Here is a 45,164-nt window from a genome sequence, read left to right on the forward strand (position 1 = left end):
CGCGTTGCCCGCTCCCTGAATGGTCTGCACGCTTCCGTTGCCGGATTTGACGTTGAGCGTGCCGGAAGCGCCGTCCAGGGTTCCCGTAAAGGTGTGGGATGCACTGGAATTGACCGTCATTTCCGCACCGGACAGCTTCAGCGCACCGCCGCCTGCCAGACCGGAAACATTGTTCGTGGAGCCGGCAGCCGTTGAAAGGGCGGATCCCTCGCGGATGTCCAGCAGGACCCCGTCCAGGGAAGAACCGTTCCCCAGCGTCAGGGAGGAGGCCAGGCCTTCACCGCCCAGGGTCAGCGTACCGTCCCCGGAGATGGTGACGTCCGTCACATGGCTTCCCGCCGCCTGGGCGGTGACCACCAGCTGGGATCCGCGGCCCAGGTCCAGCGTTCCGCCGCCCGTTCCGGAAGACAGGGTTTCCACCGTCGTGGTGCGGGTGGCGCCGTCATTCCGGCCGCCCAGCGTGATGTCTCCTCCGGCCAGGTCCAGCGTGGACAGGCTGTTGGCCGCGCCGTTCAGCACGATTTTCCCTTCCGTGGAACTCAGCACGGAACCGTTCCCCGTGAAATTGCCCTCCACGGTCAGCGTTTCCGCTCCCTTCTTGATGAAGTCCACGTGGTCCCCGCTGATGGTGCCTCCGTAGCTGTTGCTTCCCGCGTCAATGTTCTGGACCAGGTCCACCACGGCGTGGTTTTCCGCGGCGTTGGCTGCCGTATTCGTCACCACCAGGGCGGCGTTGCTGCCTACCAGGTTACTGACTTTCAGGCCGTCCCCGTTCCGGGAGGCGTCCGGCGCACCGTTCAGGCTCACCTCGAGCGTGGCGCCGTTGATGCCTACGGCCTTGTAGGGGTCCAGCGTGGCGTAATTGTCGATGTAGGGGCTGTCCGAAGTGGGCGTGGTATCCACCAGATAAGTCAGGTCCGTATTGCCGCTGACCATCAGCGTTCCGTCCGCTCCCAGCACTTCCGTGACGGCATAGCCCAGGGAGGCCAGCAGGGGGGAGAAGGATATCTGCCTGTAGTTGTCCACGGACAGGGTTCCCGTAGTCAGCACCAGCCCTACCCCGTCCAGGGAGGCCCGGTTGGCGGCAAGCAGGTCCAGGACGGCCTGGTTGCTCAGGTTGATCGTCGTCGTGGCCGCGGAAAGCGTGAGGCTGTCCGCGTCAATGACGCCCGCCCCCGTACTGCCGCCCGCCGTCAGGCTGCCGCTGTCCAGCTTCAGGGTGACGGTCTTTCCGGTCATGTCCAGAGGTCCGTTGATTCCTGTCAGGCGCGTGAAATCCTCCATGACGATGGACTGCACCAGGCTGCCGGACAAGCCGCCCAGGCTGATGGTGTTTAACGAACCCTCTGTTCCGGCGGAAGCGGCTATTTCCACATTCCCGGTGGTTTTGCTCCCGGCATTCAGAAGATTGCCCTTCGTGACCAGGATGGCGTTGGCCGCATTCTGGGAAGCCAGGTCCAGCGTGCCGTTGTTGACGGTTACCTTTCCGGATCCCAGGGAACTGGCGTCCGTCAGGGTCACGGTGCCCGTGCCGGAAAGCGTCGTTGATCCGGAGAAGCCTGTATTGCCCCCGGCCAGTGTCACGTTCCCCGTGGTGTCGATCACCAGGGAGCCCGCGCCGGAGATGGCCCCGGCCCATGTACCGCCGTCCCCCAGGCGCGCCGTGGCTCCGCCCGCAATGGACAGGGCGCCCAGGAAAGTATTCGTCCCCGTGAGTTCCAATGTTCCACTATTGACGGCCAGCGTACTGCCCGCCGTTCCGCTGATCACTCCCGCATAGGAGAAGTCGCGTGCGAAGGCGAGTGTGGAATTGTTCTGGATGTCGATGCTGTCCCCCAGCTTCGTCACCGCAGTGCTGTTTACCGTCACCGTGCCGCGGTGCACCTTGAGCTGGCCGTCCAGATTGACGCCGCCCGTCAGCGTGATATTGCCCGCGCCCTGCGTGGAAAACGCCGTTCCACTCAAATCGCCGCTCAGGGTGACATCCCTGGTGGCAAATACCTGGTTGCCCGTAAACACGATGTCGTTGGCGAAGGTGCCTCCGGCCGTGCCGTTCCATTCCGTCCGGACATTGGAGTCCGCCAGATTCAGCACGGCATCAGCTCCCATGGTTACATTGTTGAGCTGGAAGTAGCCCGCCGTGACTGCCAGCGTACCCTGGAATGCCTCACTCATGTTCAGCACATTCGCGCCATAGCTCGTCCCCAGCCCCACGGAAACGGTACCCGTGCCGGACGCGTTCAGCGCCAGGGCCGTGTTATTATTCGTTCCGCTGACGGTCAGCACGGAACCTGCCGCCAGCTCCACGGTTTTTTCATGGGCCAGTTCCTTGGCAACGGTCGCCGTTACGTCATCCCCCAGCATCAGGGTGCCTCCCGTCCATTCCATGGAGGATGCCGTGAAGGCGGTGGCAAAGTTGCCGGAGGCCAGGTTCAGGGCTCCGCTCTGGAGGGAAATCATCCCCATGCCAGTCTGGACATCCGCCGTCGCCAGCGTCAGCGTGCCTCCGGCAATGGTGATGTCTCCGGCACCCAGGGAATGGGCGACCTGCGCCACCACTTCCCCCTGCTGGATGGAAATGGCTCCCGTCCAGCCCGTATTGTCCAGGTTCATGGTCAGGGTGCCTTCGCCGCGCTTGGTCAAGGTGCCGGCCGCAATCTTCCCGGTGCCGTCGGAGACGAATTCATAATCGCTCCCGGCGGCGTTGCTCACGGTGATGGAAGCCGGAGTCACCGGACCGGAGATCGTCACAGTCCCCGCCCCGGTATTGTTGAAGACGAGGTTCTTTCCTGCGGCCGTTTCCGAAGACCCGGAAATCCCCCACTGTTCCCCGGTGGTGGAATCGCTCCAATCCACTCCGGAGGTCCCCTGCCAGATCCAGACGTCTCCGGCCGAGGTCACCACCAGTTTCAGGGAGGTCCCCGTCTGCTGGAGCGTGTAAATCAGCGTTTCATCCCCGGTGTAGCCAGCCCAGTTGAAGATGGCGCTGCCGGAGTCAAGACCGCTCCCGGCTGTAATCAGCGTGTATTCCCCGGCATCCGTGATTCCCTCCAGCCCGTTCAGGGTCAGGGTGAAGGTTCCGGCTCCGAACGCGCCCGCCGCCGTGATGGCGGAGCTGATGTCCAGAGTCAGGGTGGAACCGGTCGTCACGTTCAGGGCGCCTGCGGTGCTCATCCTGGCGTTTGCGGCCATGGTTATATTGCCAAGGGACACGGCGCCTGCCCCCGTGAAGGCCAGCGTACCGCCCTGGATATTGGTGAGGCCCGTATAGCTGACCGCCCCGCCCAGCGTCAGCGTACCGTCGCTGACCTTGGTCAGGGAAAGCACCCCGTTCTGGTCATAGGAAACGGCAGTAGCCCCGTAGGCAATGGCGACCCCCTTGTCCGCAAGGGCGCCGTTGTACGTGCCGGAGCCCACCGTAAGCGTACGGGATCCCCCCACGGCGCCCACCTGGGAATTGATGTTGCCGTCCAGGGAGGCAATTTCAATGTCTCCCAGCACCCGCATGAAAGCGAACCCGGTGGTACTGTTCCCGGAATTGAGCGTGACGGAACCCTGGGCCATGGAAGAATACAGGTCCAGGCCCGCGCTATAACCGTTCGAGGCGTCAGCAACGATCATTCCGGTGAATCCGGAGGCGTCTCCGTTAATGATCATTTTACCGTTGGAGTTGTAGGCATTGTCTCCTGCGCCGCGTTTGTAGGTAAGTGTTCCATCCCCCGTCAGCGTACCGGTAAAGCCCATTTCCTTGGCCCAGCCCGCCATGCCGGTAAGCGTCACATCTCCGTTGACAGTAACGTTTCCGGTGAAATTGTACTGGTAATTGGTGGCGTTTGCCTGGGAGGCGTCATTCCACCTCAGGGAGACGGCATCAGAGGCGGTCGTCCCCAGAATCAGATCCGAGCCGATCACATGGTGGGAATTGCTTCTGCCGCTGACGTTCAACATCGTCCCGTTCTGGAGCGTTACCGAGGAGCCAGCGGAGCCCCAGTTGATGGAAGCTGTATTGTCCCCCACCTGAAGGTTGCCTTCCTCCACCAAAATGTGCCCGGAATTGGCCCCCGTCAGTCTCAGCACCCCTGCTCCGTTTTTCCGGACGGTACCGGCTCCCGTAATGTTGTTGGCGAAGGTAATCGCGGAAGGAGACACCAGATTGATGAAGGAACCAGCATCCGGAGAAAGGGAGAACGCCGGATCTGCTACGGTACCCAGATTGACGGTAACCGTCGCCCCGTTGGCCGCCCCCAGGAAGGAACCCGCGCCCCATGTGATGCCGGAGGTAGGCACGTCCGTATCATAACTGAATGCCAGAATGCCCTGTTGCACGGAAACCGTGGTTCCCGTTCCCAGAATGGAAGAAGAACCGATCACCAGGGCGCCCGTTCCTTCCTTGACGACGGAGGTGTTGGTCAGGGCTCCGGTTCCCCCAAACTCATAGCGGGTCGTGGAATTCCGGACCAGCACGGAGAGGGGGGAAACTTCCGAATCCAGCTGCACGCTGGAGACAGCCACCCCCGCCTGGTCTGCAAAGGATACGGCATGCCCCGCCGTGTAAGTGGCGGGAGTTCCGCCGTCCGTCCAGATATTCTCCGCGCTCCAGACTCCGCTGGCCCCGCCGGCCCACAGCAGCATGGGAATTTCCGTGTAAACCAGATCCCGGCCGTTCTCAAGGGAGATGGTGCCCCCCACTCCGTCCGCAAAGGATGCCTGGATGGAAGTGATGTTGCTCAGTCCGGTGGTGCTCAGAACAGTCATGCCGTCCGTCAGGGCGCCGAATTCGGACAGGTCCAGCTTCAATTCCCCCGACTCAGACAGGGAGAAGTTCCCGGCCAGCTGGACGGACGTTCCCGCGCCGCCTGCCAGCGCCAGCGTGCCGCCTGCCATGTTCAGGTTCCCCGTAAAGAAGGAGTCCTGGAACATTTTGACGATGTCAAACCCGGTCACGACGGTATTGGAAAAGGAAATGGCATGGTCCGAGGTGCTTCCGTAACCGCCCAGCAGCAGGGAGGAAGTCCCCCTGACCGTTCCTTCCGTGACATTCAGCGTGCTTCCTGTCCGGAACACGGCCTTTTTCACGATAAGGGAGGCATTTCCGTTGACGATGGACTTGGCGCCCCCGCCCCCAGCGTAAAGCGCGCCTTCATACGTGCCGCCGTCCAGAGTCAGCGTGGAATTGCCGCCCACCGTCGCGTTTCCCGCGCCGCCGCCTCCGGCATAGGAACCGCCATAGATATTGCCCGTGAAGACGGCTCCGGAAGAGGCGATGATGCTTACGTTCGTATCCCCGCCGATGGAAAAGTTCCTGGTCGTGCTGGTGCCGGTTCCCCCCGCATGGGAACCGCCTACAATGCTTTTGACGAAGTTGCCGGACGCGTTCCCCAGATCAATCGTCACATTGGTGCTTCCGGAAATCGTCCCCCCGGAAGCGGCATTGGTTTCGTACGCGCTGCCGCCAATGATGAAGCCCCTGGCTACGGAATTGAGCGTGATGGTTTCGTCCGTCTCGCTCTGCATGCTGCGCACGACAACGTAAGTGCTGCCGTCGATGTTGTTGACGGCATTGTGGGCTGCCGTTCCGCCGCCCACCAGGGACCCCTTGATCACGGCATTGCCGTCCACGGACACATAAATGTCCCCCGTGACTGTTGCGGACAGACCATCCTTGTAGTTGCCGCCCACGATCCAGTTCACGGCCGTATCCCCCTGGATCTGGGTATGGACGTCCCCGGTCACGTTCCACGCTCCGGTACCCGCCCAGTTGTTGGCATAGCTGCCGCCAATGATGATGTTGTAATCCCCGTCCCGTACATCCGTCCAGATTCCGGTGGTGATGGCCGTTCCTTCGGCATTGGTGGCGGCATTGTAATAGCCGCCGGCCAGGATGACGCCCGTCAGGCCATCTCCCGTTCCGGTCACGACGTTCACGGAACCGAAACCGTCCTGCATGGAGGAACCGCGGATGCCGTACAGAGACATGGTCTGCTGATCCGCCAGGGTGCCTGCCGCGGAGGCGGGGGAATTGCTCAATCCCCAGGCGGAATCCCATACCGTATCATAAGCGCCGGAGCCCGTAAACGTGATGACGGTTTTTCCGGACGAATTGCTGATGGTATACAGGGAGTCATCTATGTCCGCCAGCGTGAACCCACTGCCCAGGTTGACGCCCAGATCATAGGCTTTTCCTATCAGGGCGTCCGAACCGTACAGGTCCTGGAATTCCTGGAAAAGGGAAAAATCGATCAGTCCGGATGTGAATACTACGTTCTGCAAAACGGAGGAGACGTTGTCCATGGACGTGTAGTACAGGCGCCCGCCGTCCACAGTAACGCTCCCCGTGATGGTGCCCGCCCCGTTGGCGAGAATGCCCATGCCTTCTCCCACAGTAAAGGTATTCTGGAAATTCATGGTCCCGGCGGAAGCGGCGATCATGCCGCTGCCGCTTATTCCCGTCACCGTCAGATTGCCATTGCCCGCGTCCAGCCTGCCCCCGGCAAGCACGGCGTTGACGGAACCTGCCTTGGAAAGGACCGCACCGGAATTGACCGTATAAGTTCCCGTAAGCGCCACATTCTCCGTGAGATGCACCCAGCCGGACTGTGCCACGAAGTTGCCCGCCCCGGTCATGGAATTGTCAATGACATCAACCGCATCCCCCGCCGTGCCGTAATACGTAATGTACTGGCTGCCGGATGTAGTAGTTACCGCCGCAGTTCCCAGGGAACCGGAGGCGTTGATGCCCAGGGAGGTGGAATTCCGCGTGATGGCGATGGTTCCCCCCAGCTGGTTTTCCGTATTGGACAGGGTGTAATACGTGTATTCACTGTCCGGGCCGCTGATCGTGAAGCCGTTGGCCGCCGTGAGCACTCCCGTGAATTTGATGTTCTTGCCATACTGGGTCGTCATGTTGACGCCGCTGCCGAAGGTGGCCTCTCCGGAGAACGTAAAGCCGTTGCCGTTGATGGAATTGGCATCGTAACTGTAGTACCCGCTGACAGGTGGGCCGTCCTCCACGGTCAGCACCGTATCGTCCCCCAGGACGAACTTCTGGGTCCAGTTGACGTTCCCGGAATACAGGGAAAGCGTGCCGCTGCTGATTTTAAGGGTGGCGTCCGGAGACGCGGCAGGCGCCAGGGCCGTATCCTTGTCGGAATTGCCCAGCGTAAAGATGCCTCCCCCCACATAATCCACCGTGATGGAGCCGCCGAAGCTGCCGCCGTAGGAAGAGGAATCTCCGGTAATGGTCAGGGTAGTGCCTTCCCCGGTGATCAGGGCAGCCACATTGTCGTGTTCCAGCTTGCTGATGCTGGTGTCCACATTCGCCTGCAGTACGGAAGCCCCCGCCGCATAGCTGTAGCCGCCCAGCTTGATGGTGGCGTTCTGCGCCGCCAGGGCATGGTTGAGTTCCAGAATGTTGTTCCGGGTACCCCCGGTCGTGTTGGAATACAGGGAAATGACGCCGTTGAACGTACCCGGACCATTCAGAATCAATGATGAAATATTGGCTCCACCGCTGGCTATGCGATTCACTCTCAGCACGGCGTCTGCGGCATCCCCGTTTAAATTAGCGATGGTGGCCGTGCCCGGTCCGGAAAATTGGAGCGTGGTGGATGCCGTTACGTTCCCCGCGTCATAGGATACGGAGCCTCCGGAAGGCACCGTTACCTGGGTGCCGTCAAAAGTGATGTCCGCCCCAAGCGCCGTAGAGAGAGAGACGGTTACGGCAATGCCGGCAAGACCGGTTACAGCAACGGTTCCGACGGTGATCCCGGCGCAGGAAGTCACCAGTGCGGCCAGAAGACGCAGAGGAAGTCTTAATTTCATATGATGTATGTTTTCTATATTTCATGGGAGTTAAACAATGACCTCAAGCGAGGCGAATCGTACAACTTATTGTCATAAATACGTAACTCTCATTTTTCCGTCAAAAGAAAACTTCCCCGGCAAAAAAAGTTCTCCAAAACTTTTGCAGGAAAACAGACATACCCCCTCTATCTGACAAATATTCCCATCATCAAAATACCAGTCAACAAGTTCACCTTTATTATGTTAAATATATCTTCATTTTTGCCTATGTATGACAAACTTTTACACTATCCTTTTCCCTCTCTTCCGCGGCACAACAAAAACGGGGCCTTGTGCGGTTTCCCCGCACAAGGCCCCGGAACGGAAGCTTGTCAAAAAAACAGGAGCGTCAGCGTCTTATCTGGTCCATGGCAGCAGGAATTCCCCCGCATCCCTCCCTGCGGCAATGTGCTTGAGCAGGGCGCTCCCCAGCACGGCGGCGTCCGGACGGGCGTCTTCCGGCAGGGCCTCCAGCTGGTCCGGAGTCTGGAGGCCAAAGCCCAGCGCCAGCGGCACGTCAAACACGGAACGGGCGCGGCGCATGGTTTCCGCGACGCTTTGCGTCAAGTCCGCCTTTCCTCCCGTGGTTCCCAGCACGGAGACTACATAGACGAAGCCGGAAGTATGGGGCTTGTATTCCCGCATGCGTTCCGCGGAAGTGTTGGGAGCCACCAGTGTCACGAGCGTCAGCCCATAAGGGGCAAAAGCCTCCCTGAACATGCCGGATTCCTCCAGCGGCATGTCCGGCACAATGAAGCCGTGAACGCCCGCTTCTGCCGCATCCCGTGCCAGCTTTTCCAGGCCGTACTGATAAAAGGGGTTCACGTAGCCCATCAACGCCAGCTTGGCGGAGAACTGTCCCTTGCGGGCTTTCAGTCCGTCCAGAATCCATTTCAGGCTGACGCCGCGGGCCAGCGCATCACGGGAGGCCTGTTCAATGACGGGGCCATCCGCCACGGGATCGGAAAACGGAACGCCTATCTCGATGATATCCGCTCCGGCCCCGTCAATGCGCGCCAGATGGGTCCAGAAGGAGTCCATGTCCGGAAAGCCGGCGGTGATGAAGGGGATGACGGCCCGGCGGCCCCTGGCATGGGCCTGTTCAACGGCTTCCTGCAACGGTGATTTCTGCATATTGTTCATGGAAAAGCGGTCATTTAAATGTTGAGATATTTTTTCACGATTCCAAGGTCCTTGTCTCCCCGTCCGGAGAGGTTGACCAGAACGTCCCCGCCCTGGGGCAGTTCTTCCGCGTGGTCCAGCACCCAGGCCACGGCATGGGAGGATTCCAGTGCCGGAATGATGCCTTCCTCCCTGGTGAGCGTCTGGAAGGCGTTCAACGCGGAAGCGTCGCAAATCACGCCGTAATGCACGCGGCCTGTTTCCGCCAGATGGGAATGTTCCGGCCCCACGCCGGGATAATCCAGCCCGGCGGAGATGGAATGGGAAGGCAGAATCTGGCCGTCCCTGTCCTGCAGCAGCATGGTCACATGGCCGTGCAGCACGCCGGGGCTGCCCAGGTTGATGGGAGCGGAGTTGTAGCAGCCGGGTTCCCCGGTGCCTCCCGCTTCCACGCCCACCAGGCGCACCTCCCGGTCTTCCACAAAGGGGTGGAGCATGCCGATGGCGTTGGAACCGCCGCCCACGCATGCCACCACCACGTCCGGAAGCCTTCCGGCGCGCTCCAGCATCTGGACGCGGGCCTCCCGGCCGATGACGGACTGGAGCTGCCTGACCAGCGTGGGGAACGGGTGGGGACCCGCCGCCGTACCGAAACAATACAGGGTATCATCCTGATGGGAAATCCAGTAGCGGAGGGCCTCATTGATGGCATCCTTCAAGGTGCGGGAACCGCTCTCAATCGGGAAGACCCTCGCGCCCAGAAGCTTCATGCGCATCACATTCATGGACTGGCGTTCCACGTCCTCCGCACCCATGAAAATGGTACAGTCCATCTTGAGACGGGCCGCCGCCGTGGCCGTAGCCACGCCGTGCTGCCCCGCTCCGGTTTCCGCAATGAGGTGCGTTTTCCCCATCATGCTGGCCAGCAGGGCCTGCCCCAGCGCGTTATTGATCTTGTGGGCGCCCGTGTGCAGGAGGTCCTCCCGCTTCAGCCACAGGCGGAAGCCCAGCTTTTCCGACAGGTGGGGGCAGAATGTGAGAGGTGTTTCACGGCCCGCGTAGTTGACCAGCAGGTCCTGCAATGCATCCCGGTATTCCGGAGACTGCATGATGGTGGCCATGGCCTGTTCCAGTTCCATCAGGGGGGGGCGCAATGCCTCCGGAACGAAACGGCCGCCGAAATTGCCGAAGTATCCTTCTTTATTGTTCATGCGATGTGGTAAGGGGTATAGGAGATGAGGGGCCTGAGGGCCGCCAGCAGTTTCTGCGGGCTTTTCTGGCCGGGGATGGCTTCTACGCCGGAGTTCAAATCAATGCCGTTCGGGGTGCACTGTTCCAGCGCCTTGTTCAGGGAGGAGGAGGAAAGTCCGCCCGCCAGGAACCAGGGCCGCGGGGATTTCAGGGAAGTCAGGGCGCTCCAGTCCAAAGAAACGCCGTGGCCGCCGCCCTGGCTGCCGGCGTCCAGCAGGAACCAGGCGCAGCTGTCCGCCCACAAGTCCATCTCCTTCTGCAGGGCGTCCAGGGTCCCATACCGGTCCGGCCACAGCACGCGGATCACCTTTTCCGGGCCAATGCGGCGCGCGCAGTCCAGGGACTGGGAGCCGTGGAGCTGGGCGAATTCTAGCCGGGCCGTTTTCATGGTCTCCATGATTTCCTCCGCATTCTGGTTCACGAACACGCCCACGCGGCGGATTAATGCGGAATCCAGCGCGGCGGCGCGTTCCGGCGCAATGTAACGCGGGCTTTTGGGATGGAATACGAACCCGCAGAAGTGGGCCCCCATCCCCATGGCTGTTGACAAATCGCTCTGGCGGGTAATCCCGCACACCTTAATGGCAAATGAATGCTTCTTCATCTTGTTTCTTCTAAAATTGCAGCCAGTTTTTCACCCGGCTTTCCGCCGTCCATCAGGGCTGTTCCCATCAGTACGGCCTGGAAGCCCGCTTCCGCGGCTTCCCTGAGATGCGCCCCGGCGCTCATGGCGCTGGCGGCTATCCATACTTCCCCGTCACGGCGGAGTTTCCCCAGGCCCACGCAGGCCTGCCTGTCCGTTTTCAATGTATCCAGGTCACGGGCGTTTACCTGGATGATGCGTGCGCCGGACTCCCGGGCGAGCGCCAGGTCAGCCTCGTCAAAGATTTCCACGACGGCGTGCATGCCGTAGGCTTCCGCCTGTTCCCGCAGGGTGCGGAGAATCCGCGCATCAGGAGTCAGGCGCACGATAAGCAGCAGGGCGGAGGCCGGCGTGGACGCCGTCTCCATCACCTGGAGCTGGTGGAAAATGAAATCCTTGCGGAGCATGGGAATCCCGGTGCGGTGCATGCGTTCCAGATACCCGATGCGGCCGCCGAAGAACCGTTCTTCCGTCAGCACGGAGATGCAGGAAGCTCCCGCCCCGGCATATTGCTCCGCCACTTCCTCCGGCTTCAAGCCGGTGGCGATCACTCCGCGCGACGGAGAGGACTGCTTGAACTCCGCGATCACCGCCACAGGCTGCCCGGAGGGGGGAGTCTCAATGGCTTTCAGAAAATCCGGCCTGCGCCCCTTCCAGGGGCGGGGCAGTTCCCGCCGGGACGCCAGGTCCGTGAGCAGGGCGATTTCCTCCGCCTTGGCTTCCCTGAACTGTTCAAGCAGCATGAAGCGTTCTCCTTCCTACGCCGGCGCAGACGGCCTCCCGTGCCTTCGCCATGCAGACGGCCAGGTCCATGTGGTCCTCCAGCAGGAACATGGCCACGCCCACATTCAGGATCACCATGTCCATCATGGCGCGCGGCCCCTTGCCGTACAGAATATCCTTCAGCACGGCCACGGCTTCCTCTTTGGAATGAACGGCCAGATCCTCCGGATCACAGGGCTGGATGCCGTAGTCGGCGGGGTCCAGGGTCATGGGCGTCAGCTTCCCGTTGTGGACGATCATCATCTTGGTGGGGCCCAGCGGCGTCACCTCGTCATACCCCCCTGCCCCGTACACCACGGCCGCCTTGCGGATGTGGGACTGGCTGAGGGTTTCCGCCAGCAGCTCCACCAGTTCCGGCCGGGCCACCCCCAACAGAATGTGGGTGGGGCGCGCCGGGTTGATCAGCGGCCCCAGCAGGTTGAACAGGGTGCGGATGCCCAGTTCCCTGCGGATGGGCCCCACATTGCGGAAGGCGGGATGGAAATTCGGCGCGAACAGGAAGGCGAAGTTCCTTTCGTCCAGCAGGTGCTGCACGTCCTCCGGAGCCACGTCCAGCGGGAATCCCAGGCCTTCCAGGGCGTCCGCGGAGCCGCAGGAGGAGGATACGGCGCGGTTGCCGTGCTTCACCACCTTGTAGCCCATGCCCGCCAGCGTCAGGGACGTGGCGGTGGAACAATTGAAAGAACTGCGGCCGTCGCCGCCCGTGCCTACTACGTCAATGCAGTCCCCCTCCAGGCCTTCCACGCGGTTGGCGCGGCCCAGGGCGATGCCCACGGCATGGGCCATTTCCAGCGGGGTTTCCCCCTTCATGCGCAGGCCCATCAGGAAGCAGCCCGCCTGGGCGGGAGTCATGCGCCCGTCCATGATGTCCGCAAAACCGGCGGCAGCCATGTCAGCCGTCAAGTCCTGCCCGGCGGCCAGCGTGTCCAGAATGCGGTTGATTCTCTTTTCCTTCTGCCCGGACGGAACGACGTTGTCCGGAAAGTTCCCCAGGAGCTGAAGGCCGTCCGGAGTCAGGATGGATTCCGGATGGAACTGGATGCCCACCCAGGGGCGGTCATTGTAGCGCAGGGCCATGACTTCCCCTTCAGGCCCGCGGGAAGTGACGGTGAAGCGCGGATTCGGCTCGTCCTCCTTGGACTGCACCACCAGGGAATGGTAGCGGCCTACGGTCATGGGGTTGGGGAGTCCGCTGAACAATCCCTTGCCGTCGTGGATGATGTCCGAACTCTTGCCGTGCATCACGTACGGAGCGCGGGAAACCTCCGCCCCGGCGAAGTAGCCCAGAAGCTGGTGTCCCAGGCATACGCCCAGCACGGGAACGGTGGCGGGAAGTCGCTTCAGGAATTCCAGGCACAGCCCGGCATTGCGCGGATGGCTGGGACCGGGGGAAATGCACACGGCCTCCAGATCCGGGCTGGCGGCCAGGTCCAGAATGCGCGGATCATCGTTCGCGTACACCACGGGCTTGCGGCCCAGGGCATAAAACGCCTGCACCAGATTCCACGAAAAGGAATCGTAATTATCAATGAACAGAAACATGGTCTTCTCCTTTCAATATCACGTCAATAATCTTGCCCTTGTTCATGCATTCCTGCCATTCCGCGGCCGGATCGGAATCGTACACGATCCCGGCGCCCGCCTGCCAGTGAATGCGGCCATTCTTCACCCACATGCTGCGGATGGTGATGCCGGAATCCATGTGAACGCCATTCTTGTCCAGCCCCAGCCAGCCGATGCACCCGGCGTACGGGCCTCGCGGCAGGGGCTCTTCCTCCGCCAGGATTTCCATGGCGCGCACCTTGGGGGCGCCGCTGACCGTCCCGGCGGGGAAGGCCGCGCCGAGGATGTCCAGGGTATCCAGCCCGTCATTCACCTGGGCGGTCACGCGGGAAGTCATGTGCATCACATGGGAAAAACGTTCAATCTCCATCAGCCGTTCCAGTTTCACGGAGCCGGGCTTGGCGACGCGGCCCAGGTCGTTGCGGCCCAGATCCACCAGCATCACATGTTCCGAACATTCCTTCGGGTCCTTCAGCAAGTCGGCGGCCAGGGCGGCATCCTCCTCATCATCCCTGCCGCGCTTGCGCGTCCCGGCAATGGGAGAGAGCTGGAGCTTGCCGTCCGTGCAGCGCACCATCAGTTCCGGGGAGGACCCGAACAGCGTTACATCCGGCAAGCGCATGAAGAACATGTACGGAGAGGGATTGATGCTGCGCATGCGGCGGTACAGCGTGAAGGCGTCCCCGTGAAACTCCGCAGAGGCCTGGGAGGAAAGCACCACCTGGATAGCTTCCCCGTCGTGCAGCAGTTCCTTGATATGCTCCACGCCTTTCATGTAGGCCGCCTGGTCCGGCGTGCGGGAGACATCGCCGATGGAAGGTTCCTCCGTTTCATGAAGCGGAGCGTGGGCCAGGTCCCGGTGTTCTCCCAGGCTGATCTGGGTGAGGCGGTTGTACAAATGGTCAAACACGATCACGGTACCGGCCAGAACCAGGCAGGCTTCCGCGGAAGAGGGGGGAATGGCCTGCGCCAGCTTAGGCTGGAACAGGGCTGCCGTTTCATAGCCGAAGTAGCCGTACAAAGCCCGCGTGATGGGAGCCTGCCTCTTGTCGTCCCCCACCAGTTCCAGACGCTGCATCAGGGAGCGCAGGCCGTCCAGATAAGGCATGCCGTCCAGCTCCTTCAGGGAAGCCAGCCGGTCGTCATTGATGGTGAGGGAAAGCCTGGCGTCCACACAGGAAACGGTCATCAGGTAATCGCAGGCGATGACGCTGTAACGGCCCCATCTGCCGTCCACTTCCGCGCTTTCCAGCAAAAGTCCGGGGGTTTGATCCTGGGTCAGGCTCAGGAACAGGCTGATAGGCGTCTCCAGGTCGGCGCTCAGGCGCCGGCTGCGCTGTTGGAGGGTGATGATGGATGGTGGTTGCATGAATGAATCATTGTGTAAGTTGAAAATAAAAAAACTGCTTTGACTCTCGGAGGAATCAAAGCAGTTCTTGAAAGATGGTCATAGCTGCATGCTATTACTGCACATCGGGATTCCCCCGTCCGGACATGGGTACACGCCACCAATAGCCGTTGCCGTAATAACGGGTGTTGCTAAAAAAGGGCTGTACTGTGCTGAATGGCATCTGGGCGTTTTATTACTCTTCTCCCCTCCCCTTGTCAAAAGAACTTTCCGTCAATGGCAAAAAAAATCAGGGAATCCTTCCTGCCAGCCAGTATAAAGAACTCTTTCTACAAGGTGCGATAAAAAAGAACGCCAAAAAACGGAAGAACCGTCTGCATGGCCCTTCACAGGCATGAAATGCCGGATTGCGCCCCGGATTCACCGGCTACTGTTGCTCTCCGTCTGCACGGCCTTCCATTTCCAAAAGACGGCATTTGGCAGCAAGAAGCGCCTCCCGTGAGCGGTATGCCTCCAGACGGAAGGAAGACTGCCCCGCCAGCATTTCCTGAAACAGACGGCATTCCTCTTCATGAAGGGCCACAATTTCCTTTTGAAAGTCTATCCGTTCCTTGCGGGAAGCAGCATGGTCGCGGCGGAATTCCAGAAGCTGCAATCTGGCTGGAACGGTCTCCGACCAATGGCACAACCCGGATTTGTAGCGCTCTTTCATCAGGTCATCCATCTTGACCAGGATTTGCTCCCGTTCCTGCAGGAGTGATTTCAACGTATCCTCTCCCGGTGAGACGGAAGCAAGGCATGCCGTCAGCAATAAAAGCAGGGCAGTTCTCATTACCGCCTTTTTACGCCGCAGAAAAACCGAATCAAGCAGAAAAAACGGCGTTCATCCCTGAAAGGCAAATACTTTTTCTCATGCAAAAAACGGGAGCGCCGCCAGTTTCCGCGAACGCTCCCGTCATGGTGATTCAATAAGCTCCCGGCTTAGAACAGGGTCACGGCGATGTTGACGCCGGCGGTGACGATGGCCACCATGCTCATCAGCTTGATCAGGATGTTCAGGGACGGGCCGGACGTATCCTTGAAGGGATCGCCCACCGTGTCCCCGATGACGGCGGCCTTGTGGCTTTCCGAACCCTTGCCGCCCACATGGCCCTGCTCAATGTACTTCTTGGCATTGTCCCATGCGCCGCCGGAATTCGCCATGAACACGGCCAGGACGAAGCCGGAGGCCAGGCCGCCGGCCAGCAGGCCGAACACGCCGGGAACGCCGAACACGAGGCCCATGCAGATAGGGGTGATGACGGCCAGAACGGACGGCCAGATCATTTCATGCTGGGCGCCCGCCGTGGAGATTTCCACGCAGCGCACGTAATCCGGTTCCGCCTCCCCGGTCAGAATACCCTTGATTTCCTTAAACTGGCGGCGAACTTCCTTCACCATCTTTTCAGCGGCGCGGCCCACGGCATTCATGGTCAGGCCGCAGAACAGGAAGGACATCATGGCGCCCACGAACAGGCCCATGAGCACCTTCGGGTTCATCAAGGTCACCTGGAAGTAGCCCATGAACTCGGACAGGGTGCAGGTGGTGATTTTGGACACCTCCACGCTCACGGCGTCATTGATCTTGTACATGGTGTTTCCGGTGGCCTCACTCCAGTGCAGGATGGAAATCTTCAACTCTTCAATATAGGAGGCCAGCAGGGCCAGCGCAGTCAGGGCGGCGGAACCAATGGCGAAGCCCTTGCCCGTGGCGGCGGTCGTATTGCCCAGCGCATCCAGGGCATCCGTGCGGCGGCGCACCTCCGGGTCCAGCTTGCTCATCTCCGCGTTGCCACCGGCGTTGTCGGAAATGGGGCCGTAGGCGTCCGTAGCCAGCGTCAGGCCCAGGGTGGAAAGCATGCCGACGGCGGCAATGCCGATGCCGTACAGGCCCTTGCCCATTTCAGCGCCGGTGAAATGCCAGTCCCCGGAAGCCATGCCGTAGGCCAGCACCGTACCCACGACAATCGTAACAACGGGGATGCAGGTGGAAATCATGCCGATTCCGATGCCGGAAATGATGACGGTGGCAGGCCCCGTCTTCGCGCTGTGGGCGATCTTGCGGCAGGGATAGGAGTCATGGGACGTGTAATGTTCCGTACTCTTCCCGATGATGATGCCCACCGCCAGGCCGGTCACGATCGCGCCCCAGATGCCGGCCCAGTTGTCCAGCCCGATGAGCTGGAGCAGGAAGGCGGAGGCAATGGCGATCAGGAAGGAACTGAGGTTGATGCCGCGGTTCAGGGCGGCCATCAGTTCCGTCTGGGAAGCGCCGCGCTTTACGCGCACCGCATAGACGCCCAGCAGGGAAAGAACGGTGCCGAGGGCGGCGATCAGCATGGGCGTGAGAACGGCCTTGATGGCCATGTCCGGCACGGCCATGTAAGCCGCAGCGCCCAGGGCGGCGGAAGCCAGGATGGAGCCGCAGTAGGACTCGTAAAGGTCAGCGCCCATGCCGGCCACGTCGCCCACGTTGTCCCCCACGTTATCCGCAATGGTGGCGGGGTTGCGGGGATCGTCTTCCGGAATGCCGGCTTCCACCTTCCCCACCAGGTCGGCGCCTACGTCTGCGGCCTTCGTGAAAATGCCGCCGCCCACGCGGGCGAACAGGGCCTGGAGAGAAGCGCCCATGCCAAAGGTCAGCATCGTCGTAGTGATCACCACCAGGCGGGTGGACAGTTCCATTTCTCCATAAAACCAGTCCAGAATCCAGTACCAGGCGCCGATGTCCAGCATGGCAAGGCCCACCACGGTCAGACCGAGAACGGCGCCGGAGCGGAAGGCGATCTGAAGGCCGGCATCAAGAGAATGACGGCAGGCATTCGCCACGCGGCCGGAAGCGTACGTGGCCGTCTTCATGCCGATGTACCCGGCAAGGCCGGAGAAAAAGCCGCCGGAAATAAATGCAAAGGGCACCCAGGGATTCTGAATGTGCAGGCAGTAGGCCAGAAAGGCGAAAACGACCGTGATCAGCACGAAAAAAATGGCAACAATCTTGTATTGCTGCCGGAGGTAGGCCATCGCACCGCTGCGAACATGCTTGGCGATCATTCTCATGACGTCGTTCCCCTCATCCTGGGCCTTCATACGGTAAAAAAACACGCCCGCGAAAACGAGGGCCAGCACGGAAGCCGATGGGATGAGCCAAAATAAATCCTGGATGGTTATCATTGTCAGTACACTTTAAATTAAAGTGGTGGGATCATAGCACCCGCTCCACTTTACTCCAAGAAAAAACCGCCGCTCGGAAGGGAAAATTCACCTTCTTGCGGAAAGACCAGTGCATAGGGAAAGTCCTGAGTATTCCCCGAAGAAACAAGCGCGGCGCGGATTAATCCAATTTGCCGCCGGACGCCCCGGAGACGGCCAGAGCCCGCTCTTCCGCCTTCCTCGCCCAGGCCCGCCCCTTCTCCTTGTCTCCCTCCACCCCGTACCCCATGAAAGAGCAAAATGCCACGTTATTACAGGCCAGCGGGGCTCCCTGCTCGGCGGCTTTCAAAAACTATTTGAACGCCTCTCCACGATCCCGGGGGACGCCCTTGCCATGAAGGTAGCATAAGCCAAGGCTATTCTGGCTGGAAGCGTGCCCCTGCTCCGCCGCCTGCCGTATCCAGAAAAAGCTTTTTCCCATATCCTTTTCCACTCCGTCTCCCTTCGCGTAAGCCTGCCCCAGTTCAAGCTGCGCCCGCGCATCACCCCGCTCTGCGGGCTGCAACAACTCCGACGCCTCCGCCTGTCGTCAAAAATACATTATCCCCAAATCCAACATTTCTATAACCCTGTCAGGGAACGCGGCAGGAAAAGAAGGGAAGGCAACAACTCCCATGGGGATGAACAGATTTCACCTGTCCGCCATTTCATCAATAAGGGAAAGCTCTTCCGGGGTGAACCGTGTATTTTCCAGGGCTTTCAGGCAATCCACGATTTGCGAAGGGCGGCTGGCGCCTATCAGGGCCGTGGTCACTACGGAATCTTTCAGAACCCAGGCGAGAGCCATCTGGGCGAGGCTTTGCCCGCGGCTCCGGGCCAGGGCGGCCAGGCGGCGTATTTTATCCTCATGCTGCTGCACCCGTTCTGCCGTTAAAAAGACGGAGGAACCTGCTGCGCGGGAATCCGAAGGAATACCCTCCAGATAACGGTCCGTCAGCATGCCCTGGGCCAAGGGAGAAAAGGCGACGCAACCGGTGCCCGTTTCCCGGATGGCCTGAAAAACGGACTCTTCCGGCTCCCGGTTGAACATGTTGTAACGGAGCTGGTGGACCAGGCACGGCACACGGGCCTCCCGAAGCAGGGCACATATCCGCCTGGTTTGCTCCGCCGGAAATTTGGAGATGCCGGCATACAAGGCCTTGCCGGACTGAACCGCCGTAACAAGAGCTCCGGCCGTTTCTTCCAGCGGAGTCTCCGGATCATACCGGTGCGCATAAAAAATATCCACATACTCCAGCTTCATGCGGGAAAGAGACTGGTCCAGGCTGGCAAGCATGTGCTTGCGGGATCCCCAGTCCCCGTACGGCCCCTCCCACATCAGATGCCCCGCCTTGGTAGCGATGACGAGCTCGTCACGGAAACGGGACAAATCCTGCATGAAAATACGGCCGAAACATTCTTCCGCTGCCCCGGGCGGCGGTCCATAATTGTTCGCCAGGTCAAAATACGTAATGCCGGCGTCAAACGCGCCATGGATAAGCCGCCGGGCATTCTCAAAATCATCGGCAGCGCCGAAATTGTGCCAAAGCCCCAGGGAGACGGGAGGGAGCAGCAACCCGCTGAGGCCGCAGCGGCGGTAGTCCAGATGGCTGTAGCGGTCAGGATCGGGCAAATAACTCATGGGGAAGAGGGGGTGGAAGATTCATGACCGTGGATCAGGCGTTCATGCCGCACGCCGGAACGCCATGCCTCCGTGTGGTATTTGGCCGCCAGCAATTCCGCCACGCGGGCGTTCATACCGGGAAATGCCTCTACTGCCTCGCACAGGGAATATTCATCCGCCAGACGGGCGGCCAGCATTTGATCCCAGCCGGGAGGAAGAAGGCAATTCTGAATGCTCCCCTGATGGAGAACTCCGCCGCGCACCCTCCTCTGCCCGCCTCCGGCCAGCTTTTCCCCGCCGGGGAGCACAAGATCACTCGTTACGGGACTGGAAAAACAGGCGCGGCCTCCGTCCGGGGCATCCCCGTCCAGCATCACGCATTCCACGCCGCACTCTTTTAAAACGCGGGCCAGGGCGCCATGAATCCAGCGGTACAGCGTGGCGCTGGAAGGCCGTTCCTTTTCTTCCCTGCGGTGCATGGCCAAGGTGAAGGGAATGTCATGCCGGTGGTCCACAATGCCGCCGCCCGTCCAGCGCCGCACAAAATGGAGATCATCCCCCGGAAAAATGCCGCGCGCCGTGGCTTCCTCATCAAAATAACCGTAGGTCACGGTCGGCCGGGCCCAGCGGTACACCCGCAGCACGGGCTTTTCCCCCCATTCCAGCAGAGCTTCGTCCACCGCCATGGCTTCCTCCCCGCTCCTGGCTACCGGATCACGCCACAGCACCAGTTCCGGCAGAGGGGACAAATTGCCGACGACATTTGCGAATCCCGACATATGGTAATAGTGTAAAACGACAGAAACATTCCGTGCAGGAAGCGCAGCGGAGGATTCCGCGGCCATCAACCTCCCGCACAGGCCTAATGGTTCATGGGAAGCGCTATGCGCTGGGTGAACGACCTGGTATAACGTTCAAAGAACTCCTCCGGGGAGGGAGCCGGACGCTTCTTCTGCCGGATCTGGTCCACCAAGGCCATGCCTTCATCCGTAACTACCGTCATGGATATGGTCACGGCGGTAACGCGCCCAGACTTCACATCACCAATATTCACGCTGCTGCCGATGACATCCAGCCGGTTACCGTATACATCCATCTGGGAGCAGGAACCGAGACGGTTGGCTCCCGTCGTCATGACCGGGATCAACACGGACTCCCGTTGCGTAGCGTCCTTGTCCGACTTGTTGCTGCCGGAATTGCCGATCTTCTTCTGGTAATCCACTTCAAAGATCAGCGTCATCTCCACAATATTTTCCACCAGGAAATTGGCGGGTATGGTTTCATCCTGCTGATAGCGGGTGTAAGCCGCCCAAAGGTCCTGCTGGCCCAGGAGATTCTGCACGGTATCTTCCGCGCTGATCAGATTGCGGTACAGGGAATAGACGGGGAAACCGTCCGACTCCGCCGTAGCGTCCTGGTCCAGAATCTGGTCACGGTAAAGCAGCTTGTACCCCACGCAGTTCACGTCGCCGATCAGGCGGTCGTTCCTCATGTCCATGCTGGACTTGGCGGGATTGCGGTCCGTGGCCGTGGTAAAGAAAATCACCTGGGAGGCATTCGTGATCTTGGCGCCTTCCGGCCCCATGGTCATCAGGTTCACCCGGGCTTCATCCAGACCGGAGGAACGGCCTTTTTTCTTGGATGCCGTCGTCTTGTTCGCGCGTGAAACCAGATCACTGTCCCGCTGCACCAGCATCCATTCAAAAGGATTCCCGGAACGGAACTGCATGCTTTCAAAATCCTTGGTCATGGTATCCATGGCCGTGCGGGCAAGCGTGGTGGTCCGCACATCCTGCAGCACCCATCTCCAGATGTCCACCCCGCGGGAGGTCAGGGCCACAATCACCAGCACCAGCACGGTAGTGATGGTCATGGCGGCCAGAAGCTCAATCAGAGTGAACGCTCCGGATTTGATTTTGGCAAATGTCTTCATGATTTTTCAGAGTTCTTCAGATCATGCCGTTAGCGGCGGAAAGCGAGGTTGCGCGTAAAGACGGGAGTCTTCAAATTCTCCCAGGTCACGTACTGCAAACGTTCAGGATCCGTATTCAGAAGCTGGAAAAATTCCGCCTGGTACAGGACTTCCGCCCCCCATGGCAAATTCAGGCCGCCGCCCTTCTCCGGCGTATACACGTAAAGGGAAGGCTCCGTAATGACCTTGCCGCGGTTGTAAGGGTTGTAAATCGTCCCGTACTTGGGAGCCAGCTTATACCCATAAGCGTTGGAATCCATGCGTTCCACCACCAGCTGGGTCATGCGCACGGCAAAGACGGGACCGACCAGCGCCTTGAAATCCTCCCACCGGTTCTTGTTGTTTGCCAGGCAGACGCCCGGCACCACGGCCGTATTCTTGCCGGGAATGCTGCCGCCTTCCTCCAGCCAGGGCTGGGGAGTGCCGTCCTTGCGAACGCCTTTGGTCAGATCAGCCCTGTAATTGTAAACCAGAATGGTCGTGGCAGGCTTGGACGTAAACTGCATCCAGTAAAACGCCTTGTCAAAAGCGGAAATATATCTGGTGGAGGAAGACTTTCTGGCATTGGGGGCGGCACGCTCGGAATTGCGGAGCTCCCCGAGTTCCGCCGTCAGGGCATGAACAATGCGGTCCGCCTCACGAATGGTCAGGGCGGCCTGGACCGTCCTTCTGGCAGGAATAAACATGGCCATGAATACCACGATCAACACGGCAACCACGCCGATCGCAAGCACCACTTCCGTCAGGGTAAACCCTTTGGCACGAGATTGTTTCATACACTTGGTCAACATAAAATGGAAAATCCGTTAAAACATGAATTAGTCGGGAATCACCTGCTCCGTCGTCCTCAACCGGCTGATATTGCCCTTGGGGTAAATGACGATGCCGCCTGCCAGCCCCGGCTTCCCGTCCACCATCGGGGTCGGCTTTTCTTCCTTGCCGTTTCCGGCGGAACCGGAAACCACCACCAGGCGGGTGGGGGCATTCGGCTGGGACATGCGGCCTTCCTCGTCAAACTCAATGAAGTAAATATCCGTCATCCTATTGCCCGGAAGATTGACGGTATCCTGTCCGTCACGGCTGGAAAAACTGCGGGCTACCGACTTGCCCTTGTTCCTCTTGGAACCTTCCAGAAGGGTGCTGTAGGTGGGGCTGATATAGAATCCGGCGGGAAGAGTCTGCAAACGGTTGACCAGATGCCACTTTCCGGTACGCGTATTTTTGGACATCACGCCCAGGGTACGCATGTTGCGGGCCTCGTCTTCAGGAGTGCTGATAATAATCAGGCGGCTCCAGGTCCCCTTGCCCATGGCGTCCAGGCGCGCTTCCTGCACCATGCCGTCCACCATCTCCACCGCGGACTGAAGCCCCTGCGCCCTGCCCCCGCCTCTCAACATACTGGCAGCCAATGCCATCATGGCTACCATAATGGTAATGACGACAATAAGTTCCACCAGGGTAAACCCCCTGCTCCCCGACGAAGAACAGCATGACACCGCTCCGGAATGCTTGGAAAAATTTCTCATACAGCTTATGCAGGATTGAACAACGATTTTCGGTATGCTACCCGTTTCACCCGGTCACGGCAATCATTTTTTAAGAAACGGGAACGCCTGATATGGTTCCGTCCCCATAAAATTCCGGAGGGTGTTCATCACCCGGTAATCCGTGCTGGCATCGCCCGTCCGTAAGAGCAGAATTTCCGGCCACTTCAATCCACACATTCCAAGAAGGATAGGAAAGAGACAACCTTTCCGCGACCAGAGGGTAAAAGTATTTTCCTTTACGGTAACAGCAATTTCATTAACACCACCATGCCGGGAAAAGGGCCACAAACTTCACTCTTATCAAAATATTATTTTTTGATTTTTGCAAAGAGGCTCATTCCCTCAAATGAAACATCCAACCTATTTACGATGCGTCTCATTTAAAATGAACGCACTTTTATTTCAACTCCACCCACACGCCGCGGTGGTCGCTGGCCTGGCGGGAGGGGGGAGAGTCAAGGATGCCCATGGGAGGTTTGCGGCCAAGACGCTTTTTCAGGGTATTGTTGACAAAGAGATGGTCGAAGGAGTGGTAGGTATCTCCGTCTTCGTAGTAGATGGTCCAGGTTTCTCCACGGGAATCTCTCGGTTTCAGACGGTTCAAGCGGTATTCCGTTTTAGCCGGACCCTGGATGACCTGGACGGCGCTGTCCGCCGGACCGTCATTGAAGTCTCCGTACAGGAGCACGGGCATTCCGGCCTGGGAAGCGAGGGCTTCGTTCAGGTAGTCCCGCAAGGCGTAGGCCTCCCTCCGCCGCGTGTCTTCCGCGGAACCGTCACGGCTGAGGCGCGATTTCAAATGAATGCCCACCAGGCGGAACAAGCGGCCATCCGGAATCTTTACCGTGACATCCAGAATACCCCGCAGCATCGTTTTTTTCCGTTTCGTTTCTCCAGATACAGGCATATCCGCCACGGAACTGTTGTTGACGATAGGATATTTGGAAAGAAAGGCCAATCCCCGGTCTTCCCCATCCCTCATGACCAGCACCTTGTGCGGCAACTGAACGCCTTTTCTTTTCAACCGCATTTGCAGGTCGCGCACGGCGGCCTCTCCCCCCATTTCGGACAGTCCCGCCATTTCCGCACCGGATTGCCTGATGAGTTCCGCCACGGCTTCCCGCGCTTCAACGGGTTTGTATTTTATCTGGAAGTTGCTCCTGCGGGGGTCTTCCGGCACAAAGTAGTTGCCGGCATTCATTGTGAACAACCTGACAGGTTCTCCCTTTTCCGGAATAACGATTTTCTCCGGAGCCCTGCCCTGACCGGCCGCCGGCCGGGAGGCGGGCACCGCTTCCATCGTATCCGGAAGCGGTTTCCATTCCGTCAAGCCGTAGCCCAGCACCACACCCAGTACAATCAGGGCCGCAATGACGGAGGATCCCCTGCGTTTTGACGTTTTCCTGATCATGTTCGTTCCCTTGAAAGATTTCCCTGATGAAAGGCGTAGTGTTTAAGCAGGTCCCGCCGTGCAAAATTTTTCCAGCTTATTACTCGTCTTTCACTTCACTTTTATCCGTAATTCATGATAAACCATGAATGTGCCTTCATTGCAACCCCAGAACGAGTCCCAGCCTGACGAGCAAACGCTTTCCCAATATGCGGAACATACCAGGAAAAGCCTGATTGCGCGTTTGGAGAATTGGGAGGACCAGCGCACATGGGACGAGTTTTACCGCACCTACTGGAGGCTCATTTATTCCGTCGCCCTCAAGGCCGGATTGAGGGAGGACGAAGCCTGGGACGTGGTGCAGGAAACCATTCTTTCCATCGCCAAACAGAGCAAGAAGAATATTTACAAGCCGGAACAGGGTTCCTTCAAGCTCTGGCTCTGGAACATGACCCGCTGGCGCATCAACGACCAGTTCCGCAAGCGGAAGAAGGACACGGCCATGCTGATGAGTCCGGATGCCGCGGAATCCCAGGAGCATCCCATTGACAAGATTCCGGACGAAGGGAAGAATAATTTTGACCAGGTGTGGGAACGGGAATGGCAGAATAATCTGCTGCAGGCGGCTCTGGAACGCGTCAAGGCCAAGGTGTCTCCCAAGCAGTTCCAGATTTTTGATTATTACGTGCTCCGGGAATGGGATGCGGCCAAAGTCCGGAGACAGCTTGGCGTCACCATCGCCCAGGTGTACCTGGCGAAGCACCGCGTAGGGAGCGCCCTGAAGAAAGAGCTGCAATTCCTTCAATCCCAGGAGGAGGAGAAGGAGAAGTAAAGCTGGCTGCCTCCGGTGCAGACGGATCCCATGCCGCTTTTTCCCGGCCATTCCCTTTTTCTGCAATAATTCCTTTATTTTGCCTCTTGCCAATGGAGGGGTTTTGTCGTTAGATAACGGCAACTGCAATGCCGCCCTCACGCAATAGACATTCCGCCCAGAAGGTTTTCACCTGGGACAAGATCAAGATGGCCCTGGCAGCGGCGGAAGAAGGGTTTTATATCTGGAATATCAAAACGGGCGTGATCCATTACACGGACCGCTGCCTGACCATGATGGGGGCCAGCCGCAAGGAAAAGGCCCCCAATATTTTCACCCAGCCCGAGCTGACCATCCACGAGGAGGACCAGGCTTTTTTCTCCCAGGAGGTGCGCCGTTACCTGGACGGCCATTCCCATATGCCCATGCGCATTGAGATCCGGATGAAAAAGCTCAATTCCAAGAGCTGGAGCTGGGTGCGCATCAACGGCATCGCGCGCAGGGACAAGCAGCGCCGCCCCGTGATGCTGGTAGGCGTGTGGGTTAACATCACCCGGCGGAAAACGGCGGAACTTCGCGCGGCGGAGGACAGGGACCTGTTCCACACCCTGATTGAACATATTCCGGACAGCATCTATTTCAAGAACCGGGAATCACGCTTTGTCCTGGCAAATACGGCTACGGCCAATAAATTGGGCGTGCCCACGCCGGCGGACCTGACGGGACGCACGGACGATTACTTTTTCGATCAAACGATGTCCGATATTTCCCGCAAGGAGGAATTGGACATCATGGCTACCGGACGCCCCATCCGCGCCCGTCTTCATCATGAAACGTGGCTTCACAAGGATGACTCCTGGAGCCAGATCAGCAAGTTCCCGTGGTATGGCCGCAATGGAGACCTCAAGGGCATCGTGGGCATTTCCAGTGACGTCACCAAGCTGGTGAAGACGGAGATCAAGGCCACGGAAACGGCCCGCATTCTGGAGGAACGCAACAGGTCTCTGGAGAAGGAAATAGATTTGGCGCGGGAAATCCAGTTCGCCCTGCTTCCCTATGAGATTCCCTCCCGGTCCCATACGGAAGGCGGTCTGACGCGCCATGTGGATTTCCACCATATTTTCACTCCTTCCGAGGGGGTTGCCGGGGACTGGTTCGATGCCTTTCCCGTGGGCAATTCCGGCGTAGGCGCCATCGTCTGCGACGTGATGGGCCATGGCATCCGCGCCGCCCTGATCGCCTCCATGCTCCGCGGCCTGATGGAACAATTGTCCCATCTGGCGGACAATCCGGCGGCTTTTCTTTCTTCCCTCAACCACCAGCTTGCCAAGATTCTGCAACGGGCGAACACCACCATGTTCGCCTCCGCCGTTTATCTTTACCTGGACTTGGAAACCGGAGTCATGACCGCCTCCACGGCAGGGCATCCGCATCCCATCATCCTGGGTGCGGACGGAGTCGCCCGCAAGATGCCCCTGCCCAGGGGAATCGCCCTGGGATTGCTGGATGACGCCACTTACCAGAACGCCCAGTTCCCGCTCCTGGCAGGTTCCCGCGTCCTGATGTACACGGACGGCCTTACGGAAGCCGCCAATCCGGAAGGGGAGGAATTGGGCGTAGGCAGGCTGATTGATTATTTCAACAGTTCCTCCCCCAGCAGCACCAAGGATTTTGTCCATCAGGCCCTTACCTGCGTCGCCAAATTCACCGGATGCACCAATCAGGCCGACGATATATGCATGCTGGGCATCAGTTATTCCGAGCAGGAGGAAAAACCGCAGAATTAACTGCCGCATCTTTCCCTCCCGGAGGATTCGGGAATTCAGGCCCCAGGAACCCCGGCAACACAGACGGCCCGCAAACCAGTAAAATGGCGGCCACCTGTTTTTCCCATGCCGGCACATGGCCAGGAGCCGTCATGTTGCCTCAGGACAATCTTCTGGAGAGAATTTGAAGTTGCGCCAGAACGGAACGCTCAGCATCCAGACGGAGAACAGGGCTTCCAGGCCGCCCGCCATGATGATCGTCGCCTGCACTCCCCAGACATCCACCACCGCGCCCCAGCCCATGGCCGCCAAAGGCTGCACGCCGATCGTGACGATGCTGAACAGCCCCAGAATGGCTGATTTGCGTTCCGGGGGCGCCAGAAGCTGCACGGCGGATGAAGAAGTGACGAAGAGGGAGGACGTAGCCAGACCGGCAAAGAAGAAGCAAAGGGCCTGTATTTCCACCACAGGGATGATGCCCGCCACGCACAGTGCGCTCCCCATCCACAGGGTGCCGGAGGAGAGCTTGGCCCCCACCCTGTTACTTTTGCGGGCAAACGGCAGGACAAAGAGGATGCTCACCATGGCCCCCGCACCCACGGCTCCCAGAATGAGGCCGGTATTCCTGGGGTTTCCGTGCATCAGCGCCGGAACAATCTGGTAGAGGGACTGCCCGCAGATATTCTGGATCAGCGCGCTGATCATGATGAAAAGCAGGCTGCGCGTGGAAAATACCGCCTTGAGCCCGGAGGCTTTTCTTCCGGCTCCGCGCTGTTTTCTGGGAGCGGAAGTATCCGTAATGCGCCCTTTCAGGGAAAGCAGGCAGCCGATCAACGGCAGGCTTGCCAGCACGTTGCCGCCAAAAGCGGTTCCGGCCCCCCATTCCGCAATGATGTACCCGGCGAGCGCCGGACCTATGGCCCGGCACGTATTAAATACCAGGGAATACATGCCCACAGCCTCCTGGAGCTGCCTGCGAGGAATCAAGTCGCCTACGAAAGCCTGCTGCGTGGGAAAACCCACCGTCTGGTTGACACCCATCACCAGCCCGGCGGCGTACAAGTGCCATAATTGGAGCATGTCCAGCATCGTCAGCAGAAACAAGGCTGCGGCCACCAGCCATTGAACGCACTGCACGGCGATCAGCAGTTTTCTACGGTCAAAGCGGTCGCCCAGGCCCGCCAGCAGCATCCCGCCCAGAAAGAACGGGAGCGCATTCAGGGCGGCCAGCAGCCCCACCGCCGTAGCGGAACCGCCGGAGATGTCGTACACAAGAATGCCCATGGCCGTGACCTGCAGCCACATCCCAATCAGGGCGGAGGCCTGTCCGGACCAGAAGATTTGCAGGTTCCTCACCTGAAGAGGCTTGAAGAAGCCCAGCCAGTCATTCAGCCATTTCATTCAACCGTGCCATCCTAAGCTCCGGCTCCGGAACCGTCCAGACGCGAGTGCGGCAACGGAAAAGCCTCTACTCTTCCCGGCCCGTTCTATTCCTCTGCCGTATAGCAGGCCGGGTAGTCCTTGGAGGGCAGCCAGACGGGCAGATTCTTCATCCTGTCCATGGCGCGTTCGGAAACCGGCATGCGCCAGATTTTAAAGAAAGGCCCCATGTTCTTTCCCGTGACCTTGGAAAAAGCGTTCATGACCCATTCCCATTTCTTTTCATCGCTCAGTTTGCCGTTGTCATACGGCTTGTCATGGAACTGGAGGGCTACCTGCCGGAAGGCGTCAAATCCCAGATAATACATCAGCTCCACCCAGAAGAAGAGCTGTACCTTGTTGGGCGCTTCATTGTAGGTCTGGGTGCCGGAGAAGTATTTTTTCATCTCCGCGCTCATTCCGTAGGGTCCCATGCCGCCGCCCCAGCAGGATTCAAAGTTTTTCCCCGTACCCATCACTTCACAGAGCATGGAAAAGATGTTGACGGAAACTTCCGTCTGCCCCTCCATCGTAAACGGAGGGGACTGGTGGTTATGCCCCAGCTCATGCCACAGCCCCCAGCTTCCGGACTGGATGATGGAGCCGCTGGCAATGGGGGCTGTCCAGTCCTCCGTGGCCATGGCGGGATAGCCGGAATGCCCTGCCCCGGCGGAAATCTGCCTGTCCACCACAAAACGCATCGGATGATGGAGGCGGTCCGGCTTAGTGTCCCACCCCATGATCCAATCTTGAAGGGCCATGTTTTTTTGCAGGAATTCAGCCGTTTTCTGAACATCCGGGCAACGCTTCAGCTGCTCTACGGGCATCGTGACGATGAGGCGCGGCATGCAGATTTCCCCCCACGGGGCCCTGGTATTTTCCAGCTGGGCGGCCCATTGTTCCGGAGTCGTTTTCCCCAGAATGAACAGCGGGGCGGGAACGGCTCCGGAGATTTGAACCTTGAACACCTTTCCCCTCTTGGACCGCTGGCCCACATTTACGTAAACCAGGCCTCCCATCGGGTTCACCATTTTCACGCGGCCCCGGTCCGCCGGAACCTGCATGGTTATTTCCGGAACTCTTTTCCATTCGTCCAGCTTGTGCAGGCTGTCCGTATGGCACCCTATGCGGATGCTGACCGCGCTGTCCTTGGGTGCGCCGGACAGGGAACAGGAAATTTCCGCTCCCGGCGGCGCGTACAGCCCCGTACTGTGCCAGCCGCCTATGTTGGAGTCTATTTCCACCGTGCGCCTGACCATCTGCGCCCCATCCTCAGGAACGCCGGGAAAATCCTTCGCCGCCGGGCACGCTTTCAGGGAGGAAGTCTTGGCATCCTTCCATTCCCTGCATTTCTCCAGAAGCTCCTGCATGCGCCGGGCATCATTCCCCTTTTTCCACGGAGCGGCTCCCGTAGGGAATTCCTCCATTCCTGCCATTTTTTCAGCCTTTTCCCATGACCATGTTTCCAAGGGTTTGTCCTTCTCCATGGCAATTTCATCCTTGGAAGGGATGGAATAAACGGACAGCTCCGGCATTTGATTCTTCACAGGCTGGGGAAAGCGCCCTTCCGGTTCCGGCTCCTCTTCTTCCACAGGAATATCTTCCTGCTGCCGGCGAGCCTCTTCCTCACGCTGCCGCCGTTCCAGCTCCTCCCTTCTCTGCTTTTCCTTCTCGTCGCGCGCGGCTTGCTCCCGTAACTTTTGAGCCGCCTCCTCGGCCTGCCGTTTCTTCTTTTCCATGGATTCCTCAAGAGACTTTTTCGCCTCATTCCTTGCTCTTTCCTCCCTTTCCCTGATCAGCTGTTCCCTTTGAATTCTTTGCTTCTCAGCGGCTTCCCTGACAGCCTTCTCCTTTATTTTACGTTCGGCCGCCAGTTCCTGCGCCGCTTTTCTCTTTGCCAGGTTATCCTGATACAGATAATACCCGGCTCCCGCGCCGCAAACCAGCAACAGCACTAAAAACCAGCCCACAGCGCTCCCCCTGCATACGTTACGGGAAAAAGAAGAAATGTTCATGCGTTTGAAATTTAGAAGAAACCGCTATCATTTCTGCATTGCAGACAATCCTTGTCAATAGGATTCTTCCTGTTCTCCGGGCGCATTCCTGAAAGGAAGACGCCAAAAACGGATTTCCGGCGGACAGTACAGCGCACCGAGCTCCTCAAGAAGCCGTCTTTGGGATTTCCATCTTCATCCCGAAATGGGGGAGTGCTCCATGCATCAGGCCATCCAGCACGCCACGGGTACGCGGTTCCGGGCTGACATATCCATGGCCGCAGGCAACCATGGCTTTCACTTCCTCCGCCGCATTGGAGGGACAACACCGGAACGCCTCCGGCAAATGGCGCATGGCGTCCAGGTCATTGTGACCGTCACCGAAAACGGCCACATGAACGGGCGGCACGCCAAATTGCGAAGCCACAAAGGCCAGTGCGGTTCCCTTGTTGTAATCACGGTGGCTGAAGCGCAGATAGGGGCCCGCCCTCTGCGTGACGATTTCCTCATACGGTCCCACCGTATCCTGAATGACGCCGGAGACATCGTCCAGCCCGCAGGCGTCGTTCACCACCAGGGAAAAAGCGTCATTAGCTTGCCTCCGGAGATCCAGCCCGGAAAACCGGCATTCCAGATGGTCCATCAGAGCCTCCAGCATGCCGCCGTAACGGCTGAACAGGTCATCATGGGCAATGGCGCAGGCATCATTCCATGGAATGCCCGGCATCAACCGTCCTTCCGCATCCGCCAGATGAACGTTCCGTTCCATCGTCACTGTAAAATCCGGGGCGAACGCTTCCGGATCATCATGAAACATGTCCATCAGCCCCTCCCGCAGATAAACGGGATCCCTTCCCGTATTGACGCCCCAGAGAACACCGTACTGGGCACGCAGCCCACGCATGATGTTGAAAAAAACACGCCTCTCCTCCGCAGGGCCGTTCAATGTAAACAGGGTATCGTCAAAGTCAAAGGAGAATAGGTACCGGGACACCCAGGGCATCGGAAGCGCCCGGACCGGCAGAAAACGCATCAATTCCATTTCAGGACAGCCCTCCCTTCGCCCTGGTTCGGCTTTCCGCCCGCACGACGGGTTCCGCCAGGGGAATATCGTCCTCCACCGGTTCCGCCGCGGGAATGTGCTCTTCCACAGGCTCTGCGGAGGGAATGGTTTCCGGAACAGGCTCCGCCTCGGGAATGTTTTCCTGCCGGGGTTGGGGCCTTTCCTGAGGCAGCGGAGCGGGACGCGCTGCCGGAGCGGCGGAGGGGGGACGCACCGCAGGCGCCGTTGGCTTTTCTGCGGCGGAAGCCGGGATCTTTGCCCGGGCGCCTACGCCAGCGCGCACCTGGCGGGCAATGGGCGTATTCATGTCCACCGCATAAGTCACAGGCAGGCTCCCGGCAGGGATTTCCTCTCCCGGCTTGCGCATGTGAATTTCCACCCTCCGGTTGGCGGCCTGGGCATTCTGGTCCCCCCTGGTGGAAACCACGGGACGGGACGCCCCGCACGCACGGATGTACAGCCTGCATTCCCCGTTAGGGCGGGTCAGAGCAATGCCGTTATCCTTCAGCCACTGGCGCACGGCATTCGCACGCATCAGGGAGAGAACGGCATTGTATTCCTCGGAACCAAAGCTGTCCGTGTGCCCTTCCACAATGAAAATCGTATCCGGGTTTTTCATCATCAGCCCGGCCAGCTGAATCATGCTGAGACGGGCGGAATTTTTCATCACCGCCTTGTTGTATTCAAAGAGAAGGTCCGCGCCCAGCCTGCTGTATCCGCTGTCCTTGCCCAGGGAAGACTGGGCCATCAGCTGGGAAAGAGATTTGCTGCCGTCCGGCAGGTGGGAATCGTCCTGGCCGCCCGCTCCCTTGAGCTTATTGTTGTACCATTCATCCGGGTTGACCATGTCCGGCTCCGCCGTCTTGATGGTCACCGGGCTGGCGGAAGTTTTCAACGCTTCTGGCGGGGAAGGTTCAGGCACCCCCTTGGCGATAGCCTGCATATCCACCTGCGGCATTTTTGGGGAAAGGGATTCCGGAGGAGCCGGTGTCACCGGATCGGCGGAAAAACTTGTTTCCCCCGGAGCGATCACCACCTGTTCCGGCATCATGTCCTCCAGGTCCGGCAACTCCGGCGGCACGTCCTCAAGCTGTTCGATATCCGGCTTTTCCACCACTTCCGCCACATCCGGAGCGGGACGGTCATCCGCTTTCAGGACAATTTTCTCCGGCAGCGGCTTCCGGTCCTCCGGCACAACGGGAGACTTATGCACATGAATCCCCAGGTCAAACCAGCTCAGAACGATGAAGCCCAGGTAGTGCACCAGCAGGGCCGCGAGAAAAGCCCCTACCGCCACGGCAGCCAGATGGCGCGGCGCAGGCAGGATGAAACGGCTGCGACGGCGGCGGTTCTCGCGTAATTCACGGCTGTTGTCCAGATTCGCACTCACGGAATATTCAACAAAAGGAGAGACACGGTTCATGAGCCGGAAGGAGCCGTGCCCGTAGCGGGTGCACTGTAGGATTCATGTGACAATACCCGGGGCATGGGCATGCGCGTATTCTCATGGATCCATTCCGCAATGCCAGCCTGCAACTCGTCATCTCCGGCATAGACGTTGACCTTGTAGGGTTTCTCAAATTTCTCTCCCTTCTTTCCTTCAACGGAGTGGAAGAAGGTCCGTTCCCGGGTGCCGTAGGGTTCCCCTTCCCGGATAGATTCATAGAGCTGTTTTTTCTCGTTCTTCACGGAATCGTAAATGCTCAGGCAGTCCTCCAGCGTGGAAAAGAAGTACTGGTTCGTGCAGACGACCATGACCGGATAATCCAGCTTCAGGGCATCATCCACGGGAGCCACGTCAAAGGTACTGAAATCCGCCCTCCAATCCACGCCGGCGTCCAGAAGCCAGTAGGCGGGATAGCACAGGGGCTTGCCCCAGTCCTGCTCCATCTCCCGGACGGCCACGGTTTTAAGGGAAGGGAAGCAGTCCATGCTGACCATGCAGCGGATGCGGGGGTCTTCAGAAGCAGCCTTCAACAACACGGCAGCGCCAAATCCCTGCCCCACGGCGGCCACCGGGGGCAATCCCCCTTCTTTTTGGGAAACGGCATCCAGCAGCGCCGTCACATCTGCATATTCCTTTAATCCATACGTGCAGAATTTCCGTGAGTTATCTTTTCCTCGCGGATCCCATACCAGACATGTGTAACCGGCGGCGGTCAATCCTTCCGCCAGCGGCAGGGAGCCTTTCACCCCCTGATCCCATGAAGTGGCTATGACGACCAGCTCCGGCTTCGCTTCCAGATGCGGCATGCTGCCGCGCATCTTCAGGATATCCCGCACACGGCTCTGGCGCGGGGACAAGGCCTCCGGCCTCCCCGGACGCACCAGATAGCCCTCAATGACCGTACCGTCAGAAGAAACGGCTTCCAGAGGCTCCATCACCAGGGAATCCGCAGCAGGGGATGATGCGGAGGACTCATTCCCTCCCACGGGAATAAGCAAAGGAGTGGACACATACCAGGCAAACCACACCAGAACACCTACCGCCGCAAGAATGAGCAGAAGAAACAGTTGAACAAGACGTTTGAACATGGAAAGGCTGTATACCCGGAAAGCAGTTGTCGGGGATGTTCTATCCCATCCTGTTTACGTTGACAACACTCAACTTCTATCAGGAGAATATCCCGCACACGCCATCCCGGCACAGACGGATCCTGCCGCACTGCGTCTCCGGAGCATGCACATGCAGGCACGCGCCCTGGCAAGCCTCCGCACCCCCGCCTCCCTCCCCGGTGCCCAAATAACGCTTTATTTCCCTCCCTTGATCTGGCATCCTTGTTCCACCTTTCCTTTTCATGGCAATCCAGGCCCGACATTTCCGCCAATGGTCCGCATTCCTCATTCTGCTTGCGCTGGGAGGAACGGCGGCCTGGTTCCTGATGCCCAGGGAATGGTCCCAGATGCAGTGGGAAATTCCCGGCACGCCGTCCGAATATCCGCTCGCCCAGCTTCTGCGGCCCTGGCTCATCCTGCTGGGCTGCTTCCTTCCGGCGTTTGGCATGTTCCTGTACAACCGTGCGGACATCATGGACAAATACGTGGCCCGCACCTGGTTGACGGCCTTCATCATGTGCACGGCCATCCTGACGCTGATTTACATTATCGGCGACTTTGCAGATAACGTGGGGGACCTGATGAACCTGGATTCCCCCCTTGCAGGCACCTTCCGCTTCTACCTGAGCCAGCTGCCCATGATCCTGAACCTGGTTCTGCCCTACACTCTTCTTCTGGGAACGCTCTGGGCTCTTACCAAGCTTTCCTCCTCCTCGGAAATCACCGGCATGCTGCAATCCGGAAGATCCCTGCTCCGGATCAATGCCCCGGTCATCATCGGCGCCATCTTTGCGGCCATCTACTTCGGCATCTTCGGGTTCCACTGGGCGCCCAATTCCGTTTTATACAGGAAACTCATGTTTTCCTCCCTGAGCCAGAACCATAATGACGACTCTTCCCATAGCTCCATTTACAAGAACGATGCGGAATCCCGTATCTGGTACCTCGGTAACCCGCCGGGAATCGACTCCCCCGGCGAACCTTTCAGGCAGGTGCGCGTGGAGCAATTCAGCGCGCCCGGCAAAATGGAATACGAGTTGTTTGCTGATGAAGCTTCCTGGGACCAGGCTTCCAGAACATGGACATTCCGCCATGCCATCAGAAGGAACTACTCTCAGGAGGAGCCCAGGCAACTGAATGACGTGCCCGTTTTTGCCGGGAATGAATACCAGACGCTGAAAGAGCATTATTCCGAGACCCCATGGCAGCTGATTTCCCCCAACGTCCGCGTGGATACCCAGGGAACTCCGGCCCTTCAGGAAATTCTCAGGAACGGCACCACGAATGCCAAATACATCAGAAGCCTGGAAACGGAATGGCACGTCAGGATAGCCCGCATTTTCTCCTGCATCATCCTTACCTTCATCGCCATTCCCTCCGCCATCACGTTCCAGAGGCGCTCCGCCATGTCCGGCATCGGCATCGCCCTGTTTCTGGCGGCGGCCATGGTGTTCCTGTATGAGTTCTTCCCCACCCTGGCCTCTGCAGGCTACATCCCCACCTGGCTGGGAGCGTGGATGCCCAACATCATTTACATCATCATCGCCATCCGGCTGTTCCAGACCAAGCTGGCCCACAGAAGTTTCATGGAAATGCTGAAAGGCTTGAAAAAGACACCCGTCCATGACCACCCCTGACCAGACAGCCGTTCTGAAAGCCCGCGAACTGCTCCACCAGGCACGCGCCGTGATCTTCGACTTTGACGGACTGCTGGTGGATACGGAGTATGCCATTTATTCCTCCTGGGCGCGCGTGTTCGCCTCCTGCGGCCACCCGTTGCCCCTGGATTTGTTCAACCAATGCCTGGGAAGCGGCTACACCCACTGGAATCCCGGAGACCATCTGGAACAGCTGACGAACCGTACATTCAACTGGGAAACCATTAACGCCCGGCGTCAGGAGGAAATCGTCCGCGATTTGGAACACGCGGGCCTCCTCCCCGGCGCCCGCGAACTCATCTGCCGCCTGGCGGAAGCGGGAACACCCATGGGAGTGGCATCCAGCTCCTCCCACCGTTGGGTGGATGGCTGGCTGAACAAGCTGGACATTATGCCGTATTTCCAGACCGTCGTCTGCCGTGATGACGGCCTTCCCGTCAAACCGGATCCGGCCCTGTTCTTGAAAGCTGCGGAAAACCTGGGCATGCCGCCGTCCCAATGCCTGGTGCTGGAAGACTCCCAGAACGGCACTACGGCCGCATTCCGCGCAGGCATGCCCGTCATCTCCATCCCGAACCGGGTGACGGAACAGGCGGACTTTTCCCTGGCAACCAGTAAAATCCGCTCACTGACGGAACTTCTTTAAGAAGCCCATATCGCAACGCTTGTTTCTTGACGAAATTCCCTTCATGCCTTATGTAAGGAGAATGGCTCCCCAACATACTCCATTATACCACTACCGTGTCAAAGACAAGATTGTAGGCCCCATCTCCCTGACGGACCTCCATGCCTTGCTTACTTCCAAGAAAATTCTTCCGGACACCATGATCCGGGAAGAACATTCCCAATGCTGGATGCCGCTCACGGCAGAATTGCGCCGCCAGGAACGCCTGGCGCGCCTCAGGGCATCCGCCTTCATGCTTTCCTGCCGCCCTCCCAAAAGCTGCCTCCTGTTTTACAGCATTGCCATTCTCCTGCTGGCATGCGGCGTGGCGCATTCCATCATGCTCCGCACCATTCTTTACATGGAAGTGCTGTTTGTCCCCTCCATGGTGTTTTTCATGGGGAAAATGCTGATGTACATGCACCTTCTTACCGGAGGCATCAGGAAAAAGCCCATGGATGAACCGGAACACTGACCGGACGGCCACGTTCGCCGTTGCCCTCTTTTCCCTTTCTCTTCATCTGTTTCCATAGACACCACACCCGGCAAAGCAGCGCTATCATTACCGTACCGATGAAAAAAACGACGGCCCGCCAGCAAGGACGTAATCGGCACGCTGGCAGCAGCGGGCAAACTTCCCTGTTCCTCTACCATGCCCAGGAAAGAGGATTCCCGGAATGGGATTTCCCTTTCCTCCATGCTGTAACGTTACATCAAATTCAAGGCGTTCCAGCCTTCAAAAAAGCAGCAGCCTTTCATCCGCCTGTTGTTTGATGCAGGTGCCGCCGTCTTTTTCTGCTTTGGAATGGGAGTCTTTTTCCTGATAAACCATGCCGCCCTGGAAATAATCACCCTGTTTCCCCGCATCCTCGTTTTCATGGGCAAGCTTTCATGCTGCGTCCACGCACTTGTTGAAAAATACAGCATCGCCGCCGTTCCCGGCGGGACAGCCAATCTCCCGAAAATCCTCCCCTTCCTTAGATAAAATCCGTCCAATATCTTCTGCTATTTCCAGTTTCCTGCTGCATGGGGCCTGGTAAACCCGCCATAAAAAACCGCCGGAACCGCAATGGTCCCGACGGTTAAAAAATCACTATTCCGGAAACTACTTGTTCAGTTCCGCAACGGCGGCTTCTAAGCTGGGCACGTCTTCAATGGAAATGACGGTAGCTTCCTTGCAGATGCGGCCCATCATGCCGGCCAGCGTTTTGCCCGGTCCCAGTTCAATAAAAAGGCGGTGTCCCTGGTCCACCAGCTTCTGCATGGAGGCCGTCCAGCGCACGGAACCGCACACCTGGTGTTCCAGCACATTGCGGATGTCGTCCGGGCCTTCCACGACGCGTGCTTCATAATTGCAGTAAACGGGCATGGAAGGCGTGCCGAAGGAGACATTCTTCAATTCCTCCGCCAGTTTCACCATAGCGCTGTGCATCAGGCGGGAATGGTAGGCACCCGCTACGTTGAGCTTCTTGGCAATCTTGCATCCAGCGGCCTTGGCTCCGGCAATCGCCTTGTCCACGCCTTCTTCCGTGCCGGAAACGACCGTCTGGCCGGGGCAGTTGAAATTAGCTACGTCCACGTCGCATTCCTGCGCCAGCTTGATGACGTTTTCATCCGTGCCGCCGATCATGGCGGCCATGGTGCCCTTCGTGGCGTTGCAGGCTTCCTCCATGAACGCGCCGCGCTTCTGAACCAGGCGCAGGCCTTCTTCAAAAGAATAGGTCCCTGCGGCGGCATGCGCCGTAAATTCCCCCAGGGAAAGGCCGGCGGCGGCCACGGGATTCAGGGAAGGCACCAGTTCCTTCAAGACAGCCAGGCAGGCCAGGCCATGCACATAAAGGGCCGGCTGGCAATTGCAGGTGCGGGTCAATTCTTCCCCGGGACCTTCAAACATGATGGAAGAGAGGGATTCCCCAAGCGCCTTGTCCGCCTGCTCAATCAGGGCCCTGGCGGCAGGATACTGGTCATACAAATCTTTGCCCATGCCTACTTTTTGGGCACCTTGTCCGGAAAACAATAATACTGCGTCCATAGTTGAGGCTAAATTATACTGTCCTAAGGAGAAAGAAGCAAGAGCGATGAAATTTTCTTCCTTCTCCTGTGCTGTTCATAGACACCGTTTCAACTTTCTCGGTTTCAAATCTGTACGCCTCGGAAGTTAGTGAGAGGATCATCCCTTATACCCTTCCTTATCAAAAATTCAGGAAAATACTATGTTACAAATATGTTCAATGAGAAACTAACCTCATTCATCAAGTCTACTTTCTATTGCCTGAACAATCCATTCTTCTAACGATTTCCCTTCCCCCACCGCTTTCTTACTGATTTTATTCAAGGTGGAATTTTTCATTCGCACTGCAATTTGCGATTCAAGTTCAATGGGATAAATGTCACGCATCATATGGCGAAGAGACGCTTGCGCATTTTTGGGAATACTCTGTCGAGCAAACCAATTGTGGATAACAGTCACTTGAAGACCGAGGGCTTTCGCCAATTCCACACGACTGATGGCATGCTCATGCATCCATTGTCCCAATAACTTAATGTCAACACTCTCTGGAGAGGGATCGCAGTTCCTTGTAAACATGCGATGGCAGTATCCAGCAAAAATCATCACAGAAAAAGAATGAGCTTGCCCAACTCGCATACGTTATCATAATAACTCGCATATGATTACTAATATAATCATTTTCATCACAACACCTGTCTAATAACCACGTCCCAATCAAAAGCATTTCCGATACTTTTCACCCTTACCAAGCAAACACAATGAGATACATATTCATTCTCCTCACCATCGCCTCCATCATTGTTAGTACCTGGTACACCAAAGACTTAAAACTGACTCAGGAAAGAGTTATAAACGAAACCAAATTTGAACATGAAAAGGAGGGCGCAGCTTATGAGACAAAATACAATCAATTGAACACACGCATTGCCGCAACCTATGACGATCTTAAACTGGAAAAAGAAGACTACGACAATAAAATTTCTACAGTACAAGAGCGAATCAAAATGCGACTGGAAGAGGAACAGCGTAAGGCAAATCAAAACAAACAGAAGGCGGAACGCGACATTCGCCGCAAACAAATTGTATTAGCTCACCGGAATTTATCGGCTAAAGAATGGGAAATAACACTGGCCGCTTTCAAAAAAAGACGGCAAGAGATAGCTCAAATCATCCAGAAAAACCGTGAACAAATTACAATCAATACGACTAAATTATCGGCCATCATCGCTGCGGACAGAAAAGAAATAGGAGAACGGGAGGATGCAGTCCGGAGAGCGGCGCAAAACGCGATGGCAGCCGGCCGGGCGGGAGGCCGCGGAACAAGCTACGCAATCATCGAAGCCAAGGAAGCGATGGAAAAGAAGCACCAAAATCTTACCAAAGCTGTAACCGCACAAAATCAAAAACTGAATCATTCCATCCAATCTCTTGAAGAGGAGTTAATCAGGATGGATAAGGAGGAAGAAAATTTCATGAACTCCAATTCTCCTCATCAAAAGAGATATGATCTTCCCATTAAAGAAAAAGAAGTCGAGTCCACGCCCTCAATCACACCTGTAGATCCCGAAATCATCAAATTACAAAATATACATAGAAGAAATGTAGAAAGAATACAAAACTCCCTGAATGTTTTAGAAAACAAGCGCCAGAATCTTTATAAGCAATGGAATGATTTTAAACGAATCACGGGCAAAGAAAGGACCGAACTCAGAGAACAGCACAGGAGAGATTTACAACATGCTACTTTCACGGGGTATGCAGCTATCGGGCTGTTTTCCGTCTTAACCCTCTTTTCATTCGCCCTGTACCACCGCTTGGAATAAAAATAGAGAAAATAAGTATTCTAACTGTTAAGATAAACTGTCAATCAGTTATAAGATTACACAATAGACAATATCCTGACTTTAAATCCTCAGCAATTTGCAAAAATGCTGAGGATTTATCATATACGTACATATCTCATTGTTTAAAATATTCAAAAACTAAGGACAATTCATTTTTCAATTTTTTATCTCGCCACTATGATTTCCATAGTGATCCTCTCTGGTACATCAGACGTTCACTATAAGCATAAAAAATCCACCTCGGATTTTCTTAAATCCGAGGTGGATATGAATACTTTAAATAAACGTTTTAGGCAGTGGCTTCCGTGGTGGCGGGAGCTTCTTCCTTTTCAGCCGTTTCACGGGGCAGATCGATGATTTCGATCATGGCCACGAGCGCGGAGTCCGTCAGGCGCTGGCCCAGCTTGATGATGCGGGTATAGCCGCCCTTGCGTTCCGCACAGAGGGGAGCAATTTCATCAAACAGGCGCTTGACGGCGGCCGTGTTATGAATCGTGGCCACGGCCAGGCGGCGGGAATGGATGTCACCGCGCTTGGCAAGAGTGATCAGCTTTTCCACGTAGGGACGGAGAGCCTTGGCCTTCGCCAGGGTGGTGGTGATGCGGCCGTTGAGAATGAGGCTGCATGCCTGGTTGGCGAGCAAAGCCCTGCGATGGGAGGCGTTGCGCTGAAGCTTGGAGGTTTTTACACCGTGTCTCATGATGATATTTTTCTATGTGTGTTGGTTTTGTGAGATTTAGTCGTCGTCGTCTTCGATGTTGGCGGCAATCAGGTCTGCCAGGCCCACGGGGCTTTCCTCTTCCAGGCCCAGGCGCGGCTTGGCCTGCGGCACGGGGCCGGTAAGCAGGGAGGGATCCACCTGGACGCCCAGGGAAAGGCCCAGTTCCAGCAGCTTGTCCTTGATTTCGTTCAGGGACTTCTTGCCGAAGTTGCGGTACTTGAGCATTTCGCTTTCGCTCTTCATGGCGAGCTGGCCAACGGTGGTAATGTTGGCGTTGTTGAGGCAGTTGGCGGCGCGCACGGACAGCTCGATTTCGTTGACGCTCATGTTGAGCAGCTTGCGAAGGCGGGCCGTTTCCTCGTCCTGGACGGCGGAAGGAGCTTCCTCAAAGTTGACCTGCTTGTCGTCGTAGTTGACGAACACGTCCAGGTGGTGGCGCAAAATGGCGGAGGCCTGGAGCATGGCGTCTGCGGGGGCGATGCGGCCGTCCGTCCAGACTTCAAGAATCAGCTTGTCGTAGTCGGTCATCTGTCCCACACGGGTATTCTGCACAGAATACTTCACACGGGTGACCGGGGAGAAAATGGAGTCGATCGGGATCACGCCAATGGGCATGTCCGGCACCTTGTTTTCGTCGCCAGTGGCAAAACCGCGGCCGACGCGTACCTGGAATTCACATTCGAACATGGTGTCCTGGTCCAGGGTGCAGATGATTTGATCAGGATTGACCACCTGGTAGGTGGTGTCGTCAGCGATGTCGGCGGCGGTCACGATGCCCTGCTTGTGGACGCGCAGGGAAAGCAGGCGCGGTTCCTTGCCGTTGTGCTTGAACTTGACTTTTTTCAGATTCAGCACAATTTCCGTCACGTCTTCCACCACGCCGGGCAGGGAAGAAAATTCATGCTGTGCGCCGGCGATGCGGACGGAGGTGATGGCAGCGCCTTCCAGGGAGCCCAGAAGAACGCGGCGCAGGGAGTTGCCGAGCGTATGGCCGTAACCGTTTTCAAACGGTTCCGCAATGAAGGTCAGATGATTCGCATCATTCGGATCTTCAATTTTTTCCAGACGGCTGGGAACTTCAAAGCGAGCCAGCGTGGTAACGGCGGTTTCTTCTGCAGTAGTGGTTTCGTTTTCCGACATAATCGTATGTAATGTACCGGGTTTCCCCTCAACACGGACACGGCGGACAAACCGCCTGAAGGACCTACGGCATGTGTTGAAAACGCCCGTGCGGGGAGCAATTTAACGATCTGCCTTCAACAATCAACTCTTTTCATGTCCGCCGGCAAATTTTCTGTGACTTAACGTGCGTCATCTGTCATAGTGGCGGCAAACCTATATACCAACTCATGAAGCATCCTGATTTTTTGGACAACAGGGATTTTACCGGGGAAGACCAGCGGCACCCCTCCACCCTGCCCATGGACACCAGCTACCAGGCTTTGGAAGAAGTCGTCAAAAAGCTTTCTCAAATAGCCTCCACCAGGCACGATCCCCGCTACCTCCAGGAGTATATCAAAACGGGCATCAACATGGCGCAGTCCGACGCGTCCGACCATGATTTCACCGTCCTGATCCGTTCCGGGCGGGAGATGTACCGCGCCAACTGCGTTTTTGCTCCATACCGCCACATCCGCAAGATTTCCGTCTTCGGCTCCGCGCGCATCAAGAATGACGAACCGGCCTACGGAACGGCGCGGGAATTTGCCAGGGAGGCCAGCGAACACGGCTACATGGTCATTACGGGAGGAGGACCCGGCATCATGCAGGCGGCCAATGAGGGGGCCGGGGAAGAACGCTCCTTCGGCCTGAACATCACCTTGCCGTATGAACAGACCTCCAACCACGTGGTGGCCAACAGCGACAAGCTGATCAATTTCTACTACTTCTTTGTCAGAAAACTGAACTTCGTGGCGGAAAGCGATGCCATGGTGGCGTTCCCCGGCGGTTTCGGCACCATGGATGAAGTCTTTGAAACCCTCACCCTGATCCAGACGGGAAAAGCCACCATTTACCCGATCGTGCTGCTGGATTCCCCCGGCAAGACCTTCTGGCTGAACTGGCTGGCCTTCATCCGCGTGGAACTGGTGGACTCCGGGCTGATCTCCGCGGACGACCTGCACCTGATCCATGTCACCAAGAACCCGGCGGAGGCCATGGAACACATTGACCGGTTCTACCGTATCTTCCACTCCTACCGTTTTATCAGGGACGCCATCGTCATCCGTCTGAACACGCGCCTTCCCTCCCAATGGGTAGAGCATCTGGAACGGGATTTCTCAGACCTGATCCTACCGGGAGGCAGAATGGTCCAGAGCGGTCCGCTTCCGGATGAAGAGGACGAACCCCATCTGGACCAATTGCCCCGGCTTATCTTCCCCATCAAACGCGGCAATTACGGCAGGCTGAGGCTGCTGATCGACCGCATCAACCAGACGCCCAGCAGGACTTATTCTCCCGCCTCCCATGCCTGACGCCTTTCCCGCATGGCTGATTCCCCTGGTCTTCGGCCTGATGGGGGCCTGCATAGGCTCCTTCCTGAATGTGGTCATTTACCGGGTGCCTCTGGGCATCTCCGTCAATGATCCGTCCCGTTCCTTTTGCCCGGAATGTGGGGAGCCCATCCCGTGGTACCTGAACATACCGATCCTCAGCTGGCTGGCGCTCAGGGGAAAATCCGCCTGCTGCGGAACCCCCATCAGCTTCCGCTACTGCTTTGTGGAGCTGCTCACGGCTTTGCTTTTTGCCGCCATGGGCTGGAAGTATGCGGACGCCTCTGCGGGAGCCGCCGTCCTGCTCTGCGTGTGGAGCGCCATGGCCATCGTCATCATATTCATTGACGCAGAACACCTGATCGTCTTCCGTACCCAGGCCCTCATCGGAGCCGCCGCCGGAGTAGGGGCCTGCGTGTTTTACCCTTTTCTCCTGCCGGACAATGACGTGATGACCCGGACGGATGCTTTCACGGCAGCAGTGCTGGGAGGCGTGGCCGGGTATGCCGCCATCAGGCTGGTGATTGAACTGGGAAAATTCCTGTTCGGAACCTGGAAACAGCATTTTGACGCCCCCGCCCCGTGGAGCCTGAAGGAACCGGAATCCGAACGGGAGGAACTGCAGCTCATTATCAACGGGCAGGCTCACGACTGGTCCATGCTTTTCCACCGGGCCTCGGACAAAGCCGTTATTTCCGGAGGTTCCATCACCATTGACGGAAAAGCACTGCCTCCCTGCTCCATCATCCTGCGCCAGGACAGGATAGAATTGGAAAACGGAGACGTTTTCCCTCTGGAAGACCTGGAGAGCGTGGAAGGAAGCATGACGGATATCCATGCGCAGCGGGAGGCCATGGGCTCCGGCGATGCCTGGATCCTGATGATGGCCGGATGCGTGGGAGGATGGCAGGGCGCCGTGTTCTGCCTCTTTATCGGCTCCCTGCTGGGAATTGGGCAGGCACTCGTTTCACGCATAGGATTCGGCAGGAATCTTCCTTTCGGTCCCGCGTTGCTCAGCGCCGCTTTTATCTGGCTACTGGGAGGAGACCAGTGGTGGCTGGCCTACATCCGGTTCATTTCCGGAGAATAATTTTTCCTGCCATGACACGGCTGAACCGCAACCCTCCGGGGCTGCGGTCTTTTTTTACCAATCCTTTTCACATTCAGACGTTTTTCATTCCTGGACCTCCGTTGAGAAAAAGGGGGTATTCCGGCCATCTCCGCGCCGCACGACCGGAGCATGCACATTTTTATTTTGCAACCAAGACGGAATCCGGGGGTTCATCCTAACAAAGAGAGGCGCCTCCGCTCATTCGGACTACCGCAGAGCAGAGCTCCTTTCAGAAACGCATTAACCTCACCACTCAAAGATATGACCAAACAAATGATTATCGCCGCGGCTTTCGCCGCATGCACCGCGTTCGCCCAGGACGCGCCCCCGCCCCCCGCTCCGGACGCACCCTCCGATGCTCCGGAATTGCAGCCGCCCCCTGAAAGAAGGGGAGGCCCCCGCAACCGCGCAGGAGGGGCAGCCCGTCAGGCCCCCGGCCCGGAACGGGCCAACCTCCAGATGAGAAGAATTGATCCCGGCATCATGATCATCGGGGAAGAACTTGTCATGGCCAAATATGATACCGACAAGGACGGCAAGCTTTCCGAGGAGGAAATAGCCGTTCTGCAAGCCGACGTCAAGAAAGCCCAGGAAGCGAAAAAAGCCGCTATCCTGAAGAAGTTTGACAAGGATGGCGACGGCAAGCTTTCCAAGGAGGAAAGAAAAGCCATGCAGGAAGAATGGCTCAAGGACCATCCGGAGGCCGCCAAGCGCATGGAGGAAATGAAAGCCAGGCAGGAA

36 protein-coding genes are annotated in these 45,164 nt (G+C 57.9%); 11 read left to right on the top strand and 25 right to left on the bottom strand.

Annotated elements, in window-relative coordinates; genetic code table 11:
* The 7 genes from LIO64_RS04605 to LIO64_RS04635 form a co-directional block, all read right to left on the bottom strand.
* Nucleotides 1–7,821, bottom strand: a 7,821-nt coding sequence (locus LIO64_RS04605) for an autotransporter-associated beta strand repeat-containing protein (protein ID WP_290548275.1), incomplete at its 3' end; no start/stop codon positions are given.
* 378 nt (nt 7,822–8,199) lie between these two features.
* Nucleotides 8,200–8,976: a tryptophan synthase subunit alpha gene (gene trpA, locus LIO64_RS04610; protein WP_290548276.1), complete on the bottom strand. Its 777-nt coding sequence runs from the start codon at nt 8,974–8,976 to the stop codon at nt 8,200–8,202.
* A gap of 23 nt (nt 8,977–8,999) precedes the next feature.
* Nucleotides 9,000–10,175 carry a tryptophan synthase subunit beta gene (gene trpB, locus LIO64_RS04615; RefSeq protein WP_290548277.1) on the bottom strand — a complete coding sequence of 392 codons (1,176 nt, stop codon included), beginning with the start codon at nt 10,173–10,175 and terminating at the stop codon, nt 9,000–9,002.
* Nucleotides 10,172–10,819: a phosphoribosylanthranilate isomerase gene (locus tag LIO64_RS04620; RefSeq protein WP_290548278.1), complete on the bottom strand. Its 648-nt coding sequence runs from the start codon at nt 10,817–10,819 to the stop codon at nt 10,172–10,174. The genes trpB and LIO64_RS04620 overlap by 4 nt, the downstream gene beginning before the upstream one ends.
* Entirely contained in the window at nt 10,816–11,601 is a 786-nt protein-coding gene (locus tag LIO64_RS04625; protein ID WP_290548279.1) for an indole-3-glycerol-phosphate synthase, read from the bottom strand. The genes LIO64_RS04620 and LIO64_RS04625 overlap by 4 nt, the downstream gene beginning before the upstream one ends.
* Entirely contained in the window at nt 11,591–13,183 is a 1,593-nt protein-coding gene (gene trpD, locus LIO64_RS04630; protein WP_290548280.1) for an anthranilate phosphoribosyltransferase, read from the bottom strand. The genes LIO64_RS04625 and trpD overlap by 11 nt, the downstream gene beginning before the upstream one ends.
* Entirely contained in the window at nt 13,167–14,573 is a 1,407-nt protein-coding gene (locus LIO64_RS04635; RefSeq protein ID WP_290548281.1) for an anthranilate synthase component I family protein, read from the bottom strand. The genes trpD and LIO64_RS04635 overlap by 17 nt, the downstream gene beginning before the upstream one ends.
* A gap of 233 nt (nt 14,574–14,806) precedes the next feature.
* Here LIO64_RS04635 and LIO64_RS04640 point away from each other — a divergent pair, with 233 nt between their 5' ends.
* Nucleotides 14,807–14,950 carry a hypothetical protein gene (locus LIO64_RS04640; RefSeq protein ID WP_290548282.1) on the top strand — a complete coding sequence of 48 codons (144 nt, stop codon included), beginning with the start codon at nt 14,807–14,809 and terminating at the stop codon, nt 14,948–14,950.
* A 29-nt stretch (nt 14,951–14,979) separates the two neighbouring features.
* Here the strand turns inward: LIO64_RS04640 and LIO64_RS04645 are convergent, their stop codons facing one another.
* The 9 genes from LIO64_RS04645 to LIO64_RS04685 all read right to left on the bottom strand — a co-directional run bounded on the left by LIO64_RS04645 (nt 14,980) and on the right by LIO64_RS04685 (nt 24,334).
* Nucleotides 14,980–15,384, bottom strand: coding sequence for a hypothetical protein (locus LIO64_RS04645; protein WP_290548283.1), 405 nt, complete (start codon nt 15,382–15,384; stop codon nt 14,980–14,982).
* Between the two features lie 149 nt (nt 15,385–15,533).
* Nucleotides 15,534–17,762 (bottom strand): sodium-translocating pyrophosphatase, encoded by a 2,229-nt coding sequence (locus tag LIO64_RS04650; protein ID WP_290548284.1) that lies wholly within the window; start codon nt 17,760–17,762, stop codon nt 15,534–15,536.
* A 160-nt stretch (nt 17,763–17,922) separates the two neighbouring features.
* Nucleotides 17,923–18,048 (bottom strand): hypothetical protein, encoded by a 126-nt coding sequence (locus tag LIO64_RS04655; protein ID WP_290548285.1) that lies wholly within the window; start codon nt 18,046–18,048, stop codon nt 17,923–17,925.
* A 384-nt stretch (nt 18,049–18,432) separates the two neighbouring features.
* Nucleotides 18,433–19,422 (bottom strand): aldo/keto reductase, encoded by a 990-nt coding sequence (locus LIO64_RS04660; protein ID WP_290548286.1) that lies wholly within the window; start codon nt 19,420–19,422, stop codon nt 18,433–18,435.
* Nucleotides 19,419–20,183: a hypothetical protein gene (locus tag LIO64_RS04665; protein ID WP_290548287.1), complete on the bottom strand. Its 765-nt coding sequence runs from the start codon at nt 20,181–20,183 to the stop codon at nt 19,419–19,421. The genes LIO64_RS04660 and LIO64_RS04665 overlap by 4 nt, the downstream gene beginning before the upstream one ends.
* A gap of 83 nt (nt 20,184–20,266) precedes the next feature.
* Nucleotides 20,267–21,337: a prepilin-type N-terminal cleavage/methylation domain-containing protein gene (locus LIO64_RS04670; RefSeq protein ID WP_290548288.1), complete on the bottom strand. Its 1,071-nt coding sequence runs from the start codon at nt 21,335–21,337 to the stop codon at nt 20,267–20,269.
* Nucleotides 21,338–21,366: 29 nt separating this feature from the next.
* On the bottom strand, nt 21,367–22,152 hold the full coding sequence (locus LIO64_RS04675) for a prepilin-type N-terminal cleavage/methylation domain-containing protein (protein ID WP_290548289.1): 786 nt from the start codon (nt 22,150–22,152) through the stop codon (nt 21,367–21,369).
* Between the two features lie 42 nt (nt 22,153–22,194).
* Nucleotides 22,195–22,902: a prepilin-type N-terminal cleavage/methylation domain-containing protein gene (locus LIO64_RS04680; protein ID WP_290548290.1), complete on the bottom strand. Its 708-nt coding sequence runs from the start codon at nt 22,900–22,902 to the stop codon at nt 22,195–22,197.
* A 418-nt stretch (nt 22,903–23,320) separates the two neighbouring features.
* Nucleotides 23,321–24,334 carry an endonuclease/exonuclease/phosphatase family protein gene (locus tag LIO64_RS04685; protein ID WP_290548291.1) on the bottom strand — a complete coding sequence of 338 codons (1,014 nt, stop codon included), beginning with the start codon at nt 24,332–24,334 and terminating at the stop codon, nt 23,321–23,323.
* 124 nt (nt 24,335–24,458) lie between these two features.
* Here LIO64_RS04685 and LIO64_RS04690 point away from each other — a divergent pair, with 124 nt between their 5' ends.
* Nucleotides 24,459–25,145: a sigma-70 family RNA polymerase sigma factor gene (locus LIO64_RS04690; protein WP_290548292.1), complete on the top strand. Its 687-nt coding sequence runs from the start codon at nt 24,459–24,461 to the stop codon at nt 25,143–25,145.
* 128 nt (nt 25,146–25,273) lie between these two features.
* The gene (locus LIO64_RS04695; protein WP_290548293.1) at nt 25,274–26,911 is read left to right on the top strand and encodes a SpoIIE family protein phosphatase; all 1,638 of its coding nucleotides are present in this window, start codon (nt 25,274–25,276) and stop codon (nt 26,909–26,911) included.
* A 129-nt stretch (nt 26,912–27,040) separates the two neighbouring features.
* Here the strand turns inward: LIO64_RS04695 and LIO64_RS04700 are convergent, their stop codons facing one another.
* From LIO64_RS04700 to LIO64_RS04720, 5 genes are all read right to left on the bottom strand, one after another.
* Nucleotides 27,041–28,291 carry an MFS transporter gene (locus LIO64_RS04700; RefSeq protein ID WP_290548294.1) on the bottom strand — a complete coding sequence of 417 codons (1,251 nt, stop codon included), beginning with the start codon at nt 28,289–28,291 and terminating at the stop codon, nt 27,041–27,043.
* An 86-nt stretch (nt 28,292–28,377) separates the two neighbouring features.
* On the bottom strand, nt 28,378–30,324 hold the full coding sequence (locus LIO64_RS04705) for a M60 family metallopeptidase (RefSeq protein WP_290548295.1): 1,947 nt from the start codon (nt 30,322–30,324) through the stop codon (nt 28,378–28,380).
* Between the two features lie 145 nt (nt 30,325–30,469).
* Nucleotides 30,470–31,345 (bottom strand): HAD hydrolase family protein, encoded by an 876-nt coding sequence (locus LIO64_RS04710; RefSeq protein WP_290548296.1) that lies wholly within the window; start codon nt 31,343–31,345, stop codon nt 30,470–30,472.
* Nucleotide 31,346: 1 nt separating this feature from the next.
* Nucleotides 31,347–32,756, bottom strand: a complete 1,410-nt coding sequence (locus tag LIO64_RS04715) for an OmpA family protein (RefSeq protein WP_290548297.1) — start codon at nt 32,754–32,756, stop codon at nt 31,347–31,349.
* 29 nt (nt 32,757–32,785) lie between these two features.
* Nucleotides 32,786–33,901 carry an alpha/beta hydrolase gene (locus LIO64_RS04720; RefSeq protein ID WP_290548298.1) on the bottom strand — a complete coding sequence of 372 codons (1,116 nt, stop codon included), beginning with the start codon at nt 33,899–33,901 and terminating at the stop codon, nt 32,786–32,788.
* A 263-nt stretch (nt 33,902–34,164) separates the two neighbouring features.
* Between LIO64_RS04720 and LIO64_RS04725 the strand changes: the two genes are divergently transcribed.
* The 4 genes from LIO64_RS04725 (at nt 34,165) to LIO64_RS04740 (ending at nt 37,018) form a co-directional block, all read left to right on the top strand.
* The gene (locus tag LIO64_RS04725) at nt 34,165–35,559 is read left to right on the top strand and encodes an LptF/LptG family permease (RefSeq protein WP_290548299.1); all 1,395 of its coding nucleotides are present in this window, start codon (nt 34,165–34,167) and stop codon (nt 35,557–35,559) included.
* Nucleotides 35,546–36,226 carry an HAD family hydrolase gene (locus LIO64_RS04730; RefSeq protein WP_290548300.1) on the top strand — a complete coding sequence of 227 codons (681 nt, stop codon included), beginning with the start codon at nt 35,546–35,548 and terminating at the stop codon, nt 36,224–36,226. Before LIO64_RS04725 ends, LIO64_RS04730 begins: the two co-directional genes overlap by 14 nt.
* Before the next feature lie 61 nt (nt 36,227–36,287).
* Nucleotides 36,288–36,719, top strand: a complete 432-nt coding sequence (locus tag LIO64_RS04735; protein WP_290548301.1) for a DUF4339 domain-containing protein — start codon at nt 36,288–36,290, stop codon at nt 36,717–36,719.
* Between the two features lie 98 nt (nt 36,720–36,817).
* Nucleotides 36,818–37,018, top strand: a complete 201-nt coding sequence (locus tag LIO64_RS04740) for a hypothetical protein (RefSeq protein ID WP_290548302.1) — start codon at nt 36,818–36,820, stop codon at nt 37,016–37,018.
* A gap of 331 nt (nt 37,019–37,349) precedes the next feature.
* Here the strand turns inward: LIO64_RS04740 and fabD are convergent, their stop codons facing one another.
* Together fabD and LIO64_RS04750 are read right to left on the bottom strand one after the other, a co-directional pair.
* On the bottom strand, nt 37,350–38,276 hold the full coding sequence (fabD, locus tag LIO64_RS04745; protein ID WP_290548303.1) for an ACP S-malonyltransferase: 927 nt from the start codon (nt 38,274–38,276) through the stop codon (nt 37,350–37,352).
* Nucleotides 38,277–38,489: 213 nt separating this feature from the next.
* Complete coding sequence (locus LIO64_RS04750; protein ID WP_290548304.1) at nt 38,490–38,891, bottom strand: hypothetical protein; 402 nt, start codon at nt 38,889–38,891, stop codon at nt 38,490–38,492.
* Nucleotides 38,892–39,013: 122 nt separating this feature from the next.
* On the opposite strand from LIO64_RS04750, the gene LIO64_RS04755 reads away from it, so the two are divergent.
* Complete coding sequence (locus LIO64_RS04755; protein WP_290548305.1) at nt 39,014–40,078, top strand: hypothetical protein; 1,065 nt, start codon at nt 39,014–39,016, stop codon at nt 40,076–40,078.
* 310 nt (nt 40,079–40,388) lie between these two features.
* Here LIO64_RS04755 and rplQ read toward each other — a convergent pair whose 3' ends face one another.
* Nucleotides 40,389–40,799: a 50S ribosomal protein L17 gene (rplQ, locus tag LIO64_RS04760; RefSeq protein WP_290548306.1), complete on the bottom strand. Its 411-nt coding sequence runs from the start codon at nt 40,797–40,799 to the stop codon at nt 40,389–40,391.
* Nucleotides 40,800–40,835: 36 nt separating this feature from the next.
* Entirely contained in the window at nt 40,836–41,960 is a 1,125-nt protein-coding gene (locus LIO64_RS04765) for a DNA-directed RNA polymerase subunit alpha (RefSeq protein ID WP_290548307.1), read from the bottom strand.
* Nucleotides 41,961–42,169: 209 nt separating this feature from the next.
* Between LIO64_RS04765 and LIO64_RS04770 the strand changes: the two genes are divergently transcribed.
* The 3 genes from LIO64_RS04770 to LIO64_RS04780 form a co-directional block, all read left to right on the top strand.
* Complete coding sequence (locus tag LIO64_RS04770; RefSeq protein WP_290548308.1) at nt 42,170–43,294, top strand: TIGR00730 family Rossman fold protein; 1,125 nt, start codon at nt 42,170–42,172, stop codon at nt 43,292–43,294.
* A complete protein-coding gene (locus LIO64_RS04775; RefSeq protein WP_290548309.1) occupies nt 43,287–44,402 on the top strand; it encodes an A24 family peptidase in 1,116 nt (371 codons plus the stop codon). The genes LIO64_RS04770 and LIO64_RS04775 overlap by 8 nt, the downstream gene beginning before the upstream one ends.
* Before the next feature lie 282 nt (nt 44,403–44,684).
* On the top strand, nt 44,685–45,164 hold a 480-nt coding region (locus LIO64_RS04780), incomplete at its 3' end, for an EF-hand domain-containing protein (RefSeq protein WP_290548310.1).

Source organism: Akkermansia sp. (assembly GCF_020860705.1).
GTDB lineage: Bacteria > Verrucomicrobiota > Verrucomicrobiia > Verrucomicrobiales > Akkermansiaceae > Akkermansia.

Coding starts and splice junctions, on each gene's coding strand:
- LIO64_RS04620 (WP_290548278.1), bottom strand. CDS start 10,819: ATGAAGAAGCATTCATTTGCCATTAAGGTGTGCGGGATTACCCGCCAG.
- LIO64_RS04675 (WP_290548289.1), bottom strand. CDS start 22,152: ATGAAACAATCTCGTGCCAAAGGGTTTACCCTGACGGAAGTGGTGCTT.
- LIO64_RS04680 (WP_290548290.1), bottom strand. CDS start 22,902: ATGAGAAATTTTTCCAAGCATTCCGGAGCGGTGTCATGCTGTTCTTCG.
- LIO64_RS04685 (WP_290548291.1), bottom strand. CDS start 24,334: ATGATCAGGAAAACGTCAAAACGCAGGGGATCCTCCGTCATTGCGGCC.
- LIO64_RS04700 (WP_290548294.1), bottom strand. CDS start 28,291: ATGAAATGGCTGAATGACTGGCTGGGCTTCTTCAAGCCTCTTCAGGTG.
- trpB (WP_290548277.1), bottom strand. CDS start 10,175: ATGAACAATAAAGAAGGATACTTCGGCAATTTCGGCGGCCGTTTCGTT.
- trpA (WP_290548276.1), bottom strand. CDS start 8,976: ATGCAGAAATCACCGTTGCAGGAAGCCGTTGAACAGGCCCATGCCAGG.
- LIO64_RS04750 (WP_290548304.1), bottom strand. CDS start 38,891: ATGCGAGTTGGGCAAGCTCATTCTTTTTCTGTGATGATTTTTGCTGGA.
- LIO64_RS04695 (WP_290548293.1), top strand. CDS start 25,274: ATGCCGCCCTCACGCAATAGACATTCCGCCCAGAAGGTTTTCACCTGG.
- LIO64_RS04665 (WP_290548287.1), bottom strand. CDS start 20,183: ATGTCGGGATTCGCAAATGTCGTCGGCAATTTGTCCCCTCTGCCGGAA.
- LIO64_RS04740 (WP_290548302.1), top strand. CDS start 36,818: ATGAAAAAAACGACGGCCCGCCAGCAAGGACGTAATCGGCACGCTGGC.
- LIO64_RS04755 (WP_290548305.1), top strand. CDS start 39,014: ATGAGATACATATTCATTCTCCTCACCATCGCCTCCATCATTGTTAGT.
- LIO64_RS04730 (WP_290548300.1), top strand. CDS start 35,546: ATGACCACCCCTGACCAGACAGCCGTTCTGAAAGCCCGCGAACTGCTC.
- LIO64_RS04645 (WP_290548283.1), bottom strand. CDS start 15,384: ATGAGAACTGCCCTGCTTTTATTGCTGACGGCATGCCTTGCTTCCGTC.
- LIO64_RS04660 (WP_290548286.1), bottom strand. CDS start 19,422: ATGAGTTATTTGCCCGATCCTGACCGCTACAGCCATCTGGACTACCGC.
- LIO64_RS04650 (WP_290548284.1), bottom strand. CDS start 17,762: ATGATAACCATCCAGGATTTATTTTGGCTCATCCCATCGGCTTCCGTG.
- rplQ (WP_290548306.1), bottom strand. CDS start 40,799: ATGAGACACGGTGTAAAAACCTCCAAGCTTCAGCGCAACGCCTCCCAT.
- LIO64_RS04720 (WP_290548298.1), bottom strand. CDS start 33,901: ATGTTCAAACGTCTTGTTCAACTGTTTCTTCTGCTCATTCTTGCGGCG.
- LIO64_RS04770 (WP_290548308.1), top strand. CDS start 42,170: ATGAAGCATCCTGATTTTTTGGACAACAGGGATTTTACCGGGGAAGAC.
- fabD (WP_290548303.1), bottom strand. CDS start 38,276: ATGGACGCAGTATTATTGTTTTCCGGACAAGGTGCCCAAAAAGTAGGC.
- LIO64_RS04775 (WP_290548309.1), top strand. CDS start 43,287: ATGCCTGACGCCTTTCCCGCATGGCTGATTCCCCTGGTCTTCGGCCTG.
- LIO64_RS04635 (WP_290548281.1), bottom strand. CDS start 14,573: ATGCAACCACCATCCATCATCACCCTCCAACAGCGCAGCCGGCGCCTG.
- LIO64_RS04690 (WP_290548292.1), top strand. CDS start 24,459: ATGAATGTGCCTTCATTGCAACCCCAGAACGAGTCCCAGCCTGACGAG.
- LIO64_RS04725 (WP_290548299.1), top strand. CDS start 34,165: ATGGCAATCCAGGCCCGACATTTCCGCCAATGGTCCGCATTCCTCATT.
- LIO64_RS04765 (WP_290548307.1), bottom strand. CDS start 41,960: ATGTCGGAAAACGAAACCACTACTGCAGAAGAAACCGCCGTTACCACG.
- trpD (WP_290548280.1), bottom strand. CDS start 13,183: ATGTTTCTGTTCATTGATAATTACGATTCCTTTTCGTGGAATCTGGTG.
- LIO64_RS04735 (WP_290548301.1), top strand. CDS start 36,288: ATGGCTCCCCAACATACTCCATTATACCACTACCGTGTCAAAGACAAG.
- LIO64_RS04705 (WP_290548295.1), bottom strand. CDS start 30,324: ATGAACATTTCTTCTTTTTCCCGTAACGTATGCAGGGGGAGCGCTGTG.
- LIO64_RS04670 (WP_290548288.1), bottom strand. CDS start 21,337: ATGAAGACATTTGCCAAAATCAAATCCGGAGCGTTCACTCTGATTGAG.
- LIO64_RS04625 (WP_290548279.1), bottom strand. CDS start 11,601: ATGCTGCTTGAACAGTTCAGGGAAGCCAAGGCGGAGGAAATCGCCCTG.
- LIO64_RS04710 (WP_290548296.1), bottom strand. CDS start 31,345: ATGGAATTGATGCGTTTTCTGCCGGTCCGGGCGCTTCCGATGCCCTGG.